The following is a 45,995-nucleotide window of genomic DNA, read 5'->3' as shown; positions in this document are numbered from 1 at the left end:
GCATCCCGTCCACCTCCGCAACTCTTTCAGCGACAATCCCTACATTGCCTCCCATCTCTCCCCTAGCCGCAAGTTCCCCGGAGGCCCTCTCGTACTCTTCCAGTTTGCGCTGCATATACGTCTGCCAATGCTCCTCTCCCCACTGATCCATACCTCGCTCCACCTCAAAATTCTCTACCATCCACGAGGCCTGACTTAAAGGTAACTCCCTGCCTAACAGCAACCATCGCAACACCCCTTGTCCGCTCAATCCCTCAAGCCACCACGCCACATCCACTCGGATATCTAGTGACAGCACCATCTTCCACTCTTCTCTCACTCGGCACACATACAACCCAACCTTCATCTGCTCTCCTCCCTCATCCTCCATGTCCCTTAACGTGAAACGCAAAAAAAGCACATGCCAACCGACTATTCGTCGGAGCATGTGCTTCATGTCCATATCTTATTCAGTTCAATATCTACTTGTATAATCACTATATCAATTATGCAGTTGTCCCACAAGTCGTGTAGTTTCCAAAAGCAATCGTTACGATCATTTTACCCATTCAATGAGTAGCGATAATCTTTCTTTGATCATGCGAAACTTTTTCCAATCTGCTTCGTCTATACTTTTAACTTAAGAGTTCTGAATTCAAAAAGGTTCGTGCTGCGATCCCCACAAGGCTCCAACAGAGACAATAACCATAGATTGCATAAAAACCCATATTTAATTTAACAGCAAGCTTGGCTACAATGACAAAAAAAGACTACAGCATAAGCTGTAATCTTTAACCTCGAACATGATGAAATTCACGCTTATTTTGGCAAGCCGGTATGACTTCATTGAAAGTGCATTCTGACTGATGACACGCTTTAGCCAGTCTGTCTCAGCAGCTTGCACAATTAATGAGCCCGACTGTTGCAAAAAAAAGCATCTACTGCTTTGGCTCACGCAAATCGATAAGGCGAATAGAACGATTCCCGGTCTGATTCCACTGTTCCATATCGGTAGGGACAGCAGACAAGTAGGATAACTCCATTCCTTGCCTCAGCATAAGCTTTTCAATAATACGAACCGTTTCGGCTTCCGAACGATCAGCGACAACCGTCAATGTGAAGCTCTTTCCACGGTAAAATAATTCCCGGCAAAGTGCTCTTACAATGCCTTCAATCCGCTGCTCCTGATTGGAAGGAATGAGCATAATCTGCTCGTAGCCTTCGGGGTCCGGATGGGAAAGATGGCGCTGGTGCATGGCATGAACGGCCATTGCCGCCAGGAAGTATATGAGCAGAATCATAGTCAGATGAGCAACCATGGCAACTGCACCTCCTCGGAAGGTCATGCTCACCCATGGCGAACATCCCTGTATACAGCAGTATATGCTGCATTCCCCGAAGGGTTACACTTGCAAATCCCAAACGTTCATATTCCATTCTGATCGACACAGGACGAAGAAGACAGGCCAGGTCGTTCACTCATTCATGCCGAAGCTTGAACATAAGTTCGCCTAACTTCACACTTTGCTCATTTGCAGTAATAAAGTCCATTAACCCGCTAACCAGTCCAATATTCTGGAATGGGCGCGAGTAAACAGAATCCTATAATTGCTATAATCAAACTGCTTCTAAATACAATCGTATATTACAGGGTAACCCAACCATATTTGATCGAGTTGATAACCGCTTGTGTACGATCATCCACTTCCATCTTCTGCAGAATACTGCTGACATGGTTTTTTACTGTTTTCTCACTGATGAACAGGAACTCACCAATCATTTTATTACTCTTACCTTCAGCCATCAGACGCAAAACTTCAGCCTCACGACGAGTAAGCGGATTATTGTCGCCAGCGACAAACTTAACGCCTGCTTCCTTCGAAGCTCCCTCGCTCATCGCCCCTGTCTCATTGAGGTAAGTCATCCGACGCAACTGCATGATCAGTTTGCCAGTTACTTTAGGGTGGATGAATGCATGCCCTTCATGAACGGAACGAATTGCATTGATCAGGGACTCGGCCTCCATATCTTTCAGCAGGTAGCCATTAGCACCTTTACGGAGCGTCTCAAACACATAACTCTCATCATCATGAATAGACAAGATAATGACTTTGACATCTGGGAACAGCTCACGCAATTTCTCCGTCGCTTCAACCCCATTTTCCACCGGCATGTTGATGTCCATCAATACGATGTCCGGTTTATCCTGATTACAGAATTCGAGCACCTGAATCCCATCGCCGCATTCGCCGATGACCTCAATGTCGTCCTCCATATTTAAAATGCGTTTCAGACCTTCACGGAACAGCTGATGATCATCAGCCAAAAGAACTTTAATTGATGTCTTTCCAGTATCACGGTTTTCCATCCTGCTACTCCTTTCCCTTATCCACGTTTGTCGGGATATGAATCACTATTTTGGTTCCTTGATTTTCCGCGGATTCGATCTCTATTCTTCCTTCTAACAGTTCAACCCGCTCTCTCATCCCAATCAGACCGAAGTGGGTATGATCCTTGCTCTTCTTCGCAAGAAGCTCCGGTTTGAACCCAAGCCCATTGTCCTGCACGACAATCTTAACGAGCTGAGCCTGGTATGTAATTTCCACTACTACATAAGTGGGATAAGCATGCTTTGCAGCATTGGACAGACCTTCCTGCACGAGGCGGTAGATCGCAGCCTCCATTGCCGAAGATAAACGGTGTTCCTTGCCTCTCGTTTCAAAAAGCGAGCGGATTTTTGTTTTTTCTTCAAAATCCTGCACGTACTTCCGAAGCGTTGGAATCAATCCCAGGTCATCCAGTGCCATAGGACGCAAATTGAAAATAACTTTTCTCATTTCTCCAAGACTCGAACGAACCTGGCCTTTCAAATCTACTATTTCGGCCTGGACCATCTTAAAATCCTGCTTTATGAGCATTCTTTCTACAATTTCCGTCCTAAGCACTAGATTTGCGAGCATCTGCGCAGGTCCGTCATGGATCTCACGGGCAATACGTTTCCGCTCTTCTTCCTGGGCCAAAATTATTTTCAAACCAATCATTTGTCGATTTTTGGCGGATTCAATGATGCGGGTCACTTGACCCAGCTCACCCGACAGATACTCCAGTACAACCCCCATCTGGGAACCGATCGTCTCGGCGCGCTCCACGGAAGCTTCCACATTTTTGGCACGCTTCTGCAGATCATCCCGACGGGCTTTCAGATACATTTCCTTCTCACGGTAAATCATCAGATCCAGCTGTAACTGCGTCGCTTTCTCATACGCCTGCTTGATATCATGCTCGGAATAACGGACGAAGTCGCGGCTAACCTCAGTTAGCCGGATCCGGGAGCGGCGGTAGTTGAGCTCCAATTGATCTACTTTCTCGATCGTTTCCGCCGTCTCCTTCAGAACCGACTTCAATTCCTCGTTCAGCGTTTTCAGCTCATTCCGAGTCGAGTCCATAATCTCAAACATTTGATATTTACTGTTTTCCATGACTTGTATGGCGTTTTTTATGACGCGGTCTATGGCATCGGCTTGTAAATCCACGTTTGTTCGACTCCATTTCTATCGTTTCCGGTATATATCATACCATATCACGATGAGATGGTAACGGTCTTCGTGTTCTGTTCCCATTTTACAGTCAGTCCAAGCTGCTCTGAAACGAGTCTGAGAGGGACTAAAGTCCTACCACCAGATACGTAAGGTGCTACTGTTGCACTTTGTCTTTTGCCATTGATGATGAATTCTTTCTGGCCTACAACCAGATCAATCAGCTTGCCACCGCGCACGACGGTAACTCTTTGATTTTTGCTATCCCAGCTCGCCTGTCCGCCAAAAGCATCCAAAACATGCTTGATTGGAACATATGTTGTACCATTTTTCAGTACTGGCGCAGAATCGATTGCCTTTTTCGTTCCGTTTACGGTCATGGATTTCTGTCCAAGCACCAGAGAAGCAGTTCCTGTAGGCAAGCCCACTTCACTGGATTTGGATGGCATGGTGAAAGCAATGTTGTCAAAAGCAACCGTGCCTGTCTTCGCACGCTCATCCTGACCTTCTTCCACATTCACCACATAAACCCGTTTCAGCTTCGCCGGATAAGAAATATTCAGCCCATTCAGGTCCACGTTCAGTTTTTTCCAACCATCCCAATCAATTGCCTTAGCGAGATCGGCATATACCGTTTTGCCACTGGCATCCGTAAATTCAGCACGCAGCCAGTTCAGGCTCTTATCTCCCATAACATCCATCGACATGGATGTTGCTGTTGCAGATACCTCTTTGCCAGTGGAACCGTTCAATTGGGCATATGCATACATTTTACCTATTCCTGCGGTCATGTCATAGCTCAGCTGCAGCACCTTGGAGCCAGCTTTTTCACCTGTTCCCGCTGTCACGGACGCCGATCCAGTTACACCTGATGCATTGGTCGTGAAGTTGATCGGGTAGCTAACATTCTCGAAGTTCTCCCATATCGTTTCACTTGCCGCAGCGGAGAGCACAACCACCGTGCTGTAGCCGTCATAACGACCGATCGCATAGCCAACTTGAGCGCCAGCGTTCACGGAGGATACGGTTAATTGGTCTGCAGACACTTTACCTTTGAATCCAATAAACTCCCATGTCAGCGAATCCGCCGGAACTGTCACACTTTGTCCGTCTTTGGTCTTCGCCGTTACTGGAATGGAAATCGTTGTATCCGCTTGGAGCGATCCCAAGCCAGATCCGGCTGTCAGCGAAGCCAGTTCACTTCCGCCCAACACGGTAACTTTAATGGAAGATGAAGCTCCATTGCTTGTTGCAGTCAGCGTCACTGTACCTGGTTTCACACCTTTGATCGTTCCATTGCTTACACTCACGATGCCGTTGTTGCTCGATTTCCATGTCATCTTGATATCGCCTGTCGCAATCGGGTTATAGTAGGTGTCATATCCTTTAGCTGTATACTTGCCCTCTTGCCCTACTAGCAATGTTTGGCTGCCACTCACGGCAAAGCCCTGCAGCTTACCTTCCGGAGCCGTAGAGAACACGCCCAGCGTGTTTACGACCTGACGCTGCTCTGTACCGTACTCCGTGTTGAACGTAAGCCCTGCTGTCTCCTCGCCAAGCGGACGAGTTACCATTGTTGTGGAGCCGCCTCCGTCCAGATTCATGCCTTTCCATACACCAATGCTGGTCATGAAGGATTGCAGTTCAGTCAGCGACAAACCGCTGCTGTTACTGTTTTTCTCCGCTGCAATAATGTAGACATACCGACCATCTTGGGAGTAGCCGACTGCTGTTCTCGCACGAATGCCACCGATACCGGAAGCAGCAATATCACGGGAAAAAGTAGCCGCCTTGCCACCATTCACCAGAATGGTATGTCCACCGATCATCATCTGCAGGTTGCTTGGATCAACGGTCTCCCCCGTCGTTTTGGCTTTTAACTTGTAATCCGCATTCAGCGACTGTCCTACCGCCAGGTGAGTCATAATCCATGTCGCTGCCGTTCCGTGCGCACGCAAAATGTACCCATCCGCCGGCACCGTCATGTTTAACGCCTTTTTATCCGAAATTTGGGTGATCACACCGTTCTGCACAAGTACCTCAGTTGGTGTTGTGGAAGGATCATTCGGCCGTTTTGTGGACGTCCAAGCCGGTGTATAAATATACATCGAATTGGCGTGACTGTATTTCACCGAGCTCGATTCGACCGTGTAGTCCTCTTTATTTATCCCACGCAAAGCAAACGTTGAACCATCATCTGCCTTCACGGTGCCATCGAATGAATATTCATCAATCATCGGCTTGCCGTCTTTGGTTACGGTGAGGGCATACATCCCTGACAGCTCTGATGGAGTAGATACGAGCACCCCATCCGAGACCTGTCCACCAATTGGGGCAAGTTCCCCGGATACATTAAAATAATCGCCGTTCACGGCGGCTACTGCACCATTTTCCTTAGCCATGCCACCCGTGCTTTGTTTACTGTTCAGATTGCCACCCTTGCCTGTCATGACATCCAGCTTCACATAGGGATTTTGCAAATCCACTTGAATTACATCTGCCAGTACGTTCACCTTCGAGCCGGAACGTGTTGTTGTATAATTGTATTTCATTAACTTCGCACCCGAAGTCAGAATTTCTTCGCTCAATTTGTTTGTTGTTGTAGAGGCCGCTGCAGCCACAGACTGCCATGAACTTCCCGACCACACCTGTTGTCCCGCTCCCAGAACCGGTGCAATCCAGATCACTCCTGCCAGCGTTACAATCGCCCACTTCTTCGCCTTGCTACCCTTAACGTCGTTCAGCCGTTTCCCTTGTTTCCCCAGCATGTTTGAAACGTCTCTCCCATCTTGTATATCAATCTTAGATATCACGATCTCTACCATGTGGCAGCAGACAGCGAGATTTCTAGTATACTCTTCTATTAATAGACTACTTTTTGTGGAAAAAGTTACGCCTGGAGCCTATATTAGCACTCATTGATTAAAAATATGGATTTCAAGCTTATGTTTTGAAATTTTTTCTGAATTCTAGTTTCGCAGTTAAATTTCATGTTCTACTACAAAATTCCCAAGAAGCATCTCAAAAAAAAGAAGCATATCAGTTAGTTTTAATCTGATATGCTTCTTTTTGAGTCATAATAATTTTATTTATTTTATAGATATCCTATTTTGTTAAGCATGCGCTTTAGCATGACTGCTGCCTGCGCTCTTGTTACGTTTTCCAAGGGCTGAAATTCCGTTTTAGTCACCCCTTGAATAATTCCTGTCTGTACTGCTTTAGCAACAGAATCTTTGGATTTTATACTTTTGTTATCCTTGAATTTAGATAAGGTGTCTTTAGCTGATGATTGAAGAGTTGCTGATTGCCCAGCATATTCCATCCCCCTAATCATCATGATTGCCATCTGTTCTCGGGTTATTAAGCTATTGGGTTTGAACTTATTGTCCTCAACCCCCTTAATAATTCCGGCTTCTGCCGCAGCTCCAACATAAGCAATCGTTGTACTATTCCCATTAAGATCACGGAAACGTTGCGCAGCTTCACGATTCCCTTTCAGACCCAGCCCTTTAGCAATCAATTCCGCAAATTCTGCTCTCGTAATTTTCTTATCTGGCTTGTAAGCAGTAAGGTTGTCGGCACTAATGATCCATTTTGATGCCAACTCTGTAATAGCATCACGCGCCCAGGGCTTTGCATCCGGGAAACTAACCAAATGAGTTACAGGCACTACAATCTGATTGCCATTTAATTGCCCTTTAGCAATTATTCCAGCTGTCGTGTTTCTGAATGTTGTTGGTACATAGGATAAAGTCTGTGTAACTGGATCAACAGCTGTCATACTAGATAAGGTTGTTGACGTGTTTCCAGGGAGTTGCATCCAAAACTGGCCTTTGATGTTCTGTTCTACATTTTGTCCGGTATTACCATTGTAAAGATCAATATGGACTTCTGTTACATTAGCCAAACGTTGAGCGTTGAAACTTGACAGCATGTACTCCAGCGTTCCTAAGGAGAAAATAGGAAGAGCCTCCAACTGTACGTATAATATAGCAGTACCAGGAGCAGTCGTTATACCTGCACTTTGTCCCATAGCCACAACGTCTAGTTTGGAAAAGGGAACGATCCACACACTGTCACTATACTTAATTCCAATTGAACCCGACCGATAGTTTGCAGCCATCCGAGAGAGTGTATGAAACGGGATGCCAACAGAAGCAGTCGCCTCACTTTCTGGTACTTCAAACATTACGGGTTGATTTAATTTCCCGCTTGAATAAGCATACTCGAATGCTTGGGCAAGCTTCGTCTCATCTATGGTAAACTGCCGCGTAGAACGATTATTGCGTGAAGTTGAGGTTTCTACAGAAGCCGTATCATTATTCATCACAAACATCGCTTGCCCAAATCCGGATTCAGCAGCACTCCATTCGGTGATCCAGGAAGGTTTTCCCTCCAGTGGAGTGGTAGTAGGAGTAGAGCTTACACTTTGCTGCAACGTCAGTGGGCCGAATGCCCCTACTTCAGAATTAAGAGCATCTCTAAGCGAAACTAAACCTGGGGCATAGCTAACTGTACCCGTCTGGCCCGCAGTTACCGAGCTTGGTAATTTCAAGGTAACGACTGAGCCGGATACAGATGCTGAGTTAACGGATACTGTGTTGCCACCGATCTGAACATTGAACTGAGAAGGTGTTAATACCGACTCTGTCTTTAAAGCATGACGGAAGTTGATAAGTATTGTGTCTCCTTGTAGTACACCCGACAAGATCGTTCCGTTTCCGTATGTATACTTCACGGGGATTAAATCCAAGTATCCAGCAGGGTTACCGTTCAGGTCCGTTAGACGGCTCGCCCCCGGAACGTAAGACAGCGTAACGGTCTGTGTGCTCGTCACCGCTGAAGCGAGTGTAAGTGTGACAATATCATCCTCGATTTCCGAATCGTTTACAAACAAAGCTTTGCCGTCTACCAGTACGGAATACTGACTTTTCAGTGGCTTGTTCGATCGACTTAGCGGCTCGTTATAACGAATCCACAATTTATTGCCGCTAACCTCTGCACTCTGGAATTCAGGATTCTTGGTATCGATGCTATTACGAACGTAAAAGCCGCTAAAACCCGCAAGAGCCTGACCGCGGCTATCCTTCACAGACCATTCACCCGGCTGATAGGATACACGGACGACTTCACCATTCGTGATCGAACGACTCAAGTTCAGAGTAACAAGAGAGCTGTTGTTAGTCGACATACTACTTACACCCACTGCTGACCCATCTGCAGTCACACTGAATTGTTTAAATGTTTCACTAGAATTAATATATACGGTCTCCGGATAATAGAGATTAATCGTATTATTATAGGCACTACCTTCTCTTGGTTTGGACATAATCGATTCAAGACTGTTCTCCACATCTCTGGCCGAGAAAGCAGCGGCGGAATTCAGAGATAAATCCTGAATCTTGCGCGTTGATGATCCAGGAGAGTAAGCAATTCGTACCACTTGCCCTACAGCTACGCCTGTATCTAGTACAACGTAGACGCTATCCCCAGACACATAAGACGTGCTCACACTTCGTGACTCCCCGTTAACGGTAACCGTGAAGCTTGAAGTATAAGGATCTATACTCGAGAGCAATTTATCATAAGTGAGACGAATAATAGTATTACTGTACATTTTAGATGTCTTTAGAACCGGAGCCGTTCGATCCAGCGTTAATGTTCTGAATGTCCAAGACGACGCTCCGTTCAGCCCCATGTATATATTTCCTGATTTGTCCTGTAATACCCCTCCTGGAATGTCCACGATATAGCTGGTATTACTCGCTAGACTATTTAGCGGAATGATTCGTAACTGTCGATTATTCGAACTGTTCACTGCTGTTGTTGTTGCAATTACTGCACCACTGGCATTTCTCAGCGACACTGATCCCGGATAACGAGGATCCAGTTCTTTGTTAAACGTAACTATCAACTCTCCTGTCAGCGCCACCCCACTTGCTCCATTAGTCGGTGAAAGGGAAGATAATGTTAAGGAAGTAGGATCAGATTGAAACACTTTAAAGTTCCATCCATTAAGTCCTGTTCCAGCAACATCGTTCCCCGCCTTATCTCTCAAAGCCCCTTGAGATATACCAACTGAGTAAGTAGCATTATTGGAAAAACTTCTTATAGGATCAATCGTAAGTGTATTCCCACTAATCACAACACGAGGTTGCGTTAATGTCATATCATATTTCTCAAACAGCACACCATCTTCGAAAATTTCAATTTCTCCCACACCAGCCTCAATAAGATTGCTATAAGTCACCCGTAAATTTGAGTCTCGTGCTACGGATACTGCACCGTTAGCTGGTGAAAAGGAAACCGCCGTTGTCGCCCCTACTCCCTTGGTACTGAATGACCATGCCTCCTGATTCAATCCATTAAAGGGTTCATTAGCTTCAAATTCAAAAGATTTACCACCAATTCTAATTGCGTAATACCCACCTTTAAGAGATTCAGGTAGCTGGAAAGTAATTGTTTTTCCTACATCTGGAGTTCCTGGCGAGTCAGGAATGAGGTTCACCCCAGAACTCACAGGAACCTCAGCTACAAGCCGTTCCTCCGGCAATCTGTATATGGATATGTTCTCTTGCGTTCCTACAACTTTTTTAACCGGCTTCTTAAAAACAAGAATAAATGGTGATGTACTATCAGCATTGCTTGCTCCTAATGCTGGTACGGAAGACTCAATTCCTAAACTTGTCAAATCATCAGCATACACTTTACTTTCTTTCCAATCAAAACCACTATACCAACCTTGCGTGATCAACAACGCAATTAATAACCCGATGATCCCCTTACGGATCAGTCCTTTTATGCTCACCTTTCGTTCCTCCTCGTCCATATTCATCTGTCTGAACAATGTATAGACCTCTTTATGTATTTCGGTTAAAAGGAAATATTTGATTAGTGAATAGTTATAATATGTAAATTTATTTTCTTTTCCTAAGCTAAAGAAAATACGAATATCTAAAGTAAAAAGCCCCTGATTCCATATCGGAACCAAGGGCTTCTATTGATGACTTTATCGTTAACTTACAGACCTGCTTGCTCTTTCAAAACGTCTGCTTTGTCCACTTGTTCCCAAGGTACATCGAGGTCTGTACGACCGAAATGACCGTAAGCAGCTGTTTGTCTGTAAATTGGGCGACGCAAATCCAGCATACGGATAATACCAGCCGGACGAAGATCGAAGTTGTTACGTACAAGCTCAACCAATTTCTCTTCGCTGACTTTGCCTGTTCCGTATGTATCCACGTTGATCGATACCGGGTTGGCTACACCAATCGCATAAGCGAGCTGGATTTCCACTTTGTCGGCAAGACCTGCAGCAATAAGGTTTTTCGCAACATAACGAGCTGCATAAGCTGCGGAACGGTCTACTTTTGTTGGATCTTTACCGGAGAATGCGCCACCTCCGTGACGTGCATAACCGCCGTAAGTATCTACGATGATTTTACGTCCAGTCAGGCCTGCATCTCCCTGAGGTCCGCCAATAACGAAACGTCCTGTTGGGTTGATGAAATATTTAGTCTGCTCATCCAGCAATTCAGCTGGAACGACAGGCAGAATTACGTGTTCTTTGATGTCTTTTTGGATCTGCGCAAGTAGAGTCTCTTCAGCATGCTGAGTAGACACAACGATTGTATCAACACGTACCGGTTTGTCACCGTCGTATTCAATCGTTACTTGCGTTTTACCATCTGGACGGAGATATTCCAATGTACCGTTTTTACGCACTTCAGCCAAACGGCGAGCGATACGGTGGGATAATGCGATTGGCAAAGGCATAAGTTCAGGTGTTTCGTTCGTTGCAAAACCAAACATCAGACCTTGGTCACCAGCACCAATGTTCTCTGTTTCGCGAGCCATTTGTTCAGGGTCACGGTTCTCCAGAGCTGCGTTAACGCCTTGTGCGATGTCAGCAGACTGCTCGTTCAGAGAAGTCAGGACTGCACAAGTATTATAATCGAAACCGAACTTGGCACGAGTGTACCCGATTTCCTTAATCGTATTACGAACGATGGACGGAATGTCCACATATTCAGACGCGGAGCTGATCTCACCGATGACAAGCACAAGTCCTGTTGCTACGGAAACTTCGCACGCTACACGAGCGTTTGGATCATTCGCCAGGAACGCGTCCAACACGGCGTCCGAGATCTGGTCGCAAATTTTATCCGGATGTCCTTCAGTTACAGACTCCGATGTGAATAGATGTCGGCCTTTAATAGACATTGAAGTTTCAACCTCCCATAACGAGTAGTATGGCGATTGCCCGAACAAAACATTTACGTTGATTCGTTCACTGTACCCTCGAAAGCTTTCCGGGCGGAATAAGGACGCAGGGTCCGCAGTTACGAAGATAAGGATTTTTCAGGTAATAGCCTCAACAAAAAATCAACCTTTCCCTAGCGGAAAAGGTTGCGTACCTCAACTGCCATCTTAACGTATTTGTCAAGACGTGTCAAACGGATTGGGATAAGGAAAACACCCTATAAGTGCTGCTGTGCCTGGCGAATCAGCCTTTTGGTAATCTCTCCACCGACCGATCCATTCTCACGAGAAGTCAGATGGCCCCAGCCTTTATATTGCCCATAAGAGTGATCACTCACCTCACCCAGTTCAGAACCAAATTCGGTATCTGCACCAGCAAGACCTCTACCGCCATATCCCACATTCAGACCAAACTCAGCTGCAATTTCATACTTCATCTGATCCAACATCTGACGACTTTCGGGTACCACTTTGCGGTTACTTCTAGCCATGATTCCTGCACCTCCGATTATTGGTTGTGTACAGTTATAGAGTGAGCAGGAACAAGGATGGCTAGCCGTATTAATGTTTGTTAGAACTGGGTAATCTCAGCAATCCTTATTACGTAATTTTGAATAATTTCAGCTTACAATGCTCAAACTACTTCAAAGAATATCCACCACGAACCATAACGGTCAGACTGTATTTGTTGCCATCGAGAACTGTAATGCCTCGACCATCCTTTGGAAAAGAAAGCAGGTGATTGTTAGGTGCTTCCTGACCATTCGTCAAGTCTACCCCGTCCGTAAGATCGGCTACACCATTCGTACCTTCACTGACAATCACAGCCTTGCCGCTACGTACGATGAACTCCGCACCAGTTGCACCTATCAACTGTTGACCTGGTTTCACCATAACGATCTCAAGCGCATCCGAAGCACCGGATACTAGTGGAGGAAGCGTGGTATCGCCACCTGTGTTACTTGTGTTTCCAGTTCCAGTTGAGCCGGTATTGCTACCATTGCCTGCATTACTGTCTGCACCACTACTGGTATTACTACTACCTGTGGAAATCTTGCCACCCAGCGCCTGCTGAATTTGTTGATCTACATAACTTTTGGTAACTACAGGATCATCCGCTGTTCCCGGTTGAATTGTGCCTGCACCTATTGCCGTGTTGCTGTATACAGACCCGACCCATACGCCAACACCAATTGCCAGCGCAGCCAGGGATACTTTCATATAAGGTTTCATGTGATTTATTTTCCTCCTCTGGAAATCTATTAACTTTAACTATAGAGAAAAAATGTTGTGGGGACAAGCAAAACCTCGCTCGCGATTTCTCGGAAACGAGGTTTTGTCTGTATTCACAGTATAGTAGTTTAGATAATCTATCTACTTATTATTTTGTATTGTTGTTCCTGGAACCCTCTTCCGGAAACTCTGGTTCTTCTTTTGGCAGTTTGGACACATCGTAACTGTACCCTTGTTCTGCAAGACGAATCCGTTGGCCCTCAAACACATCATACAACGCTACGCGATATGAACCTCCACGTATTTTATCGAAGACAGTGTCATCTATGCTCCAGTTCAGCGTCTGATTAATACCTGTTTTCAGATCGGTTCCCGGCGTAAGCTCTTTATCAAACACTTTACCAGATCCATCTGTGAGAGAAAGGATCAATTTGTGTCCATATTCGCCGCTATCTACTGCTTCTTCCTGCGTTAACGAGTAAATCATCTCAATCTGAACCGATGTACCCCCTGTGAGATATGCTCTGATATTGCTGCCAGAGAATTTGTACGGATACAAATCAATATCGTTCAGGGAAGCCAGCACTTGTAATGTTTTTGGCTGTACTTCAAATGCCATCGCATTGACATAAGCCGTAGCCTCACCTTCACCAGATACAAATTTGTTGTCAGCCACACCTTCACCCACAATTAGTCGCATATCGGATGTTGACGTTACACTCTTCGGTACTTTCGCCCAGAAGGTCACAACACTCTTCTGACCCGGTCCTGGTACACGATCAGCCTGTTTAGCCGTTGCCTTGTAATACTGGCCATCGGCTGTTTTATAATATCCTACTAATTTTGCAAGACCGCTCTGACGCAATGATTTGTTCGTCATTTCGAACTCGGTATAGACAATATCCGACGAAGATCCCGGATATACATAGGTTCTGCGTACACCCAGCTCGGTTTCTTTTTCGGCAGTACCTTGAGTAAAGGTCTTCCCGGCACCTACATAAGAAAGTGGTTGAATTAAGCCTGACGTACTGAGGGTAATCCAATCATTTGTTTCTTCTTCGCTAACCTTCTCTAGTAAAGTCACTTCCAGACGGCTCATATTTAATTCCGATGGAATTTTGGTCAAGAGATAAGCTTCTGTTGTCATACCTGGGCCGAGCAACTTACCACCTTGCGCCCGAATCAGCTTCGTATCTCCATCAATCCGTGCGGAATCGATAGTGAACATCGCTTCCAGTTCGGGTAATTGAACCGTTTTGGCCGATGCGTTTCGAATGGTCACCTTGGCAGCAATAATATCACTGTCTGTCCATGGTAGGCGTTGGAGAGAGCCGACAGACACTCCGAATGTACCTTTGCTGTTCTTGATCACCGTTTCAGTAGTAAGCCCATCTCCACTAGTTACCGACTCCGGAATAGCATAGATTCCCACAGGATAGGAGAACTCAAAGCTGCTAGCATTCGTGTTTTCCTCCTTACTTTCTTCCTTCGTTATCGGAGTCATGACATACAGTTTGATTTTGTTGGTATCCCCATCACCTTGAATGGTAGTGATTAGCTTAATGGTCTTTGTTGCACCTGGCTTCAACTTCAGATCATCCAATGCCTTAGTCTCAATTGGATAAGCTGTACCATCTGCTGTTCGGATCTCTAATGCATATTTAGGAATCTTAACTTCTTTCTTCCCTTGGTTCTTAATAACCCATTGCATCGTTAGATCGTATTCTTCATTTTCTCCACGAACACGTGCAGATTCAAGAAGTGTGGATACAGGTTGGCCATCAATAGAAATGATATTCGGTTGGTTTACTGCTGTATCTACATTAGATTGACTAGCTTCTGGCAGTTGTAAAGCGGCCACAGGAAGGGCTGTCTTCTCTTCGCCTTGTTCTTCCACAAGCAGCAATTCGGACTTTTCGAGTTTCAACGCTGTGGGTAAAGAGGCCATTAAGCTCAATGTTTTATTGGCCTGTGCCTGAATACTGATGCCTGTACTATCTTTGTCCGGCGTTAACGGATAATTCGTACCATTCGGTGTACGCAAAATCCATTTGATATTCGGATTATCCAACAACTTATAGCTAATGTTATTGAGGTTCACGCCAACTTTGACGTATTGCTTCTTATCTTCACCCGGATATACTTTGATCCCGGACACCTTAACCTTGACGGCTGAATCACTCAAACGAACCGTTTTTGTCTTGCCTACAGGTGTTGTGATGCTATATGAAGCAGGAACGTTGAATTTTCCCAATGTGCTTTCATAGTTAGGTTTACTAAAATCCCATTTCACGATCAGGAAGTTTAGGTCGCTTAGCTTCACTTCACGTCCAACTTTCATGACATAAGTAAGATCAACCGTAGAACCAGGCGATACCGTCTTTTTCTCCTGATCCTTGGCAATCAATTTCGGAGAAAAGCTTGTCCCTCCTTTGGTCTTCACTTTGCTCCAATAATCGAGCATCATCATTGGTGTGCTGTCGTTGTTTTTATATGTCAGTGTATATGTTACCGTATTCCCATCGTCTTGAGACAAGAGATTTACATCCGTTAATTTCACGGTACTCCGCGCAGTGACTTTAACTGCTGGAACGTTGGCTAAAGTATGTACCACTTTTGTAACTGTGGATGTTTGTTCTTTCTTCGTTGTATTGGTAGTTGCATTGTTTTTCGATGTTTTATTTGAACTCGTCGACGTATTCGCAGCTGCTGCGATACCTCCACTTGAACTGATCAACAACATACTTGCCATTAAAGTCATCATGACCTTTTTATGATCCACTTCCAAACCTCCCATAAGTTGCTTGTTGCTTTATAGTATAAACGTTTGAGAGGGAAAGAAAGTTACGATGTTGTTGCATAAAAAGAAAAAGCTTACCCATTATGGGTAAGCTTTTTCTTAACTTACTAAGATTAGTTAGCAGTTACAGTTACAGCAACGTTGTTTGCAGCTGGAGCATTCGCTGTGAAAACAACATTTGAATTGTTTGAAGATACAGTGTAATTAGTCAAGTTGAATGCATTAGCAATTTTCAATGCAATAACATTGGAAGCTTCGCCAGCATTTACAGTAACAACTTTAGTTGTAGGTGTAGTACCGTCAGTGAAAGTTACCTTAACACTACCATTTGTAGTAGCACCAGTAAGTACTGGCAAAGTTACTACTTGTGGAGTACCATTTGTTGGAGCAACTCCAGCAGTAACTTGACCTCCTGTTGCAGTTCCAACACCTGTTGTATTTGGATCAGCTACGTTAATTGTAACAGTCTTGTCAGCAGCTGGTGCTGATGTGAACAATACACGTGCAGGGTTAGTTGGGTCAACAGTTAAAGTATAACCTGTGAAACTAGCTTGAGCAACAATCGCCGAAGCTACTTGTGCTGGAGTGGCATTAAGTCCTACAGTAACATCTTCATTAACTACTGGATTAGTTCCTTCTGTCAGAGATACTGTAATATCACCTGCAACAGTAGCCGGATTAGCAATTGTAACTTGGTTTACTTCTGATGTCCCAGTAGTTGACGCTTGGCCAGCAGTTGTAATAGTTGCAGGACTGAAAGTTACTCCTGTTACAGCAGCCGTACCGTTCTCAGTTGTTCTGTATACGGAAGATTCTTCAGCATGCTTAGTAATAGCATCAACGTTGCGAATCAATGTAGCATCTTTTGTAACGTTAACCAAGTAAGCAAAACCAGTTGGGCTAGTAATTGTTACAACAATATTGTTATCTTCAACAGTAGTATTGTAGTCTTTAAATGGAACCAGCGTTCCCTCGTCATTGGCACTTACAACTTTAAGGTTAGCAGCAAGCTCTCTTTGTACAGAGGAATCAAGATTCGTAGTAAACGGAATTACGAATTTACCACCAGCTTGTTTGATGATTTTGTTAGTAGGCAACAAACTTTCATCAATTTTAGGGCTAACAAAGCCTGAAGGAGTCAATTGTTTAACACCACTGTATTTATTGCCCGCATAAGACTGAATGGAGTGATTGTCAGCAATATTTACTTTACTATCCAAGCTAGTATCTGTATTTGTTTTCAGAGTAACTTTGTTGTCATCGATGGAAACAGAAGATACGCTAGTTCCACCTACATTGAAATCAGATGCAGAAGCATTTGCAATTGGCAAGTTGAATGTTACTTCAACAGTTCTAGCATCTTTTCTTTCTGCTGTTGCAGTGTCCAGCGTTTTTTGTGTCAGAACACTTCCGCCTGTAAGAGTACTAGTTTTAATGTAACCAGTCGATTGACCAGTTTTGGATTTCAATCCAACTACACTAACAAACTCTACAGAATTAGGGAAAACAACTTCTGTACCTTGAATTGTTTCAGGGAACACCAGAATTACAGTTTTACCGTTATTAGATACATTCAATGTAACTTCAGCTGGCAATACGATTTCTTGCAAATCGCCAGTTCCGTTTTTCTTGAATCCGATGTAGTAGTTAGATCTGTTGTTCAATGTTGCCAAGTCGATCTCTTTATCAAATGTGAGTGCGACTTTCTTATTAACACCAACCGCATTTACATCAACATTAGCAGCTTTCAATGCAGGAGCAGCGCTATCACTAGCAACAAATGTTCCTTCATATGGAGTCATAGTGTTTTTCAATGCAGTTTTGTCTTGAACACCGGATACTTTAAGTGAATAAGTTCCACTATCAAGTGGTGTTTTGTAGAATTCCAGATTGAATACTTTATCAGATTCACGAGTTACGTTACGAACCTGAATAGTATCATTGCCTTTTTTAACTGTATAGTATTTGATGTCATCAGCGTCAACTGCTTTGTCAAAACGTACAGTCAGGCGATTTGAAACTTCAGTACCATAAGATGCATCAATCAACTTAGGTTGAACCAAGTCTACAGTTGCAGTAACTTTATGCTCTTTAGTAGCATTAGCGTTACCGGAGTAGTCTTTAACATCAACATAAAGTGTAGTTTCGTATCCTGGGAGACGGTTTTCAGTGAAATCCACTTCATACACGTTTCCAGAAATTTGAGTTGCTTTACCTACTTTTTTAGTAGTTCCAGACAACCAGTAGAAGCTTTCGCTGTTAACTGTTTGTGGATCGATTTCTTCATCGAAAGTAACTGTTACTTTTTCCAATGTAGCAGTGATTTCAGTCACTTTAGGACCTTCATTATCAACTGCAACTGTGAAATCAGTAGTAGAAGCCAACGATTTCAGACCAGCGTAATCTTCGATCATGGAAACTGTCAATTTGTGAGCACCTTCAGAGATTGTTCCTGTGTAATCACGCAGGATTACTTCTCTATCGTTAGCACCCAGAGTTACGTTACCAACATAAGCTTTGTCATCCAATTGGAAGTTGCTGCTTGCTGGTGTTTTGATTGGCTCAGAGAAAGTTACTTTGATAACTTTAGTTCCCAGAGCTTTAACTTCTGTTACTGTTGGCAGAACATTGTCTGCAGATGTGAAGGAAACTTCACCTTGTGGCACTACAGTACCTGTAGAAGATTTAACGTTTTTCACAACAACTTTGTAAGTTGTTCCTTGAACAAATCTGCTGGACTCGTTCAACAATACACGAGCTGTTTTACCGTCAGACAGCAAAGTAACAGATTTAATGTTTTTAGACCCACCATCTACACTGTAGTTAGCTTTGTCAGTTGCAGTAGCTTTATCTACTTTACCGTCAAAAGCAACGTCTACTTCTTTCAGGTTAACAGAAGAAGCGGATTGTACTTTAGTTGCAGCTTCTACAACATAAGTAACTTTTTCAGTGAAAGATTTATCTTTGTAAGTAAATTTCACTTCAGTTTCTTTGTTAGCTTCAAGAGCTTTATCCAAAGTAACTTTTACAGTTTCGCCGTCACTGATTGTGAAAGTAACGACTTTACCGCCTTCACTTACTTCGTATTTAGTAACTTTCAAGCTTTGCGCTTGGTCAATTGCGTAAGCAGCGCCTACAAGCAATTCACGGGAAGCGTTAGCACCGAAGTTAGCTTTAGAATCGATCAAACCAGCGTTGATTGCTGCTTGAACGTAACCTTTAGCCCAATCAGCTGCATTGTTGTTAGTTTCAGCTGGGATTTCCAGGTCAAGTGCACGAGTCAAGATGGTAGCCATCTCGGAAACAGTTACTTTACCGTTGAAGTCGAAGATTTTCTTCTCAACGTTTTTACCTTCCATGATACCCGCAGCAGTTACTGCTTCGATGTAAGGTACAGCCCAGTTTTTAGCTGTGTAGTTTTTGTCAGTGTAAGAAAGAGTTCCAGTGATCTCTTTCAGACCCAGCAATTTAGTGATGACTTTAGCGAACTCAGCGCGAGTCATGTCTTTATCCAAACCTGCAGTACCATCTGGGTAACCAGTGAAGATACCTTTTGCTTTCAATGCATCAAACTGTTGTTGTGGTGAAACTGCTGTGTCACCGAATGCTACAGATGCAAACATCGAGAATGCCATTGCTGTAGACAATGCTACGGATAAAATTTTCTTCATAACCTTTTTTTCTCCTCCTTGGGTGTTCATAACATTTGAATTTTCTTTAATAGGGTCGCTCGTATTCCTCATATATTGTTGCACCCCCTTTCCAGAGTTGTGAGCAAGTTAATATAAATGATGTCTGTGAGCATATCACAGAAACTTGTAAACTAGGTTGTAAAGCAGAACCATACGAAAATAGAGTAGTTTCCTAATCCTACCTACGTATTATACAATGGGTCTTCCGAGTCGTAAAGCAATTTTTTCTAATAAATAGACAAGATTCTTCACGAGGTCAATCTTGGTAACAGGCCCAATGTTTTTGACTCTACATCTTAAACGCAGCAGATTTCAAAAAGTTGCGGATTCCACAAAAAAAGTTTTGAATTTATTTATGTATAGGTACAGTGCGGGTAAGATAGCCATTCAAAACCCATATAAAACATTGATGCAACTGTGTTCTTTCCAATATAAAGGGTGCTTCTTCTATGTTGCCAACGTTTATTTATACCCAGAGTTTCACACTATGAAGCGACAAATTCCACAATAAATAAAATAAAAAGCATCCCATTCTGGGATGCTTTTCGTACTATTCTGGTTATATAGGTTAGCGAATTTTCATCGCAAGGTCGATAATTTGAGCTCGCATCTGCGGATCACTGTTCAATCTCAGATACATATCATCGATTGGTTGTCTGTTCTCACGGTACGTTTTCTCATGCTTCATCGTCGTGTGAGACCATTCAATCAGTTCATTCTCAGCCAGAACCAGATTGTTATACGCATCATGGAAGCCAGTAGTCTGTACAAGCCCTTCCATCACTTCCTGAGAGATCTCCTCCGTCTTACGTGTATCTTCCAACTTTTTCTCCAGAATGACTGCCTGCTTCTCGAACTGTGTCTTTGCCTTCATGTAGCCCAGCTGGGCCTTCGAATAAATCGGTTTCATTAGCTAACTTCACCCTCTAGATCATTGTGTATTTACCGTTATTGTATCTTAAACTCTAGCAAATTACAAAAATAGTTATTGGTAAAAAACTTATTTCTTCTATTATAAAAGTGTTCTTATCAGTTATATAACAGTCATAAAAAGGACCTGCCCCTTTAGCGCAAGGGACAGGTCCTTCCTAAAATGCATCGATACTATCACATAAATTAACTCAAGTTTTTAGGGAATACTTTGGTACTCTTCTTGAGCAATTCAACCGCGATCTTACCTGCTTCTGCACGAGTCAGGTTTCCTTTCGGGTTAAATGCATACTGTGGTTTGCTTTGGCCGGTAACTGTTACAGGAGATCCTTCCATGATCTTCGCTTTGGTAACGGCTTGCACAGCAGGACCTGCGTAGTTCTCCATGCTGCCCGAGTCGATGAAAGACTTGGCCAATGCACTTTGGAGCTTGTTGTCATTTGCAGCTAACTTGAGCTCAAGTGCTCTCGCTATCATGACCGCTGCCTGTTCACGTGTGAGAGGACGATCCGGTCCAAACACACCATCGGTCAATCCTGTAATGATACCTGCTCTGGCGGCTGTCTCAATACTGTCATAATCCCAAGTATATGAACTTGTTCCAGGCGCCACATCTGTAAATGTTCTTCTGCTATCAGAAGTAATCGGAAGATTCAATCCTTTTACCAAAAGTGTGGCAAACTCTCCTCTGGAAGTCCGATCATCTGTTCCAAATTGTTCAAAACGCAATGGTGCCATAAATCCTTTGGCGTATAATGCATTAAGAATATTTCTGGCCCAACCGTGGTTCGTGATATCGTTGTAACTTCTTCTAAGCTTCATGACCTTATAGTACCCGAAATTATCGAACGGAACGGTTACTGTATGCTTCTTGGAATCCACTTCTCCACCAATACGTTTCCATTCTCTACTTGAAGAGTAGTAGAATACCGAGATTGTGGAGCCCGCGTCATCTACCACGTTAGAATCGTAAGTCAATGTCAATGTACCACGTTGAGATGGTTTGATTTTGCGCTCAGTTGGTGTTAATGGGTTACCATACAATGAATCTATAGTGTATGGACCTATCCCATTTGTTGGTTCTTTGTAGTTGTCAGTGCCTCTTGTGCCCGACTCCCCTAAACCTCCACTAATCCAGTAAATGTCTGAAATCGGACTAAAGTTCACAGAATCTCCCGTGATTGCCGAGAACCTTCTGTAATAATCATCCGGTACGCTTAATGGATTGGGATCTCCTTCTTCTGTTTTGAAACCAACAATACTTCCGTAATCGTTACGACGTTCCACAATACCAGTATTCGGATCTGCAATACCAAACAACAGTTTGTTATTAGGATAGAACTTTGCGATTCCACTGGTGTCTAAACTTTCCATTACCGTCCCTTTGGGGAAGCTTAGCTCGAGCTGTTTATTGAAGGCAGAGTACTTAGTGGCTACTTTAGGAGCCATATACTGTGAATCCACTCCGGTAGCACTAGTATAGTACACTTCAATTGTATTCGTTGTTTTTACACCATTACGATCAATTGTTAGTTTAATTTTGTTCACTTTATCGGATTTGAGTCCAACATAATCAAGAGCAAAACGGTCCGTTTCTGTTCCTTGAAGCTTTTTAGCTGTCTCTTTATCAATAATAACGGACGTTGCTCCCTCTGCCTCAATATCAAAATGAACAAAGTTTTTGTTGACAACAATCTGACTACCTGAAGTAGGTTGCGGAGCTATAATACGATAACCTGCAGCTTCTCTGACCACTTCTACTTTTTGACTTGTCTTTGCTCCAGTTTTGTTGTAAAGGTCCAGTGTGTAGATGTATGTCCCTGGCGTCTCAGCTTTCAGATCTCTTAACCGTACAACAAAGTCCTTTTGATTTCCGGCACGATCCACAATAACATTACCATTGTTCAGGGCATACTCCGGAGAAATTATTGGATCTGCCCAAGTTGTATTACCTGCCGATCCTTCTGGTATATTCACGTCAAAAATAGTTTGAGTCCCCATACTCAGGCTCATTCGAATAGCCCCTGCACCACGTATTGCCAAGTCGAAATTTTTAAGGCTGGTCGTGTATTTCTTGTCGGCAAATGTGAAATCCGTGGACAGGTTAAACAGGTTTTTCACCCATTGATCATCCGGATTATACGGATCAAGGAATGTGGAGCGATTTTTACTTGGTGCAGGCTGGAAATTGTTGATTGTCGATACATTATTATCATTAATGTATATGCGCAATTCTTTGGTTACTTCATTCAGCTGGCCTTTCTCTCCAGTTCCTGTACCCGTTAATACGATGCGGTTTTCCCCAAAGAATAAAGGTCCATTATCCCCGTCAATGTCAATTTGAACGTCTTTAAAGCTTCCGTCCGCGCCCAAAGTCAACTGTTTTTGAGTCGTGTTTGCTGCAGGATGTGTCGAATACACTTTTACACCATTTGCGAAAATCTCTGCTACAAAGTACTTGCTATCTAATGTTGCAAAGTCAACGTACTTACCTTCAACCAATAATTTATCTGTTTTTTTGGAGTTCATGTCATACGTCTGACCATCCGTCAGGTTGCTCACGAAGATGTAGTTTTTGGATGCAAACGAGATCGTCGCATTACGACTTGATGTTGATCCAGCAAACTTGAACTGAACGGTTTGATTTCCGTTTTTGAAGCCTTTGATTTGATAGATGTATTTAGTTGGTGATACTTGTATCGGTGGTGAGAGCTCAATCGAGCTTGTGCTTCTTGGAAGATATTCGGCTGTCAACACACTTCCATTAGGATTTCTGCTGGTTTCTACGAGGATATAGAAATCCGCAGAAGTGACACTTGAACCCGAAAGAGGCACCCCTTCTGGTGCATCACCAGAGCCGCTATAGTCCTTAAGATATTTTAAATTCGTAATAACTGTTTCATTCTCTAGATATTGAAAATTCATATTTACACTTGCTGTGTTTTTTCCATACTTCACACTCAACGAATGATTTTGCAAGCGATCGATCGTAGTATTAGGGGCAGTTCCTGATTCTGTAAACTTCAATGATGGTATTTTAAACGAAATCAGAGCATATGAAGGCGTGTTGATTCCCACACTAGGAATGGGTTCAATTTTTGGAACAATGCCACTCAATGCGCCATCCACCGAGATTTCAGGAACAGCAGTTGTTTTATCATCCGGCAAAAGTAATTGAACAGTTACACTGGCTTGTAATGGGTCACCTCCATAAGTAGGCCTTTCCGATAGCATACTCTGCGATAGTCCATCCGAACCCTCATTCAAATCCAGTTGAGAGAATGGATTTTCCTCATCATAGTAGAGAAGAGAATAAGTGTATTTATTTTTGTCTACGCCGCTTTCAATTGTGATGATTAGATCATTCTTGCCTGCCTTCAATCGAAGCATTGGCGAGAAAAATGTGCCATCTTGTTGAGACAATGCTGTTGGTAATGCCTCACCATTATTCAAACTTACTGTTACTTTAGAGGAGTTGTGGGCTACACCTTGAATAGTCACATCACCCGTATCTACAACAACCTGTGATCCTTCATTTAGATCAAGATTATCGGCTCCACCCAAAACTTGCAGCTTTTCAATGTATGGTACAGAGTCATACAAGATATAGAAGCTTTCAGAACGTTCGCTTGGTCCCTGGGAACCGGTAAACGTTACTTTGTTCATTCCGGGAAACAATGTAAGTGTTGCTTTAAAACGATTGTCTGGCCGATCTGGATCAACCGTTACAACCGCTGGTGCTACTCGCGTGCTGTCTGGAACCCAAGTGCCATCCTTTAGATTCATCAGTTGAACGTTGGCACCCAATGTAGAGCCTGTTACGTTAGTGAACGTACCCGTTACCGCCTGTTCACTGTTAGTTACAACAAAAGCAGTTGAACGTGATAGCACATCCAAGCCAGTTCCACTCATTTTGAGACCTACTGTATTTTTCAATTGGACGTTCCCAGCATTATCTGGAGTAAAATAACTCGTCTGTCCTGCCGCCGACGCGACTGGTGCAAGGCCTGCTGGTATTAGAGATACAACCAGTGCCACCATCATCAGCCAAATCATCGGCTTCTTCGTACGCTGCATGCAATCATCTCTCCTCTATTTAAGTCAGTTAACTTTTTTATCGGCCGAAAGGTTCCAATTATTTAGTAAAAACAGCAAAATAAACAAAAAACCTTGTCCACGAGGGACAAGGTTTGGGTTGAAAGAATATTCAATAAGATCAGTAAACGAGCGTTTCTATTTAGGATTTCGAGCGGGTCTCCGGGTTCAACTTGACGCGCATACGCATCAGGAAGTTAATGACCGGCCTTCTGGTTTTGCTTACAAGTCCAATGACTTCTGCTCCAACCTGGAGGAAGAACATCATGATACAGATCACGACGAACGTTACCCAGTTGGCTTCGAACATCGCAGCGGAAGATTGGATAATCGCCAGTACACCGAAGAATGCGGCAATACCGTAGATGATCAGAACCGTCTGACGGTGACTGAATCCAAGCTCACGCAGGCAGTGATGCAAGTGACCTTTATCCGGTGAGAAAATCGGTTTCCGTTGTACCGCACGACGAATGATCGCGAAGAAGGTATCCGAGAGCGGCACACCGATAATGATCAACGGTGTAATGAAGGACACGACAGCAATTTGTTTGAATCCAAGCATGGACAGCATTGCCAGAGAGAAACCAAGGAATAGAGATCCCGTATCCCCCATGAAGATCTTGGCCGGGTGGAAGTTGAAGAACAAGAATCCAACAATACTACCAAGCAGTACAAGACACATCAAGGCAATCATCATGTTACCCATCAGGAAGGACATCACGGCAATGGTACCAATGGCAATACCGGATACACCAGCAGCCAGACCATCCAGACCATCAATCAAGTTAATCGCATTCGTTACACCAACGATCCAGAGAATCGTCAGCGGAATGGACACCCAAGCTTCCAGTGAGGAGTAGGCATCCTGAAAAGGAATATTTACGAAGTCTACACGGATATTGAATCCGAATACGACTACAGCAGCAGCAACAATTTGTCCGAGCAGCTTCACTTTGGCTGACAGTTCAAAACGGTCATCCAATGCACCAATCAGTACGATGATCGATCCACCAATCAGAAAAGCACTGACAAAGCTCATGTCTCTTGTCGTAAACCATGCCGATACAAAAGGAAGCAGTGCAGCAACGGTAATGACAAATGCCAGGAAAATCCCTAGACCACCAAGACGTGGCATAATCCGAGTGTGCACTTTACGAGCATTCGGCGTATCCATTGCTCCAATTCTGACTGCGAACTTTTTGACAAGTGGTGTCAAGGCAAGAGCCAGTCCCATTGACACGATAAATCCAATGATAAAGATCGCTACCATTTGAACATTCGACCCCCAATTATAATACCTGTAAGAAATTATAAATCCCCTGATCTCTTTTTATATATAAATTATTGTTCGTCACTTTTAATAAAAATACCATTTGCACTAGAACGGAGAGGGCAGAAATAACCTGTAGAAGCGAAGCGTTCGCCTTTATCACGGGATTTCAACCTTAGAAAGGTTGATAAAAGAAATCCAGGGATAACAGCGATCAAAGGTTATTCTAACATCGAAGTGGCCATGTGCAACTAAAAGTTTTTATTTGAGTGGCACACATGTAATCCGGAATGAATTATACGCTGATCACAGGCGAAATGCCAACCTCAATTTTTAGCAAAAACGTGCATTTTACTCGTAATAGCCTAATTTTAACGGACTTTAGTCACGTTTTCTTTGTCCCGCATCACTTTGACAGCGAATTTCGGAAGCGCAAGCATTCGGCCAGCCCGGCTAGGTTCCCGAAGTAGACGATAAAACCATTCCAGTCTTAACTTTTGGAACACTTTAGGTGCACGTTTGGTTTTGCCCGAAATCACATCAAAGCTGCCTCCAACCCCCATGGTAACGGGAACCTGAAGCGCGTCTTTGTACTTGTGAATCCACGGTTCCTGCGTGTCTGCCCCACGTGCAACAAACAGCAGATCAGGTGCAGCTTCACGGATGGAAGCGACAACCTGCTCGTCCTCAGCCGGACCAAAATAACCGTCGCGATAACCTACAATTCGAATCGCCGGATATTGCTCTTGTAACCGAACTGCCGTTTCTTGAATCACCTCAGGTGTGGAACCGAGCAGATACACGCCCCACCGATAGTTTTCTCCAACACGCAGCAATTCATGTAAAAGCTCAAATCCAGGTACCCGCTCTGCCACAGGCTCCCCACAATAATTGGCAGCCCATACAACCCCTGTTCCATCGGGTACAATCATTTCCGCAGACTGCATAACCTTCATCATCGCCGGGTTTTCCAGCGCGGCCATGACCATGATGGGATTGGCTGTAATGACTTGGTGCGGCTGTTTTGTAAGCACTGCTTGGCGTAGAACCTCCACCGTTTCTTTCATCGTTAGTTTGGAAAAAGGAATACCATAGATTGAAACGGTAGGTATTGGTCCGGTCTGATTCATCTTATTTCACCCTTTGCGGCCTAAATATTTAATAATTTGCTGAGCAGGCACTTTGGCTTCCTGCTTCAATTCGGTAATGCCTTCTTCATGTTCCTTCAGCCACTGTGAACGCTGATCCAACAGGTTAGCCACCGTCTTCGCCAGCTTATCCCCATCCAGCGCATCCGTACTGCCCACGGTTTCACTATCCAGACGCAGCATGAACTGATCAATCTTCGGATCATACGAGATACCAACGGGTGGAACATACTGTGATGCTGCATAGATCAGACTGTGCAGACGCATGCCGATAACGACATCACAATTGCTGACTTCCTGAAGCATCAGCTGCGGATCGGTGAGATCCTTGGTAATACTTACTTCGCTACCCTTGTTACCGAGGTCACCGAGCATTTCCATGACAAAACGCGAAGCCTGCTCATCAATCGGTAAGTGAAACGGCATAAAGCGCAAGTGAACGGCCTTTTTGGAGCAAAGCTTCTTGAGTCCAGCAGCAATGGCTGTAAGCTCTTTACGATCCGACTCCCAGAAACGTACGGATACGCCGATCACCGGGAGTTTGGTATGAACGCTTGCTCCTTGAGCATTAACCGCGATTGAACTTACTTCTTCCGCTTTGGCTTCAGGCAACGGCAGACCCATCACCGGGTCAGGAACCACATGAATCTGATTCCACTGCAATCCGAGCCCGCGCAAATATTCAGCAGATTGTTCATCACGCACAGATACATAATTACAGGCTTTGAAGACCGAACGAATCATCGGATTGAATATTTTGCGTTTCACAGGTCCAATGCCCTGCGCATAGATAAATGTTGGTTTTTTCAACCATTGGGCCAGTTTGATGACACCCAGGTAGTAAGGGATAGATTTCAGTCCAGTTGCATCCTGCAGCAGACTTCCTCCTCCACTTATTAAACCATCACTTTCCTTGATCGCTTCGCGAACTTCCTTCAACTTCATCCGATGTACTGAACGTACACCATACATTGAAGTGGTCCACTCCGGATCACCGGAGAGCACAATCGGCTCAATCGTGACATTCGATCTGTGACTCTCCTCTTCCAGCGCAGTCAAAATTGACTTTAGTACCGCTTCGTCTCCACTGTTGTGGAATCCGTAATATCCTGAGATGACTAACTTTTGAGAAGTGGTGACCATTTTTTCCAACATCCTTCCGCTACTTGCCACACACCCACAGCAACGATACCGAAGATTAAGCCAAGTCCCAATCCCATCACTCCACGAATGAGTGACAATACAGCTGGCGTATGGATATGCGCGAACGTATCCACCATGGACAATTGTCCAATTGCTGCAATAATGAGCACAAAGATGACTTTACGATATTTTAAAGCGGCGAACACGCCAACGATAAACAGCGGGTGTCCCAGCATAAATTCTTTGAATCTTGGCCGCACGCCGAATGTATCTTCCAGCGTAGTACGCAGGAACATCTCGAACGGTGTAACCGAACCCGAGTTGCCTGTACGGCTCAAATAATAGTATCCAACCACAGCAGCAACCAGTGCCAATACAACCATCAATACGTTAATCGGTGTACGAAGAATATCCTTAATTTGTTTAATGGAGAACGTACCCGAACCACGGTAAAACACAATATAAATCGCTACCAGCGCCATAGGTGCAAAGTGTAACAAACTCACGCCTCGGAACTGGTTGATCACCAGACTGTACGTAATACTGTTCAGCAATGCGATGACAAAAGGCACCGCCAGGAACGACAGAATTGACGTTCTTACATATAAGAATATCGTTTGTGCCAGTCGACGACCCGCAGGCGCGTCTGGCTGACGCTGCTGCTGATAGTTCACTGTACGAACTGCCAGTACCATTGCGATGGTCGGAGCGCTAATGGCTACCAGTAATGCAATTCCTTGCTCCAGCAAAGTCGGTTTGAGCAAGAATAATCCGGCACTACCCACCAGAGCCAGCGCAAATACCAGCAATGTCAGCAGTGGTACAAAATATGAAACCATAAGCGTAATCATTGCGATTGCACCAATCAGAGCAACCAGCTTGGCATAACGCTGAATGGAAGAATCTTTCACCGTGAACGCTTCAGCTTGTCCGAGTTCAAAGCCGTGTTTGCCCATACGTTCAATCGCATGACCTGGCTCACCCAAACTGTTGATCAGATTATCAATCGGATTGGTGATCATGGCTTTGGCCGTATTCCGACTTGGCGAAGCATTCATATAAATCATCCGAATGTTGCGGTCTTTAGTAGCCAAAACAAAACGGTCAGCAATAGTGTCTACATCCAGATTGGCATCCCCGTCACTTAAGGAGTACAGACGAGTTACATTGTAGTCAATTTTATATGAAAGAGTCTCAAAACCGGATTGTGGTTTCTTCAAATTCTCAATAGCCGCCAGTCCAATATGGTGCTTGTTCAGCAACTGGGCAAACATATCGATACTCTTCATCTCTGCATTATCATTGTACCCTTTCACAGCATCACCATCAAACAAGATGCGTTTTACCCCGTTCTCTTCGAAGAAGGTAAGCAGGCGTTCCATGGATTCCTGATTATAAGGCACACTGTCTGAGATCCGTGGCAAAATGTAAAATCCTTTATCACGCAGCATCTTCACGGCAACCGGATCTGGCTGCAAAGGCTGCATGTTGGCGTTCTCCGGTGGAGTCTGCAATATTAAGCCGCTACGACCTTCATATTCCCATGGAAGCACAGGAATCTCCCGATCGGCGAACGTTTGTTCAATGATAGGGGTATACGTTTGTGCATTTTCCTCGTTTGTGAACAGCACATACGTGTAATTATCGTTAGCAGGAATGACATTTTTGGTCATGTTCGCAAGATCCTGCCCGTTATATACCATCAGACGGCGGGACTTCTTCAACTCATCCAGTGTACTTTCAAACACCGCCATGGTTGTCACTCCGGCGTCTTTTAACCGAGTCAGTTGTTCATTCATAAAGTCTTGCGGATGGGCCTGATAAGCCGAGATATCCAATAGCCCCCGATAATTGAAGACAAGCTCCACCTTTTTGGCGGAAGATTCCGTCTGTACCCGATCACTGATGACAGGGATGGAAGCAATCAAACCGATAATGACAACAATCCACAGCCACTTCCGTGAAGCGGTATTCCAATAAAGCCATTTTTGACGCACTACATGTACCTCCTCAAGTGTTGGAACCAAATGCACGTTCAGCTCATGATTTTCATTGCATAATAGTGAATAAATACCGGATACAAACAGCTTGTGTCAACAAACGTGCATCTATCCGCAATTCATCCAAAATAGACGTAGGAATTCACCTTTTTACCTAAAAGAAAAGCCCCTCCGCCAACCAACCTTACGGTGCGGAGAGGCTTTCTCATGTTCTTGCTCAGTACTGCATTCGTATTTATTGTGCGTCTACACGCGTCATCACCGTAGTAGCCAAACGTTCAATACGGCTTTCGGCGTCTTCGAGGTCCTCTCCGCGCACAGCGAAGTATACTTTGATCTTCGGTTCTGTTCCCGAAGGACGCAGGCAGAACCATGATCCGTCTGCCAAAATAAATTTTAGAACGTTCTCTTTAGGCAAGCCATCCAAGCCAAGGGAGTAATCCAGCACATCTTGTACAGCGATGCCGGCTACTTCTTGTGGCGGATTAGAACGCCAGTCGGTCATTTTCGCCTGAATTTGAGCTACGCCATCCTTGCCTTTCAGCGTACGGGACTCCAGCTTCTCCAGGAAATATCCGAATTGGCTGTACAGCTCTTGCAGGACATCATAGAGCGTTTTGCCTTGGTTTTTATAATAAGCAGCTGCTTCAGCAATCAGCATTGCAGCCAGGACTGCATCCTTGTCACGTGCGTAGCTGCCTGCCAGGTAACCGTAGCTCTCCTCATAACCGAACAAGAACGTATGACTGCCGGTTGCTTCGAACTGGTTCATTTTTTCACCGATATATTTAAAGCCTGTCAGGGTGTTCATCACTTCTGCACCGTAATGCTCAGCAATGACCGCTCCCATCTCGCTTGTTACAATCGTTTTGACAACTGCACTGTTCTTCGGCAGCTTACCTGTCTCTTGCAAACGACTCAACACATAATGCACCATGATCGCTCCGGATTGGTTACCCGACAGTACGAAATACTTGCCATCCTTGTCTTTCACTACTGCACCCATGCGGTCTGCATCCGGATCTGTACCGATCAGAATGTCCGCACCCACAGATTCACCCAGCTTCATTGCAAGCGTAAATGCTTCGCGCTCTTCAGGGTTAGGGGATTTCACTGTGGAAAATTCAGCATCAGGCTGTTCTTGCTCTGCCACAATGTGAACCTGCTCAAAACCGATCTGTTCCAACACACGACGTACAGGCACATTACCTGTTCCGTGCAGTGGAGTGAAGACGATTTTGAAATCACGGCCGACGCCGGATTGAATCAGGTCCCGACTGAGGCTCAGGCTGGCAATGGTATCAACAAATGCCTGATCTTCCTCTTCCCCAAGCCATACGAGCAATCCTTGAGCCTCGGCTTCTTCCTGCGTCAGCTTTTTCACATCCGCGAGGGAAGGAACTTCCTGAATGTATTGAATGACTTTCTCCGCTTCGTGTGGTACCAGTTGGCCACCCTCGTGGTTGTATACTTTGTAGCCATTGTATTCAGGAGGATTATGACTTGCTGTCACCACAATACCGCCGGTTGCTTGCAGATGACGTACACTGAAGGAAAGCTGAGGCGTAGGACGCAGGGATGTAAACAACTTAGCCACAATGCCATTTCCAGCCAGAACCAAGGCAGCATCCAGTGTGAACTCAGGTGAGAAATGACGGGAATCATGCGCGATCACAACAGAAGGTTTACCTTCTTTGTCACCATGCTGCTCCAGCAAATAACGGGCAAACCCTTGCGTTGCACGACCCACGGTATAACGGTTCATCCGGTTGCTTCCCGCTCCGATCACACCACGCAATCCACCTGTACCAAACTCTAGATTTCTGTAAAAACGATCCTCCAGCTCTTTCGGCTGATCCTGCAAATCACGAAGCTCCTGTTTCGTCGCTTCATCAATCGAAGCATCCTCCAACCACTGCTGCAATGTTTGTGCTGCTGTTGTGCTTAACTGTTCCATTCCTGCAAACCCCTTCCTTCTATATAAAATTCAATGAACTGCTGAACGATACAATCATTAGCTTGGGTCAGACAGTGCGAACATGATCTCGCCTTCAGCTACCACTTTGTCGCCTACTTTGGCTGTAGCCTTGCCTTTACCAATTGAACCTTTGAGACGCGTAATTTCCACTTCCAGCATCAACGTATCTCCAGGCACAACTTGTCCACGGAATCGGAAATTGTCCAGTCCCGCCAAAAAGCCGATTTTGCCTTTGTTGCCTTCCAAATTAAGAATGGCTACTGCACCGACCTGTGCCAGAGCTTCTGTAATCAACACACCCGGCATTACCGGATACTCTGGAAAATGACCAATGAAGAAAGGTTCATTAATGGTTACATTTTTCAAACCAACGGCACGTTTGCCATCCTCTAACTCTACAATCTTGTCCACCAGCAGAAACGGGGGACGGTGTGGAATAATCTCTTGGATCTGTTTGATATCGAGCACAGTATAATCTCCTCTCGGGATGTTTATATGAGAATTCTCCATCATAAAGTTCTCATGTGCGCACAGGTGACCGTTACGGTTACGGATCGTTCTTTCGATCGCTGTTGTTTCCGAATGTTCTGAACTATTTTCAGATGAATAACATTCGGAAACAAAGGCGAGCGCTTCGCTTCTTTCGAACGATTCCGTTCCCTCCACTGACTTTAGTGCGGACATGGAAAATCTGATTATGATCAAGTCGGGCCTCATATAAAAGGTTTTTAATTTTAATGTTGTATGAAAAGCATATTTTCGGTTAACACTAGTTATATCCTTCATGACTGCAGTAGTGAAGGTTGAGATAAGGGGTCTCTCTTCGCGATGACGAATGTCTTTCGCAGGGGAGGCCTCTTTTGACGTCAAACGTCAAACGTCATCCATCATTATACTGTTTTCAACGCCAAAAAGAAAACTCCTGCCTGCGCAGGAGTTTTGCATATATCGTTCATCTACGGAGCGAACACCAAATCATATACATGTTCCCATGTACTCCACTGCAATACGGAACCGATATCCTGTTTGCCCAGTACCACGTAGCCAGCCACCAATCCGCCAGCGAGGGCAAGAACAAGCAGGACCGGAACCAGAAACCATCTTGCGATGCGCCATCCACTCTTCTTCTTCTTGACTTTCGTCTTATCCGGCTTGCTGTTCTGCTGCTGTGTATCTGTCATCACATTCACCTTTTATGCTCTCATATTGTTGGCAAGACCCGCCATGGAATCACTGGATGTCAGCGCACGTGCCGCCAGTTGGTAAGTCCGCTGTCCTTGCATCAGCAAAGCCATCTCTTGTGTCAAATCCACGTTGGACTGTTCAATGTATCCTGCACGGATCATGGCTGTCGCTTCACGTGTAGCTGCATTGGCTCCAAATACATCATCCTCGGTCAGACCCGCATCCAGACCAAACAGGTTATCCGCATACTGCACAAGACCTTCCGGACGCTCAATATCAACGAGTTGCAATTGGGCTCCAATCGTTGCATTGGCTTCATTGCCACGACGGATCAACAGATTGCCTTTTTCATCAAATGCAACCTTGCTGTTATTCGGTGCCGTAATGCGATTACCTTGACGATCCAATGCAAAGTGGCCTTCGCCATTGACCAATACCATCATGTCTGGCGCATTGGGATTCGTTTTGGGTCTTGTATCAGGGACAAAATGGAATGAACCCTGACGCGTCCACATTTTCTCACCATTTGCTTCAACGGCAAACATCGCATTGCCTTCAATCGCCAGATCGGTAGGACTACCTGTCTCATTGAGCGTACCCTGACTCATATCCTTTGTCACATCAGCCAAACGTACACCAAACCCGAGGTTGTATCCCATCGGGGTCGAGCGTCCATCCAGCTTGTACTTGTCCGGTTGCTGCTGCACACGTGTCAGTACATCTTCGAAGGCTGCTTGCTTACTCTTATAGCCTGCCGTATTCACGTTGGCAATATTATCGGAAATGACATCCAGACGCTGCTGTATTCCGGTCATGGAAACCATTGCACTAATCATGGAATTATTCATTCGGTGGTTACCCTCCCTGTTTCCTGTCCACCCTCCCAAGCCCTCCCTAGTAGGGAGGGCCCCAGATGGCGCTGCCCTCTGGACTCCCGAAACAGGCGGATTAGGTAAGTGGGGTACGATCTTGCTAAGTGACGGTGGTGTGTGCGCGCCGCGACTGCCGGGCTATGATTCCCGCCATAGTTTCACATGGCTGAATCATAGCCCGGCACGCTCTTTATGCGGCGTGTAGCTCCGCGTGGTCTCTCCTTGCTTTGCTTCGCAAAGGACTGTCGAGACCGTCGCTGCGCTCAGCTTAATGCTGCGCAATCCTCGCATAAGCTCGGCTGCGGTTAGGCTTTTGCGCTCCGCGTGGTCTCTCCCTGCTTTGCTTCGCAAAGGACTGTCGAGACCATCGCTGCGCTTAGGATAATACTGCGCAATCCTCGCATAAGCTCGGTTGCGGTTAGGCTCTGCGCTTCGCAAAGGGCGTTTGCCTCTTCGCTACGCGGCTATATTATACGTTGGCGTTATACACGCCCAACTTCATTGACGGCTTTATCCAGACTGCGGTCGTAGAATTGTACGACCTTCTGGTTCGCTTCATATGCACGGAATGCTGCGTTCATATCTACAGTTGCCTGTGATGCATCCACATTCGAACCTTCCAGGTAGCCCTGACGGATCTGCACATTATCACCGGCAGCCATCATCCGAGCGGTTGCTCCATTCTGATCATTCAGGCTGAAATTACCATCGCCTTGACGTACCAGTTGGTTGGGTTGATCGATGACGCTGATTCCCAATGTGACTCCTGTGGGTGCACCCGTCTCTGCATTGACGAGACGACCTTGCTCATCCACTTTAAATTGGTCTACCGAGCCTGTCAATACAACAGGTTGTCCATTATTATCCAGAACCTGTGAACCTGTTGAGCTGAGCAGCTGTCCAGTTCCTGTAACCTCGAAGTGACCATCACGTGTATATCTTCTGTTGCCTTCTGCATCCTGTACTGTAAAATACGCCTGAGGTTGGTAAGTTACCGTGCCATCAGCTCGTACAAATTTGCCTGAACCGTCAAACGGGACAGGTTGTCCTGTCTGTGGATCATTCACGGCCAGATTGGACGAAATGGCAAAATCACTCTTTTGCCCACTTTCCATAATGGCTCCCTGCAAATTCATGGACAAACTTTCTTCCGCGAACACACCTGTGTTCAGCTTGCCCAGCCGCTTTGTCGGAAGATTGGCATCTCCGCCTACCAAAGTAATGAGCATTTCCGGGAAAGAACGGCTTACGCTGTTCACTTGTTTATATCCCGTTGTGTTCATATTTACGATGTTCTGCGTTGCGGTGTCATGGCGGCGTTGTTGCGTAATCATTCCCGCGGTAGCGGTGTACAGACCTCTTAACATGTATTAACCCCTCTCCTCAAGCGCTTGTCCTGCATTACAGGATGGCTACTTGTCCGTTCTGCTTCCGAAGCTTGGGCGAACCTTTGCTTTTTATATCGGCAGATTAGAACTTTTTCTTAACTACTTGATCCAAATTATTCAACATAATGCCTGTTCCCTTCACGACACAATGCATCGGATCCTCTGCAACCCATACCGGTACATGCAATTCATTGGACAACAGTTCGTCCAGTCCGTTCAGCAAAGCGCCTCCACCTGTCAACACGACACCTCGGTCAATAATGTCTGCCGCTAATTCTGGTGGCGTCCGCTCCAATACCGACTTGGCTGCCACGATAATAGATTGCACGGAATCCCATAGCGCCTCTTGCACTTCATTTCCCGACACCGTTACGGTAACAGGCAAACCGGATACCATATCCCGTCCGCGAATGTCCATCTCTGTTTGACGACCACCCGGATGCACGGAACCAATCGCAATTTTGAGATCTTCGGCTGTACGTTCACCGATCATGAGCTTGTATTTGGCTTTGATAAACTTGGTAATCGCTTCGTCGAACTTGTCCCCTGCGACTTTAATAGAAGAGGCGGTGACTACGTCGCCCATAGACAGGACTGCAACGTCAGTCGTTCCGCCGCCGATATCCACGACCATATTGCCGCTCGGCTGAAAAATATCCATCCCCGCACCGATCGCTGCCGCTTTCGGCTCTTCTTCCAGAAATACTTCTTTGGCACCGCTGCGCTCTGCAGCTTCACGGATAGCCTTCTGCTCCACGGAAGTAATGTTGGTTGGTGCACAGATCAGAATACGCGGGTGGCTGTACCAGCTTCTTGCCCCCACACGATTAATGAAATGTCTAAGCATAGCTTCCGTAATCTCGAAGTCCGCAATAACACCGTCACGCAGCGGTCTAATGGCAACAATGTTACCTGGAGTACGCCCCACCATACGACGCGCTTCTTCCCCAACAGCAAGGACCCGCTTCGTATCGCTTTCAATGGTCACGACGGAAGGTTCATCGAGGACAACCCCACTTCCTTTCACGTGAATAAGCACGTTTGCCGTGCCAAGATCAATACCGATATCCTTGCTAAACATAAAAGAGCCCCCAAAGTGATATTATTTGGTCAGCGTATCCTGTGAAAAAGAGTCCCTTATCACGTCACCGCTCGTTCGACAAAGTGCAACATATATATGTAAAAATCGGGCTGATAAGATGTCATAATTCGATCCTGTACCAGCTTTTAACATATCATACTTCAGGGGAGGGATTCAATGCATGTGTGAGCTTTTTGGCCTACGTCTTTCCGCAGGTCTCTACGATTTAGCGGAAGCCAGCACCTCGCGTTTTTTACCGCTTGTTTTTTTGTATTTAATTTTGGTCGCTTCACCGCCCCGCAAATGACGGATGGACTTGTGATACTCCAGAATGTGTTTCACCTGGTCAGCAAGATCAGGGTTAATTTCCGGCAGACGCTCCGTCAGATCCTTATGCACAGTACTCTTTGACACGCCGAATTCCTTGGCAATGGTACGGACCGTATTCCTCGTCTCAACAATGCAGCGACCAATTTTTATGGTCCGTTCCTTGATGTAATCGTGCACGCTCCCGCCTCCCTACTGTGTGGATAGTTTGGTACATTATATGAGGAGCATGCCTATATATTCGCGGTTTAAAGGTGTGACAAGCTTCGAAGGTCCCATTATTTTCTGAAAAGCACAAAAAGAGCAGAGGAGAATTCCCTCTGCCCGTCATGTTGCTGCGGTAAAAATCATTTTATTTTTCCGGAAGATATCCTTGCGGGTTAACCGGTTGTCCGTCTTCGTAAACTTCAAAGTGAAGGTGGTTGCCCAGCGTTTTTTCCAGTTCATTAACGCCAGCCGATGCAATTGCATCTCCTTGCTTCACTTCATCATCCTGTTTCACTTTGACGTCAGCCAGGCTTTGGTATACGGTTTTGAGGTTATCACTGTGTGTGATTTCCACAACTTGACCTGTCAGCGGGTTTTGTTCAACCCGGGTAACTTTTCCGCCGAGTGCTGCTTTGACTTCGAACGTTTTGTTATCCCCACGTGCCAGATCTACACCCGTGTTCGGAATAAATGTGTCATTGTACTGCACCATCGCTGCTTCATGTTCCTCAGTTGAAGCTTCGTTGTCATAGAAAGGTTTTACTACCGAAATTTCGGACGGAACCGCTACCGGCCATACAAAATTCTCCGACTTTGCAACAACTTCCACACTTTCCTGTTCTCCGTTAACCGCTGTTCCTTCTGTACCCGATGCGCCCGTTTCTACTACCCCACTTGTAGGGTCCGAGTTCAGCGTTTTGTCGCCTGTGCCCTGATAGACCCACACTAAGGTTAGTATAATGCCTGCTGCTGCGATGTAGGCTGCCGGGAAGACCCAACGTTTGGACATTGCTCTTTTCCATGAAGAGGGCTGGCTAGCCGGTACTCCTTGAGTTGTTTTAGGAGTTTCTTCTTGGCCTGTTTTTTTGTTTTGTTCATTCATCTTAATCACCTCAGTAACAAGTGTTACCGGGTGCAACTCTTTTATACACGCGCGACTCTAATTATTTTCACAGAACTTTCAAAGAGTGCTATATAAGTTAGGAGATGAGCTCAGTTTGTGCGCCGCTTCGGGGCCAGAAAACCTTTCGACCGGCTGTTACTCCCAGATTTCTTCTATCACCTTCTTCAAAGGTGAAATCCGGTAGTAAAGGCGGACACTTCGTTTCTACAGGCCTTTTCTGTCCCCTCCGCTCTCCATACACCTGGCACACTCTCCGCATATATAGCCAAGTCCTGAAAGCTCCGGAAGGGGTGATAGACAGAAATGCATGGATTGAATTTAGCAGCCAATCCTTATAAATTGAGTTTGTGAGATTGAACATGGCGTTATAGTTTTAAGTTCATTAGTAGAGCAAACGGTGGGTTTTGATTCAAAGCTTAGCAACTTCATAGATTGCCTGCGATGCCTCGCTTTATATTATTCAGTGGCCCATTACTGCTAATAGACTAACGGTTGGTACTTCAAATGGCCCGGACGATAACGACTTCCACGTTGGCCTATTTGGAGGCTAGCATCTTGGATGCCTGTCCGAAGGAGATGCCGGTGTAGTAGTGTTTGAGAATCTGGGTCGCGGTGTGACCCTCTTGTGCCATGCCGTTGGCTCCCCACTGGCTCATGCCGACTCCATGACCGTATCCATACGTTGTAATCTGAACCTCGTCTCCATCGGTCTTCCAACTGAACTGGCTGGATCTAAGCCCAAGCAGCTTTCGAGCTTCCGGTCCGCTAAACGTTTTACCTGCAATCTGTATCTCCTTGATCCGATGGCCTTGCGTTGTAGACAATACTTCCATCCAACCACCGCTCTGCTGCGCGCTCACAGGGATGGCATTTGCCCCCAGATTCAACTTCTGGAGAATCTCGCTGCGCTTCATCGTTATGGTTTCCTCAAAGCCCGGAGCCAGGTTTTTATCCCATGGACTCGCTACACTTTGCAAATATGGTACAGGGTTCCCCCATACATCCTCTGCATTCTCCGTATACCCATTACTTGTAGAGAAAAAGGATGCGGTAATTGCCTTGCCTTGATATGTCATGACGGCATCCTTGCTTTCGCGGACAGCCTGCTGCAGCTTCTCCCATTCCTTCGCTTTCCCCAGACGCGTCCAGTCCGCTTTTACTTGTTCTGGTGGTATGAACACCTGATGACTCACGGTATCTGTTACATCGGCTTCTCCTGAAGGTACACCGCTTGTATCGTTGGCTGCCAGCCTTCTCACGATAAATGTCCTTGCAGCGATGGCCTGTGCCTTCAGAGCTTCCAATCTGAACTCAGCTGGCATCTCGGCAGCGACAACTCCGGTAACATAATCTTCAAGTGGAAGATTCATCGTCGTACCGGTTGCAGACAGGTACACCCTTACTTGAGGTTCAGGGTAGGTAACAGGTACAGCTGGAGAAGGTGCTGGAGTCGTTACACTGCCTGTACCTGGTGGGACAGGGATCGGTTTAACTGGATCATCCGTCCGCGGCCAGACCAGAATGGCGGGGATCAACAGCGCAAGTGCAAGCACTGCCGATACAGCGGCCGCTGGCTGCCACCGAGTATTGTTCTTGCCCCATCTGCGGCCTCGGCCGAACGTACGCATTCGGCGGCGCTTCACACGACGAAACTGGTCTAATTCAATGACAGGCATGTGTATACGTGCCGCAGTGTGTTGAGCTGACTCCTGTTGGGAGCTAGGCCGTCTAGGAGATGTTGTTACGGGCTCATCTGGAACAGTTCTGATGTTCGTTGAAGCAAGCTTGTCTTTTTCCACACCGAAACCAGCAATCTCTTCTGGCTCCTTCACTAGTGGACGAGGGACAAGAGGTACCTTAACCTGCACACGGGCTTCTTTCATTTTGATATAACCCTCCGTTGTCCATGGCCGGTCAAGCGCCGGTCCTTTTGTTCAAATCCATAGTTTAGGGTATGAGCTGGCTGGATCTGATAGAACCTGATTTAAGAGAAACGAAGGCATTCCATCTGTGGCGATTTCTAACTTACTTCTGCTATGTATCATTAAAAAACATTGATCTGTCGCGGAATCCGGTTCCATAAGGTACCACCCGTTCCTCCAAAAGCATGCTCTTTCATTTGTTCAGAATTGGTACAGAATATGATGTTATGCTATATAAGTTAAGACCAGCTATTAATAGAATCAGGTACTGATTCAATGGATCGTTGAACACAAAAAAAAGCCAAGCCAGATGGCTTAGCTTTTGATCTGAATTTAAATGACAGCACGCATGCTCTCGTATCCGCAATATACAATGATGTGTGATTCATATTAGAGAGCAACGCCTATTATCCAATTCGATGTTATGCCCAGGTCGGTTGTACTTTGAACAGCGGTACTTCTTCCCCGACTTTTTCATTCGATACTTTAACTGCATCCAGCTTAGGCTCTTCAACCGAAATACGATAAATATCGGCTCCAAGTCCGTTAAGCTTCTCAGCGAGATGTACGTAACCACGGTCGATGTGATGAACACCGCCCACTTCCGTTGTACCTTCAGCAACAAGACCCGCGATAATAAGTGCGGCACCCGCACGCAAATCGGTAGCTGTTACTTTGGCACCCTTCAGCTTGGCATTGCCCGTGATGATGGACGAACGTCCTTCAACTTTGATCTCCGCATTCATCAATTGGAATTCATCCACATGCATGAAGCGATTTTCAAAAACAGTCTCTGTTACAACACTGGTTCCCTCAGAGGCAAGCAAAAGCGCCATCATTTGGGATTGCATATCGGTAGGGAAACCTGGGTATGGTAATGTTTTCACATCCACAGCCTTGAGCGGACGATCTGCAATGACACGAACGCCATTCTCATCAGGATGAATGGTTACACCCATTTCTTCCAGCTTCGCAATAACAGAACCCAAGTGGTCTGAAATCGCACCTTCGATATACACATCACCACCGGAGATTGCAGCAGCAGCCATATAGGTACCTGCTTCAACCCGGTCCGGAATGACGGTATGCTTCACGCCAGACAGTTTCTCCACACCTTCGATGCGGATGACTCCTGTTCCGGCACCTCGTACTTTGGCACCCATTCCATTCAGGAAGTTGGCAAGATCCACAATCTCTGGCTCTTTTGCCGCGTTCTCAAGAACAGTTACACCTTCAGCCAATGTTGCAGCCATCATAATATTTTGAGTGGCACCTACAGAAGCCACATCTAGATAAATTTTCGCGCCACGCAACCGTCCTTGGCTACGAGCTTCTATATAGCCTTGGCCCAAGCTGATCTCAGCGCCCATGGCTTCAAAACCTTTCAAATGCTGATCAATAGGCCGTGTACCGATGGCACATCCACCAGGAAGCGAAATTCTTGTATGACCCATACGCGTCAACAATGGCCCCATGACCAGAAATGACGCCCGCATTTTACTTACCCATTCATACGGTGCCTCACAGGAAGTAAGTTTCTCCGCATTTACGGTAATCACTTCGTCCCGGTATGTAACACCCGCTCCCAGCGATTCCAACACCTTGTTAATCGTCATCACATCGTCTAGAGGAGGAGCGTCAATAATAACGCTTTGTCCTTCTTCCCCTAAGAGAGAGGCAGCGATGATCGGAAGAACAGAATTTTTAGCGCCGCTAACTTTGACACTTCCGGTCAACCTTTTGCCACCGCGGACGATAAATTTGCTCATCATGGTTCCCTCCGCGCTTTTATTCCCTTTTCTTCATTCCGGAATACGTGAGCCCTTCTGTAATAGAAAAGACTGTTGCTGTGTGTGGAATTTCGACATAGCCTGGCAAATAATGCCCTTGATGTCTATTCAGAAAAGAATTGGTTTATAATCCATATCGATGATACCACGTGCGTTGCATGATGCCCTCCGACTTGTAAATGTAATGCCTTACAGGCCAGCAAACATCTGAACAGACAGATTGGGATGATTATTAGCCGGATTCATCCGGATATCCCGTTTATAACCACAAAATAAGTGAACAATTGTGAATTCCCTAACTTCCATCATAACATTGTTGAATTGTACGATACAAGCATTTTTACATAAAACATCTCAAATTCATCCAATTCCACGTCACACTTTTTTCTTAATTTCTTTGCCGACAACTCATACTCTAATTGTTAACACAATTAATCGATGTTATTCGACATTACACTGCTTGAAGAACCTAACAGATGATTAACCAACCATCTCAACATTAAAACAAATGGCGCAACATTTGTGTCCATGACAAATAGTCAATGACAAAGCCTGAAACAGCATGCCCAAGTATAATGGCCAACAGTAAATGTAACAGTCTTCCCTGTGCTCCTCGTGGCTGCCTGATGATTAAATCCAGCTTGAGATTCTGCAAAGCCCACCACGACAACGCTATACATAAAAGAGAGACGATAATCGAAACTAAGCCATTCGTACTTAATGTCTGGTTCAACTGATTCGTCAGGTCAGTATCCATATATTCATTACCTCCACATTTGTTGCAGCGATCAGCATAATTATGCCTGGCATCCATAACTTGTTAGAACAATGGAATGACTTGAACACAACGTACTGAGTCTACTGTCAGACTTACTCCTGCTATGCAGGAAATCTGGATGCCCAATCACGGAGCAGCAACAATCTGGCTGTGAATGACTATGGAATTCATCAACGCAGCTTCCTGCATCTGCTGACTCTATGGAATATAGGCTCTTTCATCATACATTGTCAATTACATTGATTTCCACTTTGATAATATTTTAAATTCAAAATGCCGGGATTTTGTGACTAAAACGACATAAAAGAGCGTTATTTCGATATCGATCCTGTCATTTCCTCGGAAATAATTTGGATTTCCGTCGTTAAAAATGGTTCCAACAGTGATCATTATCGCCACGACTTTAGTCCTACATTCTATTCAACTGCCCATAAACGGTGAATACAATTAACTTTATTTGCCGTTAAATCAAGAGCTTCAACCGAAGAAAATGACCATATATTTTACTGTAACTGGAAAAGGAAACGTTCCAAAAACTCAAAAAAGCCCGGCAGACTAAGCCGCCAGGCTCCAGTGAACAGTTTATTTGCCGTATACGTTGATCCGGTTAACCGCTTTTTGCAGAGCAATCTCTGCCCGACGGTGATCAAAATGATCCTGATTGCTTTGGCTGCTGAGACGGCGTTCTGCCCGCTCTTTCGCCGCACGCGCACGGTCCACATCGATACTTTCCGGGAATTCGGCACTTTCTGCGAGGACAACAACCTTATCTTTACGGACTTCGATAAAACCGCCGCCAATAGCGACCTGCTTGTTCTGTTTTCCGTTTTTGATAATGATTGGTGCGATCTGCAATGGTGTAACCATAGGGATGTGACCTGGCATAATACCCAGTTCCCCTTCAACACCACGAACGATGATACTATCCACTTGCTCTGTAAATACCAAACGCTCAGGCGTTACAATTTCCAACAAAAAGGTGCTCAATTCCATCCCTCCTGAAACTATCCGATAGCTCGCTTCATAAGGACAATCCTGGATTCAGATTATACCAGTGTTTTGGCTTTCTCCACTGCCTCTTCAATTGTACCCACGAAGAGGAAAGCTGCTTCCGGAAGATCGTCATGCTTGCCTTCGAGAATTTCTTTAAAGCTGCGCACCGTTTCTTTAACCGGAACGTATTTACCCGGAATACCGTTAAATGCTTCAGCAACGTGGAATGGCTGGGACAAGAAACGTTGAATTTTACGAGCACGGTAAACGAGCGCTCTGTCTTCTTCACTCAGCTCGTCCATACCCAGAATCGCAATAATATCCTGCAATTCATTATAACGTGCCAAGATACGTTTAACGCCTTGAGCTACGTTGTAATGCTCTTCGCCTACAACTTCAGGGGACAAGATCCGGGAGCTGGATGCCAGCGGATCTACCGCAGGGTAGATACCCATCTCGGAAATTTTACGTTCCAGGTTCGTCGTTGCATCCAAGTGGGCAAACGTCGTTGCTGGAGCCGGGTCAGTATAGTCATCCGCAGGCACGTAGATGGCCTGGATGGATGTAACGGAACCTTTTTTAGTTGAAGTGATACGTTCTTGCAGTTGACCCATTTCCGTTGCCAGCGTTGGTTGGTAACCTACCGCTGAAGGCATACGTCCGAGCAAGGCAGATACTTCTGAACCTGCTTGGGTGAAACGGAAGATGTTATCGATAAAGAGCAACACGTCACGGCCTTCTTCATCACGGAAGTATTCCGCCATAGTCAGACCAGTGAGGGCTACACGAAGACGTGCGCCTGGAGGCTCGTTCATTTGTCCGAAGACCATTGCTGTTTTGTTGATAACGCCGGAATCACTCATCTCGTGATACAAGTCATTACCTTCACGTGTACGCTCACCAACACCCGCGAATACGGAGATACCGCCGTGTTCTTGTGCGATGTTGTTGATCAATTCCTGAATCGTTACGGTTTTACCTACACCGGCACCACCGAAGAGACCGATTTTACCACCTTTGGCGTAAGGAGCCAACAAGTCGATAACTTTGATTCCTGTCTCCAGCATTTCAGCCTGGGTAGTCAGTTCATCAAATGCAGGAGCCGAGCGGTGAATCGGATTTTTATGTGCAGCAGCTACAGTGCCGCCAGTATCAATGGCTTCGCCGAGTACGTTAAATACACGACCCAGTGTCGCTTCCCCAACAGGTACAGAGATTGGAGCTCCTGTATCTACGGCTTCCATACCACGAACGAGTCCGTCCGTGGAGGACATCGCGATACAACGTACCCGGTTGTCACCCAGATGTTTCGAAGCTTCGAGTGTCAGATTAACACTTACGCCAGCTTCGCTTACTGTAGTGATCGTAATGGCATTGAGGATTTCCGGCAGACCGCCGCGATCAAACTCGACGTCAACAACCGGACCCATGATGCTCACAACGCGTCCTTTGTTCATCTTAACGTTCCCCTCCTACAAGCCTGCTACTTTTGCAAAAATAATGTACCGTTCGTTTATCTTTGCTCTGCAAGCCTTCATTAATAAAAAACGGTTAGCCTTGTGCTGCGTTGGCACCTGCCACAATTTCCGTAATCTCCTGCGTAATCGCCGCTTGACGGGCACGGTTATAGGTCAATGACAAGTCATTAATGAGTTTAGATGCATTTTTGGTTGCATTACCCATGGCCGTCATTTTCGCACCCAGCTCACTCGCTTTACCGTTCAGAAGTGCACCATAGATCAGCGTCTCCGCATAACGCGGAAGCAAAACCTCCAGTACAGCTTCAGGAGACGGCTCATACTCGTAGCTTGCAGTCGGTCCTTCTGCAGCAGTTACCTCAGGTGTTTCCATCGGAAGAAGACGTTCTACCGTAGGAATCTGGGTCAACGCATTTACAAAGCGGTTATAACAAATGTACAATTCATCAAATTTACCCAATTCAAACCCTTTAACAGCTTCGTGTGCGATGGATTTGATATCTGCAAATGATGGCGAATCGGAAAGATCCGTTGTAGTGGATGTCATCGCCATTTCACGCCGTTTGAAATAATCGCGTCCCTTACGTCCAATGACGAACAATTCGTAGTCATTCTGAGAGTTGTGCTTTTCTTTGAGTGTCAGGTTGACCTGACGCAAAATATTCGCATTGTAACCACCCGCAAGACCGCGGTCCGATGTAATAACCAGATAAGCTGTCTTTTTGACCGGACGACTTTCCAGCATCGGATGCTGAACCCCTTGCGTGCTTTTTGCAATACTTGCCACAACTTCTTTCAGCTTCTCCGAATAAGGACGAGCTGCTTCCGCTTTTTCCTGCGCTTTACGCAGTTTTGCGGCAGCTACCATTTCCATTGCTTTGGTGATCTGCTTGGTGCTTTGTACGCTTTTAATTTGCCGCTTTATTTCGCGCATGCCTTTTGCCATGATTTCACCACCTTCAAGTTTTGACGTAGTCAAAACTACTTCGTAAGCCCAAACTTAA

At 45.4% G+C, this 45,995-nt stretch carries 31 protein-coding genes and 1 pseudogene; all 32 read right to left on the bottom strand.

Annotated elements, in window-relative coordinates; genetic code table 11:
- A pseudogene (locus A6049_RS28115) lies at positions 1-346 on the bottom strand (hypothetical protein); the annotation flags it as partial.
- A 571-nt stretch (positions 347-917) separates the two neighbouring features.
- Positions 918-1,298 carry a hypothetical protein gene (locus A6049_RS28110; protein WP_063567748.1) on the bottom strand — a complete coding sequence of 127 codons (381 nt, stop codon included), beginning with the start codon at positions 1,296-1,298 and terminating at the stop codon, positions 918-920.
- Between the two features lie 326 nt (positions 1,299-1,624).
- Complete coding sequence (locus tag A6049_RS28105) at positions 1,625-2,347, bottom strand: response regulator transcription factor (RefSeq protein ID WP_063567747.1); 723 nt, start codon at positions 2,345-2,347, stop codon at positions 1,625-1,627.
- 4 nt (positions 2,348-2,351) lie between these two features.
- A complete protein-coding gene (locus tag A6049_RS28100) occupies positions 2,352-3,512 on the bottom strand; it encodes a sensor histidine kinase (RefSeq protein ID WP_024631628.1) in 1,161 nt (386 codons plus the stop codon).
- 47 nt (positions 3,513-3,559) lie between these two features.
- Positions 3,560-6,283: a stalk domain-containing protein gene (locus tag A6049_RS28095; protein WP_063567746.1), complete on the bottom strand. Its 2,724-nt coding sequence runs from the start codon at positions 6,281-6,283 to the stop codon at positions 3,560-3,562.
- A 326-nt stretch (positions 6,284-6,609) separates the two neighbouring features.
- Positions 6,610-10,323 carry a SwmB domain-containing protein gene (locus tag A6049_RS28090; protein ID WP_161490647.1) on the bottom strand — a complete coding sequence of 1,238 codons (3,714 nt, stop codon included), beginning with the start codon at positions 10,321-10,323 and terminating at the stop codon, positions 6,610-6,612.
- 212 nt (positions 10,324-10,535) lie between these two features.
- Positions 10,536-11,738, bottom strand: coding sequence for a methionine adenosyltransferase (gene metK, locus A6049_RS28085; RefSeq protein WP_063567744.1), 1,203 nt, complete (start codon positions 11,736-11,738; stop codon positions 10,536-10,538).
- 257 nt (positions 11,739-11,995) lie between these two features.
- Positions 11,996-12,268 (bottom strand): alpha/beta-type small acid-soluble spore protein, encoded by a 273-nt coding sequence (locus A6049_RS28080; RefSeq protein WP_053782866.1) that lies wholly within the window; start codon positions 12,266-12,268, stop codon positions 11,996-11,998.
- A 148-nt stretch (positions 12,269-12,416) separates the two neighbouring features.
- A complete protein-coding gene (locus tag A6049_RS28075; protein ID WP_063567743.1) occupies positions 12,417-13,010 on the bottom strand; it encodes a hypothetical protein in 594 nt (197 codons plus the stop codon).
- 148 nt (positions 13,011-13,158) lie between these two features.
- Positions 13,159-15,792, bottom strand: coding sequence for a hypothetical protein (locus tag A6049_RS28070; protein ID WP_063567742.1), 2,634 nt, complete (start codon positions 15,790-15,792; stop codon positions 13,159-13,161).
- A gap of 131 nt (positions 15,793-15,923) precedes the next feature.
- Entirely contained in the window at positions 15,924-19,553 is a 3,630-nt protein-coding gene (locus A6049_RS28065) for an Ig-like domain-containing protein (protein ID WP_063567741.1), read from the bottom strand.
- A gap of 517 nt (positions 19,554-20,070) precedes the next feature.
- Complete coding sequence (locus tag A6049_RS28060) at positions 20,071-20,412, bottom strand: hypothetical protein (RefSeq protein ID WP_053782862.1); 342 nt, start codon at positions 20,410-20,412, stop codon at positions 20,071-20,073.
- Positions 20,413-20,618: 206 nt separating this feature from the next.
- Positions 20,619-24,509 carry an S-layer homology domain-containing protein gene (locus A6049_RS28055; RefSeq protein ID WP_063567740.1) on the bottom strand — a complete coding sequence of 1,297 codons (3,891 nt, stop codon included), beginning with the start codon at positions 24,507-24,509 and terminating at the stop codon, positions 20,619-20,621.
- Between the two features lie 160 nt (positions 24,510-24,669).
- Positions 24,670-25,797, bottom strand: coding sequence for a glycosyltransferase family 4 protein (locus A6049_RS28050; protein ID WP_053782860.1), 1,128 nt, complete (start codon positions 25,795-25,797; stop codon positions 24,670-24,672).
- 371 nt (positions 25,798-26,168) lie between these two features.
- Positions 26,169-26,927 carry a WecB/TagA/CpsF family glycosyltransferase gene (locus tag A6049_RS28045; RefSeq protein ID WP_063567739.1) on the bottom strand — a complete coding sequence of 253 codons (759 nt, stop codon included), beginning with the start codon at positions 26,925-26,927 and terminating at the stop codon, positions 26,169-26,171.
- Positions 26,928-26,933: 6 nt separating this feature from the next.
- Positions 26,934-28,088, bottom strand: coding sequence for a polysaccharide pyruvyl transferase CsaB (gene csaB / locus A6049_RS28040; RefSeq protein ID WP_063567738.1), 1,155 nt, complete (start codon positions 28,086-28,088; stop codon positions 26,934-26,936).
- Positions 28,064-30,085: a DUF5693 family protein gene (locus A6049_RS28035; protein WP_063567737.1), complete on the bottom strand. Its 2,022-nt coding sequence runs from the start codon at positions 30,083-30,085 to the stop codon at positions 28,064-28,066. The genes csaB and A6049_RS28035 overlap by 25 nt, the downstream gene beginning before the upstream one ends.
- A gap of 238 nt (positions 30,086-30,323) precedes the next feature.
- The gene (locus A6049_RS28030; RefSeq protein WP_063567736.1) at positions 30,324-32,045 is read right to left on the bottom strand and encodes a phospho-sugar mutase; all 1,722 of its coding nucleotides are present in this window, start codon (positions 32,043-32,045) and stop codon (positions 30,324-30,326) included.
- 57 nt (positions 32,046-32,102) lie between these two features.
- Complete coding sequence (fabZ, locus tag A6049_RS28025; RefSeq protein ID WP_063567749.1) at positions 32,103-32,534, bottom strand: 3-hydroxyacyl-ACP dehydratase FabZ; 432 nt, start codon at positions 32,532-32,534, stop codon at positions 32,103-32,105.
- Between the two features lie 488 nt (positions 32,535-33,022).
- Positions 33,023-33,247, bottom strand: a complete 225-nt coding sequence (locus A6049_RS28020) for a DNA-directed RNA polymerase subunit beta (protein WP_024632706.1) — start codon at positions 33,245-33,247, stop codon at positions 33,023-33,025.
- 12 nt (positions 33,248-33,259) lie between these two features.
- The gene (locus A6049_RS28015; RefSeq protein ID WP_063567735.1) at positions 33,260-34,099 is read right to left on the bottom strand and encodes a flagellar hook-basal body protein; all 840 of its coding nucleotides are present in this window, start codon (positions 34,097-34,099) and stop codon (positions 33,260-33,262) included.
- A 195-nt stretch (positions 34,100-34,294) separates the two neighbouring features.
- Positions 34,295-34,561 (bottom strand): hypothetical protein, encoded by a 267-nt coding sequence (locus A6049_RS28010; RefSeq protein ID WP_063567734.1) that lies wholly within the window; start codon positions 34,559-34,561, stop codon positions 34,295-34,297.
- Between the two features lie 44 nt (positions 34,562-34,605).
- A complete protein-coding gene (locus A6049_RS28005) occupies positions 34,606-35,490 on the bottom strand; it encodes a flagellar hook-basal body protein (RefSeq protein WP_063567733.1) in 885 nt (294 codons plus the stop codon).
- A gap of 103 nt (positions 35,491-35,593) precedes the next feature.
- On the bottom strand, positions 35,594-36,592 hold the full coding sequence (mreB, locus tag A6049_RS28000; RefSeq protein ID WP_063567732.1) for a rod shape-determining protein: 999 nt from the start codon (positions 36,590-36,592) through the stop codon (positions 35,594-35,596).
- A 219-nt stretch (positions 36,593-36,811) separates the two neighbouring features.
- The gene (gene spoIIID / locus A6049_RS27995; protein ID WP_024632710.1) at positions 36,812-37,099 is read right to left on the bottom strand and encodes a sporulation transcriptional regulator SpoIIID; all 288 of its coding nucleotides are present in this window, start codon (positions 37,097-37,099) and stop codon (positions 36,812-36,814) included.
- 172 nt (positions 37,100-37,271) lie between these two features.
- On the bottom strand, positions 37,272-38,009 hold the full coding sequence (locus A6049_RS27990; protein ID WP_063567731.1) for a M23 family metallopeptidase: 738 nt from the start codon (positions 38,007-38,009) through the stop codon (positions 37,272-37,274).
- A 557-nt stretch (positions 38,010-38,566) separates the two neighbouring features.
- On the bottom strand, positions 38,567-39,913 hold the full coding sequence (gene spoIID, locus A6049_RS27985) for a stage II sporulation protein D (protein WP_063567730.1): 1,347 nt from the start codon (positions 39,911-39,913) through the stop codon (positions 38,567-38,569).
- A 461-nt stretch (positions 39,914-40,374) separates the two neighbouring features.
- Entirely contained in the window at positions 40,375-41,721 is a 1,347-nt protein-coding gene (murA, locus tag A6049_RS27980) for a UDP-N-acetylglucosamine 1-carboxyvinyltransferase (protein ID WP_095206240.1), read from the bottom strand.
- 520 nt (positions 41,722-42,241) lie between these two features.
- A complete protein-coding gene (locus A6049_RS27975) occupies positions 42,242-42,499 on the bottom strand; it encodes a DUF1146 family protein (RefSeq protein WP_062321714.1) in 258 nt (85 codons plus the stop codon).
- A gap of 603 nt (positions 42,500-43,102) precedes the next feature.
- On the bottom strand, positions 43,103-43,507 hold the full coding sequence (locus tag A6049_RS27970) for a F0F1 ATP synthase subunit epsilon (protein WP_062321712.1): 405 nt from the start codon (positions 43,505-43,507) through the stop codon (positions 43,103-43,105).
- A 59-nt stretch (positions 43,508-43,566) separates the two neighbouring features.
- Positions 43,567-44,970, bottom strand: a complete 1,404-nt coding sequence (atpD, locus tag A6049_RS27965; RefSeq protein WP_063567728.1) for a F0F1 ATP synthase subunit beta — start codon at positions 44,968-44,970, stop codon at positions 43,567-43,569.
- A 94-nt stretch (positions 44,971-45,064) separates the two neighbouring features.
- Positions 45,065-45,937, bottom strand: coding sequence for an ATP synthase F1 subunit gamma (gene atpG, locus A6049_RS27960; protein WP_063567727.1), 873 nt, complete (start codon positions 45,935-45,937; stop codon positions 45,065-45,067).
- Positions 45,938-45,995: the final 58 nt, after the last annotated feature.

Source organism: Paenibacillus sp. O199 (assembly GCF_001636635.1).
In the GTDB taxonomy this organism is placed as follows: Bacteria; Bacillota; Bacilli; order Paenibacillales; family Paenibacillaceae; genus Paenibacillus; species Paenibacillus marchantiae.
This window is presented reverse-complemented; position numbering and strand designations above follow the sequence as displayed.

Bases quoted from the DNA above. Each gene is read 5' to 3' on its own strand.
- A6049_RS28030 (WP_063567736.1), bottom strand. From the start codon at position 32,045: ATGGAACAGTTAAGCACAACAGCAGCACAAACATTGCAGCAGTGGTTG.
- A6049_RS28005 (WP_063567733.1), bottom strand. From the start codon at position 35,490: ATGTTAAGAGGTCTGTACACCGCTACCGCGGGAATGATTACGCAACAA.
- A6049_RS28065 (WP_063567741.1), bottom strand. From the start codon at position 19,553: ATGAGGAATACGAGCGACCCTATTAAAGAAAATTCAAATGTTATGAAC.
- A6049_RS28095 (WP_063567746.1), bottom strand. From the start codon at position 6,283: ATGCTGGGGAAACAAGGGAAACGGCTGAACGACGTTAAGGGTAGCAAG.
- atpG (WP_063567727.1), bottom strand. From the start codon at position 45,937: ATGGCAAAAGGCATGCGCGAAATAAAGCGGCAAATTAAAAGCGTACAA.
- csaB (WP_063567738.1), bottom strand. From the start codon at position 28,088: ATGGTCACCACTTCTCAAAAGTTAGTCATCTCAGGATATTACGGATTC.
- A6049_RS28020 (WP_024632706.1), bottom strand. From the start codon at position 33,247: ATGACAGATACACAGCAGCAGAACAGCAAGCCGGATAAGACGAAAGTC.
- A6049_RS28110 (WP_063567748.1), bottom strand. From the start codon at position 1,298: ATGGTTGCTCATCTGACTATGATTCTGCTCATATACTTCCTGGCGGCA.
- A6049_RS27975 (WP_062321714.1), bottom strand. From the start codon at position 42,499: ATGGATACTGACCTGACGAATCAGTTGAACCAGACATTAAGTACGAAT.
- A6049_RS28015 (WP_063567735.1), bottom strand. From the start codon at position 34,099: ATGAATAATTCCATGATTAGTGCAATGGTTTCCATGACCGGAATACAG.
- A6049_RS28045 (WP_063567739.1), bottom strand. From the start codon at position 26,927: ATGAATCAGACCGGACCAATACCTACCGTTTCAATCTATGGTATTCCT.
- A6049_RS28050 (WP_053782860.1), bottom strand. From the start codon at position 25,797: ATGGTAGCGATCTTTATCATTGGATTTATCGTGTCAATGGGACTGGCT.
- A6049_RS28055 (WP_063567740.1), bottom strand. From the start codon at position 24,509: ATGCAGCGTACGAAGAAGCCGATGATTTGGCTGATGATGGTGGCACTG.
- metK (WP_063567744.1), bottom strand. From the start codon at position 11,738: ATGTCTATTAAAGGCCGACATCTATTCACATCGGAGTCTGTAACTGAA.
- spoIID (WP_063567730.1), bottom strand. From the start codon at position 39,913: ATGAAAGAAGCCCGTGTGCAGGTTAAGGTACCTCTTGTCCCTCGTCCA.
- A6049_RS28105 (WP_063567747.1), bottom strand. From the start codon at position 2,347: ATGGAAAACCGTGATACTGGAAAGACATCAATTAAAGTTCTTTTGGCT.
- A6049_RS27990 (WP_063567731.1), bottom strand. From the start codon at position 38,009: ATGAATGAACAAAACAAAAAAACAGGCCAAGAAGAAACTCCTAAAACA.
- A6049_RS28060 (WP_053782862.1), bottom strand. From the start codon at position 20,412: ATGAAACCGATTTATTCGAAGGCCCAGCTGGGCTACATGAAGGCAAAG.
- A6049_RS28075 (WP_063567743.1), bottom strand. From the start codon at position 13,010: ATGAAACCTTATATGAAAGTATCCCTGGCTGCGCTGGCAATTGGTGTT.
- A6049_RS28080 (WP_053782866.1), bottom strand. From the start codon at position 12,268: ATGGCTAGAAGTAACCGCAAAGTGGTACCCGAAAGTCGTCAGATGTTG.
- atpD (WP_063567728.1), bottom strand. From the start codon at position 44,970: ATGAACAAAGGACGCGTTGTGAGCATCATGGGTCCGGTTGTTGACGTC.
- murA (WP_095206240.1), bottom strand. From the start codon at position 41,721: ATGAGCAAATTTATCGTCCGCGGTGGCAAAAGGTTGACCGGAAGTGTC.
- mreB (WP_063567732.1), bottom strand. From the start codon at position 36,592: ATGTTTAGCAAGGATATCGGTATTGATCTTGGCACGGCAAACGTGCTT.